Raw genomic sequence first — 47,895 nt, forward strand, 5'->3', positions numbered from 1 at the left:
CCCCTTCCGAATCCTTCGAACGCCAGCGACGTGGGTTCACATGACAACCGATTGACCCGAAGCAGGTTGCGTCTCAAGCGCGGCATGCCTCGAGCACTCCCAATGCGGAAGAACCGGTTTGGCAGCAGGCCGACAGGCGCCCTCGAGCAGATCCAATCTCTCCTGGGCCACGCCTCCGTCCAGACGACCGAACGCTACCTGGGGGGGAAGCAAGAGCTCCAAGTCGCGGTCAATGACAAGTTGGGGGTGGGACTCCGCTAAGCCGGGGATGTTAGGTGCGACCGGAACGAGCCTCGAAAGAACCAGGAATCAGCGTGCATCGACTCCGCCACCTTTGGCACGGAAAACAAGGGGAGGCCACGCTCAGCATTCAATTGGGCTGTCCGGATAGTGCCAGGGCCTTGGTATTGGGGGCCGCCCCAACCCGGTGGCGGCGGGGGGAGTAGGGGTGGTGCCGGCATCTTTCACCAGGAGTCTCCATCGAAAGATCAGGCTCGAGGAAATACCATACTTTCGAGCTACGAACGAGGCGCTCGCTCCCGGCTCCCTCCGCCTCCGGAGAGTCGTAACTGCGCCTTTGAACAAGTAACCGCTTGAACCGTTTCCTTGGTTCTATCCATAGACATGGTGGTATCCCTAGTGCTCCAATTGGAGCGTCCAGGGCTGTCCGGTCGAAACGGAGGCAACTCCACAGGCTCGTTGCCGGAAATGGGTAGTGAAGGAGGCAGTAACCATGGAGCTGAACGGCGCGTACGAAGCTCTCCATAACCTGCGTCCTGTGTTTTGGGGCCTGGCAAGCGGTACCCGCCTGCGATCGTCTCTTGTGGTCCTCTTTATTGCCTTCGCTTGTTCCGCCTTCCAGCCCGCACCGCTGAAGAAGCCCGTGCCGCGAGCCACCCCTCCTCCCGCGCCTGTGCTGGAAGGGGTTGTCGAAGGGCCCGACACCAAGCCTGTGGAGAAGGCTTTGGTTGCAGCACAGACTGCCTCGGACCCCTCCGCAACGGCTGTCAGCACCTACACCGACGCCAACGGCGCATTCCGGCTTTCTCTGAAGAGCCGCGGCCCATATACGGTGCGTATTGAAGCACCGGGCTTGGCGGGTCGCACGCTTGAGAGAGTCCGACCGGGTTCGCGGCTCGTGGTCGCGCTGCAAAAAGGCGGCGTCCTCCAGGGAACAGTGCGCGACGGTTCCACAGGCCTACCGGTTCGCTGGGCGCGCGTAGAGGGGCGCGACAACCGCGCCTTGTCGCTGCCCTGGGTTCCCCACGCGGGCATTGTTCAGACAATTGCAGACGCTTTCGGGAAGTTCCGATTAGAGGGCTTGGCCGTGGGTCTGCAAACGGTAACGGCTAGCGCCCGGGGCTACAGCCGCGCGTGGCGGACATGCTTCAAGCTTGGCATCACCGTCGACCTCTACCTATTCCCAGGGTCGTCCGTGTCTGGCACCATCTGGGATAGCGGCAACCGTCCCGTGATAGGTGCGCTGGTGTCAACCGAGCCCGAACCACCGCGTGTGGGAGGGCATACCCCCGCGGAGGTGACGGACGCTAAGGGTCGATTTGAGCTTCTCGGCCTGGAACCGGGGACCTATCGTCTGGTGGTCCGCCACCAGAAATTCGCCCCCACGGTCGTCAATGACATCACTGTTGCTGGGCAAGTCGATGCACAGACAGACGTCATTTTAGGCCGCGGCGTGCCGATCACAGGCCGGCTCCTGGACGGGGCGGCCCGGCCCGCCCGCGGACGCATCCGTGTAGTCCGTCTCGACGGTAGGGACCCGCCAAGCGCACTGGACGACGTGCTGAGCGCCGAAGCCGATTCCGACGGCCGCTTTCGACTCGGGCCCATACCTCCCGGCGAACATGCTTTGACTATCACCACCCGCGGTTTCGCCCCCAAGCGCGTCGAGGCGCATGTCAGCGAGGCACGCGGGGTCGACCTGGGCGACATCCTGCTTGAGACAGGGCTGGCGATCCGGGGGCGGGTGAAGGACAGATCTGGCCAACTCGTGGTGGATGCTTCTATCCAGGCCTTCCAGCCATGGCCACTGTTCGAGCAGAAAGTGGAGACACGCTCAGAAGCTGATGGCTCGTTCGTCTTGGCCGGTTTGAATCCCGGGACCTACCGCGTCTCTATTGTTGCGCCAGGGTATGGTCAGGTTGAGCGCTCGGTAGAAGTCGGTGCCGAAAGGCTGGAAGTGATCTTGCGGCCGGCGGGCTCGATCGTGGGCGAGGTGATCGACGAGACCGGCCGCCCCATTGAGGCCTTCCGCGTGTCCGTACGCAGCACGGCCGCCGAAGTGGGCGCTGTCCTGCTCGGAGGACCCGCCCCCTCCAGGAACGTGGCCAGCCCGGACGGACGGTTCACGTTGGAGGATTTGGCGGAGGGGACCTACGTTCTCTCCGTCAGTGCCCCGGAGCGCGTGATGGGAACTGCATCCGGCGTCAAGGTGACGCAGGGTGGCCTGACCGACGTCGGCCGGATCCGCCTCGTCGCGGGCGGGACCATACGAGGTATCGTCGTCGATGTGGGCGGTACGCCCATCCCGGGCGCTGCCATCACGGTGCGAGGGTCGGGTCGCGACCTCCTTGCCTTCGGAATAGGCCCGCTGCCGATTACTGACACGGCCGGGGGCTTCGAGATTAAGGGCGCCCCCGTGGACACGGTAAGCGTAACTGCCAGCCATCCAGACTTTGCGGAAGGGCGCGTGTGGGGGGTCGAAGTGGACCCCGCAAAGGGTCCTGCGGAAGTGAAAATCGTGCTGTCGCACGGCGGGCGTATCGAAGGCTCGCTGCGGAAACGAGATGGCACAGGGGTGCCCGGCGCGATGGTACAGCTTGCGCCTCTCGAGCCCGGCGGGGACGCCCTCTCCACGGGTCCGAAGATAGTGGCTACGCGGAGGGATGGATCGTTTTCCTTTGCGCACACGCCAGTGGGTCGGGCTCGGGTCATGGTTATGATGGGCTCCGCCGGTCGCTTCAGCAGCGAGCAGACGCAAGAGGTTGATGTTCACGAGGGAGACACCACACTTGTCGAGTTCGTCTCCCAGGAAATCCTGGTCTCGGGGCGCGTCACGCGCGCGGGCGCGCCCGCCCCAGGGATGCGGGTAACCTTCCGTGCCCAACGCAACTCCTCCGCGATCCTCTTGTTCAGCGCGGGGGCTGACGTTTCCGCGCCCGCGGAGGGGCCGGCATATCTGACTGCGGTGAGCCAGGAGGATGGGAGCTACGAGCTCTTGATCGACCAGTCGGGTAAGGCAGGTGTCACGGTAGCGACACTCGACGGCAGAGTGGGCTTCCCCATGCGTACCGTGGAGATCCCCGACGTGGATGCGTACGTGCTCGAACTCAACTACGCCGCCGCGCCGATCGCAGGAATTGTTCTGGACAAAGAGACGGACCAGCCCATTGCCCATGCCAGTGTCTTCGCGAGTCCCCAAAGGCCGGCGGCCGGTGTGGGCGGGGCAGCTGGTGACACTGGACCGGACGGCCGCTTCCTTCTGGAGCTCGATCCCGGGGAGTACCAGGTGGGGGCTGCGGCAGGAGAGCAAGGGTACGGTCAAGCCCAGACGGAGGTCTCGGTCCAGGCGGACGGGGCGCCCGAGGTCAGGTTGGCGCTGTCGCGCGGCCTGACGCTTTCCGGCAAGGTTGTAGACGCCGGGGGTCGTGGAGTCGGTGGCGTCATCGTCACCGCGGCACCGGAAGAGGGTCCCGGTTCCTCGGGCTTCGCCCAGACGCCGCCCGACGGTCATTTCAAGATCGAAGGTCTGAGTCTGGCGCCTCACAGTGTGGTCGCCCGCTCGGACCTTGGCTCATTCGCGGTTCGGGGCGGTGTGACGCCCGGGGAGACAGAATTAGTCCTAACCCTGCGGCCCGGCGGGCGTGTCCGCATTCAGGTCGTGGGCCCGGCTGGCAAGCCGTTAGAGGGGGCCGTTGCGCGCGTGGCACAAGTCGATGGAGTGATCGTGCAAACGGACGCCCGGTGGACTGACGCGCAGGGCATGACCGAGATCGTGGCCCCGGCGGGAGCCGTGGAAGTCCTCATCACCAAGGACAGGCTCGAGGGGAGAGCTAACGTGGACGTCAGCCCCGGCACCGTCGCCAGCAGTCAGGTCGCGCTGGCCGAGCGCGTTGGAGGAAAGCTCTGAGAATCGCCCTGCCACGGAATAACGCTCGTCCACAGGGAGCCAGAGGCACCGGGATACGTACTGGCGAGAGAGAAGTCTTGTTGCGTTCGCTAGCGTGGCCCTCCTGGCCGGCTCGGGGTCGTGGCCTCCTGCTCAGATCGGCCATGGTGGGCTACCCACTCTAACGCGCGGAGCGAGGACGGTTAGCCAACCTTGCCTGGGCGGACAAGGAGTGGCCCCTGAGCTTCCCTGTTCGCCGACATCAGTCGGCGGGGCGCACTGTATAGGCGTCATAAAAAACGAACAAGGACAAAGGGGGCGTGGTTTCCTTCTGTGAGTTCGTGGGGCCTGGTGGTAGCAAGTCGAAGGAAAGAGTCAAACTGGAGATCCCTGTCTGCGGTAGGGCGATCAACCGAGACAGTGTCACCTGACCACTTCCCTTGGAGACGGAAGCGATTGGTTCAGTGCCTCCAGTTGACAGTTGGTTCAGAGCTTGGTCCTCAACGCCGAACTGAACAGCCCCCGAATCGGCAGAAGCCAAGCTATAGGAAAGAGTCGCCGTGAGCGTGATCGTCTGACCGCGTTGGAGTGTGGTTCCGAGCGGTGGGCTGATGGTTACGAGTGTCAGCGAGTCTCCACCCGTTGGCCGTGGCCCTGTTGGCCCGTAACCGCACGAGGCCAGGAGCATGACACTTGCCCCTGGGATAAAGGACCTCCTCATTTGTCACCCTCCAGACCGAAAGGCCGGTCAAGCTACACGCTGGCCCCTCACAGAAATGCTATCCCACAGCACTCTTGGTTAAGCATAAGAAATCCCATGAGTCCGGCGGCACACAGAACTCGGTGCAATGATCAACAGCGTGGTTCATGCGAACGCGTATCTCTCAAGCAGCCGAAATCACTGTGTCATGATCGACCGGCGGTGCGAAAGATCAGTCGCAGAAGTAGCAGCCCCACGTCTTGTAGCCGTTGACGCATATGTTGCCGTATGAGTCGTAGTAGCATGAACCGTGGATGTAATTCACCTGGCAGGGGTGCCCTGGTGAGCAGGTCACATACTGATTCAATACTTGGGACAACCCATTAGTGACGTCGGTGCAGGTCCCGGTAGTACACCCATAGGCTAAGCCAGTATCGTATTGGCCATAGCACTGACAAGGTCCGTCGGGACTTGGACCTGTGTGGCTTGCCCTATGGGCGCTGCTCGATGAAGGCAGCTGCCCCTTCGAGAGCATACCGTACTCGAACGAGACTCGACCCTCGGGACGTGCTGAGATGGCTTTTTGAGCAAGGCTTGGACGGCCTTCTAGCCCGACCAACAGCAGCAACACGATGCAGAACTTCACAATCCTTGTGCCCATGGTCTCTCCCTCGGTAATAGCTGTGGTGTACCTTGCCTAAAGCACAGAACCGCTGTGCCGCGACCCATTCTGGCGCCCGGGTTTTGCAATTGAGTCAAGGTGTGGAAATGATTGATCCACAAGCCCTGAGGGCGCTCTGTAGCTCCTCGGGATTCGTCTCCAAACCTCATTTCACGGTGAAACAGTAACGTTTTCATCGGGTTGCAAGCACCTGAGCCCGAGCAGACGCCCTTGCTGGAGGGGGAACCTGAGAGCCTGTAGCATAGGACGACGGGCCTAGTCAAGCACAAAACGCGGATAGCGGGAATACGGGATCGCTGCGAAGTCGCAAAATCGACAACGAGGCTGTCGGTCAGTCTGGGACCAGAAGGGCTCGTGTCGCTGTCGAGCTCCTGAGAAAAGAGTTGTCAAGAAAAAACCTCCACTATGCGCCCGCGGCGTGATTGCAAACGGGCGACCCTCCTGCCGTGGCGATGGCAGTCAAATCCCGGAAAGGCACTGAAAACAAAGAAAGAGACAGTCCGGGATTCAAGGGCTGTGCGACCGTGGCGGTCGAGGCTGTGAAGCACGTATTCTTTCTTTGGAGCGATTCTCAGCAAGCGCAGCTAGCCGATTCAGCATTCAGGAATCGGCTCCCAAGCGAGTGTTCGAAGGGAAATAAAGATGATCGCATCACGACGGTTGATTCGAGTTGGGCGCGGTTCGACGTCCTTCCTACTCGGTGTACTCGCTTCAGTTTGTTGTTTGTCGGCTCAAACCGATTCTGGCGTGGCAAACCCTGCGACGCAAGAAAAAGCTGCCGAGCACGACGGGTTGCATGACTTCGACCCGCTTGTAGGCCACTGGACGTATCACTTGAAGCGCAGGCCGCATCCCCTCACTGGATCGAACAGCTGGGTAGAGTATGAGGGCACAGGTATCTGCCGGAGGATCTGGGACGGCGCAGAAATCGACCAGGCCGCATTCGACGGACCAAATGGACACATCGAAGGTTTTGTCGTTCGCATGTACACCGCCGATTCGCACCAGTGGCGACTCTACTGGACGAGTCGCAAATCGGGTGTTTTCGACCCGCCGCAGGTCGGCGAATTTAAGAATGGGCGTGGGGAGTTCTTGGCGCGCGATACGCTCAATGGCAAACCCATCCTGGTTCGATTCGAGTGGACGAGGCTAAACACCGAGTCGCCCCACTTTGAGCAGTCCTATTCCGAGGATGAAGGCAAGACTTGGGAAGTGAACTGGATTACGGAGCAGAAACGAACCAGCGATAAACCATGAGGATACGGTCCGAGCTCGAATAACTACCGCCAATTCTGCAATGATAGGATTTCGGCGAGGAGCCTGCCAGAGTCTTAAGGCAGCCCGGGGTTCAACTTCCGTGCGACACGTGATCTTTACGTTCGCTACCGCCCTCGGTCCGGCTGCCAACGCTCAGCAACCTGCCGCGATACCAGATGTCGAGCTGCACGAAGACCCCGGACTGAGAGGGTTGAACCCCTCTTCTTGTACTTAAGGTGCGGACTGGGAGAAGGGCAATGTACATAAACCCCGAACAGATCGCCGCCTGGAAGTCGTGTGTTTACCGACCGTGCGGTTGATTCTTGTACCAAAACCCCGGATGCGATTTCGCGCGCGAAGCGTCCGGGGTTAAGGTGCAAAAGTCCGGGCGTTAAGTACAAACCGGTTTGTAGCTAACGTGTGGAATGTCGTTGAAACTAAGAGGATGGTCAGTTCGGGGGTAAAGGGTTCTTCCGCACTCTCTGTGTTCATGCTAAGCGTATGCGATGGGGCAAGCTACTGATGCACTGAAGCTTACGCTGCCCGCGCCGACGCGGCTGGTCCTGGAGGGCGTAGAGCGGACGTCGGCCGGCCTCGCCATTCGAGTTCACAAGGGCCTTAGTGCTGGACAGCGTGTCGTCGGCCATTCCCGGAGGGCCTACTCGAAAGCCCTCGACAACTTCCTGGCCTTCCTCGGGCCCCGTCCCTTCACCCGTGCGTCCCTCCAGGAATTCCGGTCCAACATGGAATCCCTCGGCCTCGCTCCCTCCAGCGGCTGCGCGCTCCGCCGGGGCGAGCTCGCCGGCCTCACCGTCCCCGACCTCCAACAGCGGGACGGCCGGGCGGTGTTCGTCGATATCTCCGGCAAGGGCGGTCGGATTCGGAGGTCCGCGTCCCCGACTGGGTCGATAGCGCCCTTCGGGCGTGGCTGCAGGCGGCCGGGATCACCGAGGGCCGGATCTTCCGGGCCGTCACCCGGTGGGGGAGTGTAGTGGGGGAGAAGCTCTCCACCACGGCCGTCCTCGGGATCGTGGCCGAGTACGCGTCCGGCCTCGATCTGGAGCTCTCGCCCCACGCTCTGCACCGGACCTGCGCGCGACTCTGCCGGGTTTCCGGCGGCGCCCTTGAGCAAATCCAATTCCTTCTGGGGCACGCCTCCGTCCAAACGACCGAGCGCTACCTCGCCGGGGAAGCAGGATCTTCAGGTGGCCGTGAACGACAAGCTTCCCTTGGACTTGGGTCGGCCCAGCGTCACCAAGCAGGCAGGCATGTCGACCGCTACGTGACGCCAGAGAACGAATTTGTAACCGGAGCACGACGAGTTCGCGCCAAACGCGCACAGTTGCTCGTCCCATGGCAACAGAAAACGCTTGACTAACGCCCCGCATGCAGCCTAGAGTCCGCTCCGACAATCGCAAAGGCTAGAAGAAGGGCAGCCGTGACGTTCCTCCCCCTCCACCGTTCACGGGTCTAGGAAATCGGACCACCATCATGGACTGCACGGGAACCCCTGGTGTGCAGAGCAGGACTGTGCCCCATGCAGTGAGCTCCTTGAACAGCATGCGGATCTAGCTATCAATCGATCCACGGGAGAACCGCGATACTCACTGCGCCGAATCGATCAGCTACCGGATTCTCAGCAGTTTACCGAGACAGAGCCGGTGGCGACGTAGGTGAACTTGCGCTGAGTGATGAACTCGCGAACTGCCCGGAGAGGAGGAATTCTATGAAGCACGCCGAGTTTGCAGTTGTGAACACCAAGAAGGTCGCTCCGGCCGCCTTCGACTTCAAGGGCCATTGGGTAAATGAACTAGGGTCCTACATGGACCTGAGCATTAACGGCGAAGACGTCACCGGCACTTATGTCAGTGCGGTGAGCGATGCCGGAGGGCCGACGCCCCCGTTTCCGCTTCGTGGAACAGTCGCGGGAGACCTGATCAGTTTCACCGTCAATTGGGAAGAAGCGATTACCGCGTGGGTGGGACACGGCGTAATCAACAATGGGCAGCCCCAGATCCTCACCTTGTGGCACCTGATTCTGACTGTTCCGAACGAGACGGACCCTGAAGAGCAGTGGAAGACGGTCATGGCGGGTGCCGACGAGTTTACGCGTTGACGAGGTGACTTGTGTGTGAACCGAGCAGCAGCCCCGGGGGGGGACTTGCTCTGCCCGCCTAGCATCTGCTCTTCCCGTCGTCCAGCTCGGCGGATGTTCTGGACCCTGCACACCCGCATTGGGGACCAGAGAGCGCAACATGCCCCGTATGACGCACAGGGTAGCTCTCGCAACTCGAGACAGGAAGGAGGCCGTATGATTGTGGATCCCGTGACAGCGATGTCGGCAATCGCTGCCGGTCTGGGGCTCGTGGACAAATTTGTTGACCTAGTGCGGAAGGCGAGGAAAGGTGACGAACGCCCTTACCGCGTCGAGGCCAAACAAGAAGGCGGCGCCCTGGTTATCTTGCGGGATGGCGAGGTTAAGGAGCGCGTGCAGCCGGACCAGCTCAAGCTGAATGAATGGGACGGTCCGCGATTTGAAGCCCTCCGAGCGAGGGTGAACTCCCTCTGGGGGCAGTTCAATGGCCTGTATGCGCAGCTTCCCAATCTCTCTGTGGATGAGCAGGTCAGACTCCAGCAGCGCATGAACCAGATGAAGCAGGATCTCTGTCGGGACTTTCGAGAGATGATGAACATCTCGGAGCGGGTACTTGGCGTGCCGCTCGAGGATCACTACACGCTTTACACTACTTGTTCGTAGAGTGACGGCTGCCCAACCTGCACGCTGGTCCGGAACAAGACGTTCCACGCCCTTTGGGAGGAGTTCGAGGCCAGGGCTGCGACCCAGATGGTTGAGGGACCTACGTCGCCTTCCTTCAAGGACGGTATCGCGGCGCACGCGAGCTGGTCGCCCGCGAACTCGAGACCATTCTCATCCGCCAGCTCGAACCTTCCGGGAAAAGATATGACCGAAGTCCTGCGCGTTCCTTCCCGTAAGTAAGATGGCTCAACTGGCTTCCCGCCCGGGCGTGCTCGGGTGGGTACGAGCAACGGACGGCGCATGTCGTCGGGGCAGTTCCCAGATCCTGTAGCAGAGCTAGCCGACGATCGCCTTCTCGGCGCTCGTCGCGGCCCACTTGCCGCAGAGCGGTGTACCCCTTAACGGTCGAGCACCTCTCGCACTTTCCGCATTAGGGCTTCGCCGGTGAAGGGCTTCTGTAGAAAGGCTACGTCTGCAGCCAGGACACCGTGGCGGACAACGGCATCGTCGGTGTAGCCGGACATGAAAAGCACTCTCGTCTCGGTGTGAGATGCGGCTAGGCGCTCGGCCAGATCCCTTCCGCTCATGCCCGGCATCACCACGTCCGTTATGAGGAGGTGGATGGGGGCGGAGTGCCCTTCTGCGGTCTCGAGCGCGTGCCAGGCCTGATGCGCTTCGATGACCGTGTAACCGCTTGCTTCCAGATACTCTCGGACGAGGCTCCGCAGTGACTCCTCATCCTCTACCAGCAGGACCGTCTCCGAGCCCTGCGGCAGCTCAGCCTCGGATGTGGGGGGGGCCTCCATGGCCTGCTCCGCCTCCTCCTGGCGAGGCAGGTAGACCTTGAATGTCGTCCCGTGATCCGACTCGCTATAAACGAATATGTGGCCTCCGCTCTGCTTCACGATGCCATGGACGGTCGCCAGACCCAGCCCTGTCCCCTTACCCGTCTCCTTGGTCGTGAAGAAGGGTTCGAAGATGTGACCGAGAACCTCCGGGTCAATGCCGTGGCCAGTGTCGCTGACGGCCAGCATCACGTGGGGCCCGGGTTCGACCCCGGGACGGGATCGGGCATAGGCAGCGTCTAGCTCGACGTTGGCCGTCTCGATCGTGAGCCGGCCTCCCTTAGGCATAGCGTCCCGCGCGTTCACGGCCAGGTTCATGAGAACCTGCTCCATTTGGCCCGGGTCGGCCTTCACCCGTCCAAGCCGGTCCTCGAAGACGGTGACGAGCTGAACGTCCTCACCAATCAGGCGCCGCAGCATCTTCTCCATCTCGGCGACCACCGCGTTCAAGTCGAGAACCCGCGGCTGCAGGAGCTGCTGGCGACTGAAGGCGAGGAGCTGGCGGGTTAGCCCCGCGGCACGGTCGGCGGCCTTGAGAATGTCGTTCACGTACCTTTGCAAGTGGGGTTGGTCGGAGATCCGCTGCTTGAGCAGGTCTCCGTACCCGGTAATGACTCCCAGAAGGTTGTTAAAGTCGTGGGCGACGCCACCCGCGAGCCGCCCCACAGACTCCATCTTCTGTGACTGAACGAGCAGGGTTTCGAGGCGCTTTCGTTCCGTGATGTCCGCGACGAAAGCATTGAAGATATGTGCCTTGCCCTCCCTAATCGCTGTAACTGTCAGCTCGACGGGGAACTCCGAGCCGTCACGGCGGAGGGCGCTCAGTTCGATCCGGTGGCCGATGACGGGGCCTTCGCCGGTCGCCAGGAATCGCGTGAGGCCTTCTGCGTGGGCGTCGCGATACCGAGGCGGAATGATCAGTTCCGCGAGGAGGCGGTCGACGGCTTCGTCGCGCGACCACCCAAAGACAGCTTCAGCGCGGGGGTTCCATGACACCACGCGACCGTGCTCGTCCATCATGATGACCGCGTCCAGGGCTGCGTCGAGGACGGACTGCATCCTGGTCTCGCTCTTCTGCAGGGCGCCCTGGGCGCGTTCCGCCTCCAGAGCCCGCCGCGAAGCCGACTGGGCGAGAGCGGCGGAGGCGGCGAGGAGTAGCGAGATGACCAAGCCTGTCGCCAGGACAACCCCCGGAAGTGGGCTATGAAGGCGTGCGATCAGCTCGGGGCTGGGCCACACACGCAGACGCCGCTCGGTGTCGACGATTCTGAACGTCGACTCCGCCAGCCATCGTCCTGGGACTGGAGTGCCCGTCCGGTAGAGTTCGCGGTCATCTTCAAAGACAGCGACGGTCCATGCGGGGGGTTGCTCGCGCTCGAGCACCACGCTGTCGATTGTGCGCTCGGATATGGCAGCGACGATGAATCCGCTCAACTGGCTTCCGTCGGATATGGGCACCACCAAATAGAAGCCCGGGGAGCCTCCGGGTAGGACGATCGAGTGGGTCACCGCAGGCCTACTGCTCTCGCGGGCCTTGATGAGGGCCGGGCGATCGGCCTCGCGCGCCGTGAGATCGGCGTTGGCCAGGTCGTGGTTCCCGGTGGGAGGGTCGACGCTTCGGACCTTGCCGGAAGACTCGACCAACGCGGTGGCCTCGAGGCCGGTGAACTCCAAATGGAACGGTCCTCCCCGAAGGGCTGCCGCCCCGTGGCGCTGGGCCAAGCCGCTGAAGCTTTGAGTGACGGCCTGAAACCCCTTCTGAAGGTCGTTGGACGCACTCCGCGCCTGCGCCTCGCTCAGGACACTGAGCTGATTCCTTTCGAGCTGGAGGAGCGTGCGCCAGAGCAGAATGGCAGCTGAGAGACCGGCCAGTGCGAGGATCAGCGGGAGCCAACGGGCTCCAGTGATCGCCCGCAGCAGGCTCCCTCCGCGCCCCCGAGGGGCATCAACGTCCCGAAGGCCGTCGCTTGTGAGCACCACGACTTGACACCGAGCGCACAGGACCGGACCAACCAGGCAAGACCGGATACAAAGAGGGACTCTTCAGTAAGTGCATATAGTCTACACGAGTTAATCGTGGAGTCCACCAGTGTCCAGACTTTCCCAACTGTACTTTTGGCAGGTCACTTAACTGATCCGCTCGAAAGCTCCCCTTGACCCCGTAATCAGTGCGGCGCATAGTCCCTGTATACGTAATCGGAGAAGCAAATCCTCGGTGGCGGAAAAAGCAGGAGCAACGCCGCTTGGGAGGTCCAGACGGACCCACCGCCGAACTATGCGAGCGGTGCGGCAATCCACTTTGGAGTCGGTCAAGTGCTGCACGGCTACGCAAGGCGGGGTCCATGATGCGGTCCGTTCTTGAAGACCGTGTGTTCCGACTCCTGCCCCTGCTGCCCCTTATCGCGGCCGTCTCCGGTGAGGTTACGGCGCAGACACGCTTCGCGGCTGTCGTAGGTGCGATCACCGACGCTGCGGACGCCGGCGTCGACGGTGCCCGGGTGGCCGCGCGTCACTCCGCGACCGGCCTCGACCGCTCGACCACGAGCGGCCGCGACGGCCACTACGTGCTCGAGAATCTGCCCCCCGGGGTCTACGAAATCACGGTGAGTCAGGCGGGCATGCGGCAAGTCACGGTCAAGGGTCAGGAGTTGTTCGTGGGCACGACCACGACTGTGAATTTCAAGCTCAACTTGGTCGGGGTGGAGGAAGAGGTCTTGGTGAGCGCTGCCACGACGCCGCTCGTGGAGACCACGAAGAGCGAGATGGGACAGGTCATCCAGCGCGCCGAAGTGGATGAGCTCCCCGTAGTCGACCGCACCTTCAGCTCCCTCGCCTTGTTGGCGCCCACGGTCCAGCAGGATCTCAAGGCGTCTGGACTCTCTATCGCAGGACAGCGCGGCTTCAACAACAACATCCTGGTTGACGGCGTTACGGACCGCAGTTCAGGGCAAGGCGACCAACTGATCTCCTTCTCGCAAGATTGGATCGACGAGTTCCGAGTTTCCACAGCCGCGTACGCGGCAGAGTTCGGCAACGCCTCTGGAGGCGTGATCAACGTTGTGACGCGCTCGGGCGCGAACGACTTCCACGGGAGGGCTTTCGCCTACATCCGCGACGATGGGCTCGACGCCACACCCGCCCTGACGCAATCAAAGGCGAAACTCTCAGAGCAGCGTCCTGGGGGCTACCTGAGCGGCCCGATCAAGAGGGAGAGAGCCTTCTTCTTTGTGGGCTTCGAGTACCTGAACTCGGATCGGGAGGCGATCGTCACATCGCCTCTCGAAGTCTGCTTGCCGCCTGCCAGGCGCGACTCGGGGACGGGGAATTGCCTCGCGCCCGCGGGCAGCGACCGCAAGCTCTATATAGCCAAGCTGGACTGGCAACCCAGCACGACGAATTCCTTCAACTGGCGCTACAACCGAGAGGACTCGAACGACTTCAACTCTGATGTCGGAGGGCTCTCGACGGTGGAGCACGGGCGCTCGAGCGACAATCACTACTGGGGGATCGCGGGTGCCTGGACCCACATCCTCAACGCTGAGACCACGAACGAGCTCCGCGGTGTTTTCAACCGCGCACACCCGGAAGGAAAGGTCAACGCTGGCCAGACCTTCGAGATCCTAAGGCCCAGCGGTCAGCTGGGTGCGCCCGTGAACTACGGCCTTATTGGAGAGGACTGGAGCCAGTTCGTGGACAACCTTTCGCTCGTGCGTGGGGCTCATACCGCCAAGTTCGGCGCTAGCTATAGCAGTGTCCGCTACTTCGGCAACTTTCGGAACTTCAGGGACGGCCAGTATCGCTTCACCACAGATCGGCCCTTCAATCCTTCCGATGCGAGTACCCATCCGTTGCAGTTCGTCATCGTGGACGGGGGCACGACCTGGGACGAGCATGCGAACTTGTTCGGTGCGTTCGGGCAAGACAGTTGGCGTATTGGACCCCGAGTGGTGTTGAACTACGGCATCCGCTACGACACCGACGACAGTCTCACGATCTCGGGGGCAAAGCGGCTGAGCACGCTCTCGCCCCGCCTCGGAGTCGCTTGGTCTTTGGATCGGCAATCCAGGACCGTGGTGCGCGTGAGCGGGGGCTTTTTCCACGACAGCGAACACACTAACCTTGCGAACGTTTTCATAGTCAACAACCTGCTCCTGGACCGCGCCGTGATCCTCAACTGGAATCCTGCGTTCAGAGGCCTCTTCAACCCGTTCTACGACCCGCAGGATCCTATGGGGTCAGCGGCGCGGCTACGCCAGTTCCTAGCCGACGCCTTCGCGCAGGGGAGGGCCCCAGACCTCCGGGCCATTTCGGCTCGAGGCCTAGCCAGAAGTGTCAATGGGATCGACTCCGACTTTACGGCTCCTGAGAACCGTCAGCTTGTCCTCGGCGCCTCCCGCGGGCTCACACGCAGCATGGCAATCTCGGTCGACTTCATCTATTCGAAGGTGAAGTCTCTGCTCGTTTGGCGAGAGGAAAATCTCTCGCCGCAGGGGACGGTGATCGATCCCCACTTTGGTTCAAAGACCTTTGCCGGCAGCCTAGCGGAAGGGAGCTATCGAGCCGTGGCCGTGGGCTACGACTGGCGCCTGCCCCGCGGCTATGGAGGTGTCTCATACACCCTGGCGAAATGTGAGGACAATACCTCCAGCACCCTGAGCAGGAACACGGCTACCAACCCGTACAACCTCGCCCTGGACACGGGGCCCTGCGACACCGACATCAGTCATACCGTGGTGGTGCGCGGCGATACGAGCCTACCGCTGGGCTTCGAGGTATCGAGTATCCTCACCGCGCGCAGCGCCCCTCCCTATTCCGCCACGACGAGCGCGCCGCTTCCTCTGTTCACGCGCTACGAGCCGCGCAATCAGCGGCGCGGAGACAGCTTCGTATCATGGGACATTCGGGTGGGCCGCCGCACTCGGATCACGAACCGTGTTGCAGCGAGGCTCTTTCTTGAGGTCTTTAACGTCCTTAACCGCCGGAACTTCAGCGCGTTCGTGGACGACGTTTCCTCTGCGCAGTTCGGGCAACCAAGTGAGGCGTCGCCGCCACGGCGGCTTCAGATTGGCCTACGAGTAGATTTCTGAAAAAGCGGCACGTCTTGGAGTTGACCACCGGCGCTGCATGGCCGGGGCGCGGTAGCATACCGCTGTCAACGCGCAGCGAGCATTAACCTCCGCCTCGCCCTCCTTGCGAAGACTCCCAACCGAGGCCGCTGAGAACGGGTGGATGGACCCGACGGTGGCCGCCGGGATCGCCCGCGTCCGAGGTGTGAGGCGCCTGGGGCTCTGGGTGGGGAAGTGAGCGACCGGGGAGGAGGCGACCCCCTCCTTCAGGCGCCGGGCGCCGGACCCGTCTAGCGTCAAAGGCAAGCGCGACCGGGCCATCCTGGTCGTCCTCATCGGTTGCGCCCTCCGCCGCCGGCGAGCTCGTGGGCCTTACGGTCGCGGACCTCCAGCAGCGCGATGGCCGGGCGGCCTTCGTGGACCTCTCCGGGAAGGGTGGTCGGATCCGGACGATCCCAGTCCCGGACTGGGTCGAGAAGGCCCTCCAGGCCTGGCTCCAGGCCGCCGGGATCACAGAAGGCCGCATTTTCCGGGCCGTCAGCCGGTGGGGGAGTGTGGTGGGGGAGGGGCTCTCCACCACGGCCGTCCTCGGCATCGTGGTGGAGTACGCCGCGGCCCTCGGTCTTGAGCTCTCGTGTCGCACGGCACCCAAAACCCGGACTCCGTCCCGTAGGGCAGTTTTCTGGCAGCTAAAACCCGGACTGAAATAGGGTAGTGGCAGCTAAAACGCGGACTCAGCGAACGCATAGAGATCAGCAATTGAGGCCGTATGGCAGCCTGAGGTGTCAGTGTGCCATTTGAATCCCGGACGAAGTTAGAGCGACACTTGGTCCGGGATTATGCTGCCACAGTCCGGGTTTTGGCTGCTGTGGCGATGGCAGTCAAATCCCGGAAGACTGCTGAGGCTAATCGAACAGGCAGTCCGGGTTTCAACTGCCGGGCGACATCCGTCGTACCTGCGCCAAACTCTGCCGGCTCTCCGGCGGGGCCCTCAAGCAGATTCAGTTCTTGCTGGGGCATGCCTCCGTCCAGACGACCGAACGCTACCTGGGAGGGAAGCAAGAGCTCCACGTGGCGGTCAACGACAAGCTGGGCGTGGGCCCTGCATTAGACGGGGGGGGGTTGAGGCCGGGTGCCGGCGGGTCTCGCCCCCGCTGTCGGATGTGTGGCAGCATGAGGGGGACAGTGAACCGGTTCTTCCTGATGAAATCCATGCAGGCGTCGCTGCATGCCTTTGGCGACGTGAGCGATGCGAACGGCGGCGTGAACGTCGTACACGTAGCGAGTGACGGGCCGGTCGCCGCGACGGTCAACGACGTCGAGCATGTTCCATGACCAGCGTAATCGTCGTGGTCTTCTTTCTCGTCTACCTTGGCATGATCCTCGGGGGGCTGCCCTTCCTCCAGCTCGATCGCACTGGCGTCGCGCTCCTGGGCGCCATTGTCCTGATCGGGATCGAGGCAGTGAGTCCGGAGCAAGCCGCCCGGTCCGTCCATTTGCCTACAGTAGTCCTGCTCTTCTCGTTCATGGTCATTTCAGCGCAACTCCGGCTCGGCGGGTTCTACCCGTGGGTGACCGTGAGGCTCGCCGAGTTGCCGCTCTCGTCGGCGGCGCTCCTAGGCGCTGTCGTCGTGGTCGTGGCCGCACTCTCCGCGGTGTTCAGCAATGACATCGTCTGCCTCTCGGTCGCGCCCGTGCTGATTGGCGCCTGCGCCAAGCGGGCGCTCAACCCAGTCCCGTTTCTGCTTGGCCTGGCTTGCGCCGCCAACGTGGGCTCTGCGGCGACGCTCATCGGCAATCCTCAGAACATGTTGATCGGGAGTACGCTTGGACTCTCCTTCGGCGGCTATATCAGCCAGGCTGCAATGCCGGTGTCGCTGAGTCTCGTGGCGACGTGGGCCATCATCGCGCGACAGACTCGGGGCCGGTGGGCCATGGTCGCGCAATCGGGAGGTGCTCCGGAGCACCGGGACGAGGGCGCGACGCCACTCGATCGCTGGCAGTCGGCGAAGGGTCTCGCCGTCGCCAGTGCACTTCTGGTTGCTTTCCTTTTCACTCGCTGGCCACGAGACGTGACGGCGCTGATTGGGGCAGGGGTGCTGTTGACAAGTCGAAGGCTGCATTCCCGCAAGATGCTCGGGTTGGTGGATTGGGAGCTCATCGTCCTCTTCACGGGGCTGTTTGTCGTCAACCACGCGATCCAGCAGACCGGCTTGCCGGCGGCCTTCGTGGGCGACCTCGCCGCCTCCGGAATCCACTTCGAACGACCGCCGACTCTTTTCGTCGCCACCCTCGTCCTCTCGAACGCCGTCTCGAACGTCCCAGCCGTGATGCTGCTCCTCCCCGTGGCGAAGCACGCGATGCGGGGCCGCTCGCCCTGGTCAGCACGCTTGCCGGCAACCTCTTCATCGTCGGCAGCATCGCGAACCTCATTGTGGCGGACGCCGCCTTCCGCTGTGGCGTGCCGCTCGGCTGGCGCTCTCACGCGCGCGTGGGCGTGCCGGTGACGTTCGCTACGCTAACGTTCGTCGCGGTTTGCTTGGCCTTCCGGATATAGGTAGGCCTCCTCTTACTTTTGGCACGGAAAACAAGGGGAGGCCCTTTCGGGAATTCTCACACCAGGCCTATCCCGGGCAGCTCAGCCGGCGAGGGCCAGCACGCCGCGGTAGAAGAGCTGGGATCCCAGGTAGATGAGCCAGACAAGGAGCGCCATGCGGAGAGTCCGGCCGGGCAGGACTGTGCCCAGCCACGCCCCGAGGAGGGCTCCCGGCACGCCCCCCATTACGAGGCCGGCGAGAAGTAGCCGGCTCCAATGGCCAAGGGCCACGTGTAGACCCCCGCCGAGCGTGGAGAGGGCCAACCCGAACATGAGATCCGTGCCCACGACCTGGGCCGTGGTCAAGGACGTGAGAGAGAAGAGGACGAGGGTGCCCAGGGCGCCGGCACCGGCGGAGGAGAAGCCCACCTCCATCCCGATGGGCAGAGTGATCCAAGGAAGCCAGCGGGACCGGTTGGCCGACTCACGCCGGGCGCTTGTGCTCACGGCCAACCGGGCGAGACCCAGAGCTGCCGTGGCCGTGATGACGGCGCCCACGACGACCGCAACGACGTCCTTGAGCCCGGCCCCCTCGAGCCCCGAGACGGCTAGGGAGCCCAGGACCACCCCCGGGCCCCCACCCAGGAGCAAACGCCGGAGCACGGGGAAGTCCACGCTCCTCTGCCTCAGGTACACCCCGCACGCGGGGATCTTCACTAAGGCACTGAACACAAGGGCCGTCCCTACGGCCTCCCCCGTGGGAACCCCAAGAAACAGCACGAGGATGGGTACGGTGAGGGTGCCACCGCCCACACCTGTGAGGCCGATGGTCAAGGCCACGAGAAACCCAACAAGAACCGACGGCATCGACGGCACTGGATCTCCTTTCTCCGTCGGCTAGAAGCTGACCTGGGCGCGGAGCATGATCGCGTTTTCCGCCTCGCGGTTCGCGCTCGCCGCGCCGCCCATGAACGTGGTCTGATCATAGCTGGCGATGTACTTGACGTTGTGGGTCAGGTACCAGTCGATGGCGACGCCCCACTGCTTCGAGCTACGGGCGGATTTGGAGGGGTCAGCGTAGCCTGCCGCGAAGATGGCGTCGTCCACGTCCAGCCGCGAGCAGCGAACCGCGAGCGCTACGGCGCCGAAGGCCCCTTTGGCAGGGTCGAAGCTCCGCTTCGGCGTGACCCAACCTCGCTCCAGCCTTTCGCCCGTGAGGACAAGGGCGGCAAACGCCTGCCACGAGGTGTTGCGGGCTTCGAGGGTCTCTGAGGCAGACTTTCGCAGCCTCTGCCTCGAGCTGACCCACTCGCCGAAGACGTGCAGTGGCCCGTGGTCGTAGGCCGCCTGGGGCGCGACGCGCGTCCGGGTCCCGTCCGCCGTGACCGACTGTCCGTACGAGAAGAATGTGACCTGACCGACTGTCTTGAACGTGGGCACCGCGCCGAGCTGCTTCCCTGTCGTTCCCGCGATTCCGATGCCGAGCCCTTTGAAGGTGGCCGAGGAGCTGTTCTTGAAGGGTTCGAGGAAGAGCCGTCCCTCCAAGTCCTTGCCATCGTTGGTGTCGGCATCGAGGCTGCCGCCGTCGACGGCCCCATTGAAAACGCCGGCCTGGTAGGAAACGACTCCCCCTCCGAGCTCGCCGTGAAGCTCGAGGCCGATGTCGCGGTTGGGAACCAGGTCGATCGGCAGACCCCGCTCGACGACTGTCAGGGTGGCGTCCGCATCGAGAAGCTCATAACCCACGGGGGACTTGAACTTGCCAACCTTGATCCGAAAGGCGTCGCTGAACCGCGTGTCGAGGAAGGCGTCCTGGATTACGGCCTGCCCCAAGGCGAAGTCAGGTGTGAGGTTGAAGTCGAAGTACTGCCCGACCGTCCCCTGGACGATGGGGCGGACCCGGCGCAGCAAGAACGAGTTGATTCCCAGATGGCCGCGGTCCGAGGCGTAGAACCGGGCGTCGCCCTGCAAGTGCCCGGAGAGCTTGAGCTTGAAGCTCCCATCTTCCGATTGGATCGTGAAGCCATCCTCGTTCGCCGCCACCCGAGAGGGCGCGTCCTTCGGCTCCTCGTTTTCGGGTCTTTTCGCATTGGCCTTCTCGGCTCTCGTCGAGACCGGCTGCACCACTAGCTCGTCGTCGGCCGCCCACGAACCGGCCCCAGGCCCAAACAGAGCCACTGCCGCCGCCATCGTCAACGAGCGTCTCCTGGAGGCTTGCATCGTTCCTTCTCTTCCCCGGTATCGGGCTGCTCGAAGCCTCCGTTCGTTCGGTGGGCCCGGCTGTTCTGGTTCCTCTCCCGCCCCCGGGTGTCCGGTAGGCGGCGGCCCGCTTCGTCGAAACGGACCTTCTCTCGTGTCTCGATCTGCACGACCTGCCCGTCGTGGACCACGACCTCGACAGAGCCGAACCTCAGGCTTCCGACGGCGTCGAGCAACACGCGCCCCCAGTCTCTTTCTAGCGTGTCGAGTCGCGTCTCTATTCTCGCCATATAGACTCTAGTTTAATACTAGACATTCCTTCACGACAAAGCTCAGGCGGGAGCGCGGCCGGACCGCTCCCGGCTGCGCTGCTTCAGGATGCCCCGATTCCGCTCGACCACGTCCGCCAGGCTAGTATGATCGACGATCGCCGCCGCCGCGTTCCTCACGTCGAGGAAGACATCGAAGAGTCCAGCGTGGCGTGGCTCAGTGCGCACGCGGTGGGCGAGCTCCACGGCGTCGCCGAAGGGGGCCAGGGGCCCGTCCATGATCCGGATGACCTCGCCCAGCAGGATCTCCTGGGGCGGGCGGCGAAGCCGGTAGCCGCCTTCCCGCCCGCGTTGGCTGGTGACGATCCTGGCGTTCTTGAGGGTGACCAGGATCCCCTCCAGGAACTTCTCGGGGATCGCCTCCTCCTCGGCGATCTCGTGAATCTTCACCAGCCCGCGCTCGTGGGTCTCGGTCAGGTGTAGGAGGGCTTTGAGCGCGTAGATGCCGCGATGGGAGATCTTCATAGCCTATCGAGTCCATAGACTAAGGGAGGGCGGTCCCGCATGTCAAGCCCACGCGGGCCCACGCGGGCCTATCATCCCGACTCGTAAACGAACCTCACCGAACATCAAGGGCTGTGCGACAGTGTCGGTTCAGGCCGCAGGGCAGACGTCGTCCAGACCGTTGACAAGAAAGGCTGATGTACAAGAGAATCCTGCTTCCGACGGACGGATCAGAGTTGTCAGTCGCGGCGATCAAGCAGGCTTTCACGCTCGCGAAGGCGGTCAAGGCCAAGGTGACCGGCATGTCGAGCTGCTGTCGCGCGGCCCTTAAAGGTCCACTTCCTTTCTGGGTTTAGATGCCAACCTGGCGTTCTGGATCTCCTGCTCGATGCTCGTCGCCATGATCTCGCCCCTTTTCTCGGGCGTGGTTGGTTCGTCCCCTCTCGCAAGGGCACGGAGGGAGAGAGGCCACCTGGGAGCGAGACCGACGACGGCATCGAAGGCGGCGATCTTCAGATTGCCCGTTAGCGTCTAGGGCGAGTCACTGCCTCCCTCGATTGGGCTGCCGCGGCTGCAATTGCGGGCTGCAACCAGAGGACGCGCCGGCGCTGCTTCGATACCCTGGCAGAGCCCGCGGTCTTGGAGCACATCAGCATTCCGGAGCCGACAGTTGAGTCGATCACGGCTCAGATGGACTGGTGCTAGAAAAGCGCCCCGTCGGTGGGAGTCCGGGCTCTAAATGCTGTGCGACACCGGTGGGGGCCGCTTCTTCGCCTTCAGCCCCCTTGGGTGCCCTCGACCAGACCGTGCTTCCGCAGGTAGTAGGCGAGGTTGCGGGGGTCGATCCCGAGCAGCCGGGCCGCCTCCTTCCGCACGCCACCTGCCCGATGGTGCGCCTCCAGCAGCAGCTCCCTTTCGAGACGGTTCAGGGCGCCGCGCAGGTTTAGGTCACCCTTGGCGTGGCCGTTATCCGCACCCGCGGGAACGGGGGGGGCGGGGAGCGGCTCCAGGTTGTGGAGACCGTAGGCGGGATCGAGGACCAGGGCGCGCTCGATCACGCTGCGGAGCTCGTGCAGGTTTCCCGGCCAGGAGTAGGCGGACAGTCGAGATAGGGTCTCCGGTCGGAGCTCGGGTGCTGACCGACCGAGGCGGGCTGATACCTCCTCTGCGCAAAGGCGGGCCAAGAGGCCAATGTCGTCCACCCGCTCGCGGAGCGGGGGCACGTCGATTCGCGCCACGTTCAGCCGGTAGTAGAGGTCGGCCCGGAACCGGCCTTTCTTGACTTCGGTCGAGAGGTCGCAACTCGTCAAGGCTATGATCCGCTGGTCTACCCGGCGGGGCTGTCGATCGCCAAGGTGGCCGAACTCGTTGTCGTGAATCACCCGCAGAAGTCTGGCCTGGCCCATCCCGGACATGGCCTCCACATCGTCGAGAAGCAAGGTTCCGCGATGGGCGAAGCGGAAACGACCCTCCCAGTCACTGGGAGCGCTTGTGAACGCGTCATTGTGGGGACCAAAGAACTCCCTCTCCCACAGCTCCTTGGGAATGGAGGCACAGTTCAGGGGCACAAAGGGCCCGGCGGCCCGCGCGCTTAGCCGATGGATGCGGCGGGCCAGCAGCTCCTTCCCAGTCCCCGACTCGCCGAGCAGAAGCACGGTGGAGTCAGTGCGGGCCGCCGCCTCTACCATGGCCATCACCCTGCGCCATGCCGGGCTATCCCCGACCGGTTCGGTGGCGGGCGTCATTGCGCTGGGCAAGGGGCGGGCCTCGCGCCAGAATGCCCGCCCGCCGAGGACATCAAGAACAACTCCTGCCGCGACCCCCACCCACGAGATGTCAGCCGTTTTCATCCCCTCCTCCCGGCGAACTAAGCTTTACGGGGGCGGCCCCCTGCTCTCGGAGGAAGCAAAAGCTGTGCGCGGATCCTTGCGGCGGATGGCGGAGTGTTAAGAGACTCCAATAGAACAACTTATGGGCGCGTTCCGCCTCAAGAAAGACCCCGCACAATAGAGACATATTCGGTGGAATCTGTCGGCCGACTAACATCCCTGTCGGACTTGGATCAAGTCGGGCAGCCAGTGCATCCGCGCTCCGAATTCGCGGGTCATGGTGCTTCCACGAAGCAGCTTTGGGCCTGAGAACAGTGAACTCGGTTGATGGGTCGTGATTGTTGCGAGCTGGACGGCGGGGTCGTTCTCGGGAGGGTTAGTCGCGGCACGTCTCTCGAAAGGTGCTGACAAGAAACAGCGCTCGAAGTCCGGGAGACCGTAGAAGCCCTTTGGAGCTGGCCGTTCCGTCAGCCAATCGAGATTGCCATCGGGTCGAGCCACATTGCCGTCCGCGCTCGTCGCAATTATTGACGATGCTTTTTCGCTTTGGCACGACACCCCCATGTCAGTCTCTAGCAGCCCGTGGTCAGTCTGAAACGGACCCGCCTTGGATGGTAGGTAGTGTAGTTTGGCGGCATGGCCATGGGAAAGAAACGAAAACGACCGCAGGAGACGATGTGGGCTGGGACGGGCGACCTGCCCAAGAGCCCTGGGCATCCCTTCTATCAGCGCCTGAATCAGGTGCTGGCGGCAAACAGCTTCGACGCGTTAGTGGAGGCCGCGTGCCGCCGGTTCTACGCTACGAAGTTAGGGCGGCCGAGTCGGCCACCTGGGCAGTACTTCCGACTGATGCTGGTAGTTCACACAGAAGCAGGACGCCACGCTTTGGGGCGACCACAGCGAGTCGAGAGTCAGGTGAACGCCGGTAATTCCGAGCGGAGCGCGCAGCCGCGACTGGAGCACGTCCTCCCAGCGCTAGCCAGAGACCTGGGCACCGGTGCGCCTGTCCCGAGCTCCCCGGCGTATGGTGTGCCGCCGATTTGCAGAGTTCACGTTGATCCAGGTTTGCTGTAGTGATGTACCTCCGCGCTGTGTTGAGGCCAGTCGAGGCTCCACCGTCTCCAAGGGCCGCCCAGTCAGATCGAATCGAGGAATCTCAGTAGCGCTTCTTGCTCCTCGTGGGAGAGCTCCTCGAACGCCTTCCGCGCCGTCGCACCCTGATTCCCGTGGCGATGGATTGCTTGGGTGATTGTCGCCGCTGACCCGTCGTGAAGGTATGGTGCGCTCTCCGAAATGCCCCACAGCGGTGGCGTTCGTAGCGCGTTCGGGGGCGTGCCGCCTTGAATGATCCCGTCCCCCGTTTCCACATCGTGCAGCAGGAAATCAGAGAACGCATCGACCTTCTGGCCGTTGATCGCCGCGATTGAGCTCACGGCCCTGAAGCCGGCATGATGGCAGACCCCGCAGCCCACCCGCTCGAAGACGTGCTGGCCGTGTTCAAACCTCGGCCTTCCGTGCTCCCCTTCATGATCCCGCCCGTCCACCCGCGGCGGAGGTGCGAGAAAACGCATAAAGTTTGTGAAGGCGTCAATGTCGTTGTTCTTGTCCTCGATACCCGTGTTTGGCTCGCATGCCGCCAGCTTCGCCAGGTCGCCGTTGGGCGCGTGCTCCATGGGGAAAAGGCGGTTCGTGATCCCCATCTCGTTCAGGTAGGCGTCCCCGCTGAAGGCGAGGAGGGTCGCCTGCTGCGCCTTCCAACCGAAGCGCCCCACGCGGACAGCGCCGCTCGCCACGTCCACGACGTGGTTGACTCGCCCCGCCTGCTGCGGGTGGTCTCGGGCCTGCTCAACGGCGTAGGCCTCGATCTGCAGGTCAGGGATCGCCTCGACAAGACCGGCACCAAAGAGCGGGGTCGTCTGGCGTTGCGCGATCACGTTTGCGTCCGGGGGAACGGTCTCGCGACAGTTCGGGCTTATTGCGTTGGAGTGGAAGAGCGACCCGCCAGGCAGTTCGAAGTGGGTTCCGCCAACGACGCGTTGAGCACGCGTCTCGTTCAGACCACTGCTGCCGCCGACCGCCGGAGCGAAGTGGCACGCGACACAAGAGACATTGTTGAATGTCGGGCCAAGGCCATCGGCGACGGTCTCTACTTGGTTGAATTGCTGCTGACCGTCTCGGAAGAGCTTGCGCTCATCCATGGTGAGGCCCTCGAGGGGCTTCCCGAAATGTTCGGGGCCGCCGCCTGCAGAAACAGAGCGCCCCACAGTCCAGGTGATCGCGATGACGACAATGGGGGCGAGAACGAGGGAGGCTCTCGCTTTCATGGGGTTCCGCCTTCTCAAATTAGTGATCGCTGCGGGCTGGCCTTTCGGGGCGCGGCCGCGATCTAATTCTTTGCGCCGCTGCCGCGCCTCCCCGACCCACTGGGGTATCGAGGGAGCCCGGTCGGCCCTGAAGACCGCTTCTGAAGAACGTTTCTTGTGCCTTAGTTTACCGGCCAGCCCGACGAGCACAGTGACGGGGATCACCCCTGTGATGCGGATCACTCCGCACACGAGCCAACGGGTCGCGCGGGGGATCCTGATGCTTTTGGCCAGTCCGGTGGGATAGGACCTGTAACCAGGCCGGTCTGCCCGGCCCCCCACGACCTGCGCGACTCGCCATCCCTATTCGAACTTGCGCTTTCCCTCAGGCCCAACTCGTATCTCTCGCACGGAACGGCTGCGTACCTTCCAGACGCCGTTCCAGTCCCCTTCCCACACCTCCCCCTCCTCCCAGAACTGCGCATCTACGCGGACGCCCAGCGGATTTGTCGAGGACCAGTAGCCGTTGCGCCTGTCGTTGTAGCTGTCGATGGCAACCACGAATTGGTCATCTTGAGAGACGTCGAAATTGTCGCGTCTCATCACGGTCGCAATGATGTCCTTCGAGACGCGATCGAATGCGCGCACGCCGATGAACAGATCGCTGGAGGTGTACATCAGCAGGACCTCCGTCCTCTCCGTGGGCTCATGACCCTCCTGTGGTGCGCGCTGGACAAAGTCACTGATGGAAAGTGCCTGGGACCACTCGGGCTCGTCGAGACGCCCATCGATCACGGGCGGGCGCGAGATCTTTGTAGGCCGACAAATCGGCGTCGCCAGCTCGTCACTCCGTGCAATCGCCGCGGTCAGGACAGCGGCAAGACAGAGCCACCCTGTCACAGTTAAGCTGGGGGCTGGTGGCAACAGGTCGGGCGAACTCAAGTCCTCTTCCTCGATGCGGCCCGGGAGCTCCACAGATGCAGTGCAGCGTAGGCGCGCCAGGGCCGCCAGCGCTCGGCTCGGCATGCGAGGTCTCGGGCCTTGCGTAGGCCGGCTGCGCGCAGCAGACCCAAGTCTCCGGCGGGAAAAGCATCCGGGTCGCCGAGCGCGCGTAGTGCGATGTACTCGGCCGCTCCGGGCCCGACGCCAGGGATGGTGCTGAGCTTCCCAACGAAGGAATGGACGTCGGTGGCACCACTGAGGACCAGCTCGCCCCGGGCGACTCGTCGCGCCAACTCGCTAATGCACGAGGCCCTAGCAGCAGGCAGACCAACGTGCGTCAGGTCGACCTGGGCAAGCGTCTCCGGTGGAGGAAAAAGATGAGTGAGGCGCCCCTCCGTGGCGATCGGCGCTCCGTACTCGCGGACTAGGCGACCGGCCAGGGCGGTAGCGCCCCTGACGGCTACGTGTTGGCCGAGGATGGCACGGACAGTCAGCTCGAAGGTGTCCCAGGCTCCGGGAATGCGGAGACCAGGACGCAGCCGAACCAAAGGCGCCAGCAGTGGGTCTGTGCTGAGGTGCCTACGAATCTCGCCGGGGTCAGCGGCGAGGTCGAACATGCGCCGGGCACGCTCGACGATGCTGTAAAGCGCCGTGGGGTCGGGGAAGTGCACTCGCAAATGGATCACGCCGGATCTGAGCCGTGCTTCGAACCAACCGTGAAGGGCGCCGACGGCAATCGTCCGGCGGTAAGAACTTGTGTCGACCGCTTCCACGTTAGGGGTCGCCCGCGGCCGCAGGAACGCGAGCAATTCGAACCAGTCGAACGGCGGCCGATAGCGCAGGTGGAAGCGATACACACTGGGTGTTCCTGTTCCGTGGTGGCGAGCCAGTGCGCGCAATTCGGTCGGTGCCCGGCCGTAACTCTCTTGAAACGAGGCGTTGAACCGGCGGAGGCTGCGGAAACCGGCCGCAAGCGCGACCTGTATAAACGGCAGGTCAGTCTCGTCGATCAGTGCCTTCGCAAACTGCAGGCGATGCGTTTGGCGGACGGCTACCGGAGTCGCGCCGAGATGCTTGACGAAGAGTCGACTCAAGTGCCGCGGGCCCACCCCCAGTCTCTCCGCGAGGCCTTCGATCCTGCAGTCTTCGAGCACGTTCTCGGAAATGAGGCGCAACGCCCGTGACACCGTGGTGGAAGTGCCGAGCCAGGCGGACGTACCCGGCGACGTCTCCGGCCGGCAGCGCAAGCACGGGCGGAATCCAGCGGCGGCCGCCGCGTCCGCGGAGGGGAAGTACCGCACATTGTGTTCCCTAGGTAAGGGTGCTGGGCAAACCGGCCGACAGTAGACGCCGGTAGTCACGACCGCTACAAAGAAGCGGCCGTCGAAACGCGGATCTCGGGAGCGCGAGGCGCGCGCGCATGTGCTTCGGTCTAATCGCATCGCGCGGTTACCGTACACGACATGAGGCGCGACGGGCTCGCCGTTTGCGGACGTGGTTCTGCGCGGGATCACAGGCGTGCCGGGCTTGCACTATGGTTCGCCAGGAATGAGGCGCACCCGCTCGGAAACTCAATGGCCAGGTCAATTCGGAGATCACGATAGTCAACTGCCCACGGCCAACCAGGAATGGCGTGTGCCCGGTGTGGGTGTAGGTTGCTCGGCTCAGAACTGATCGACCGGTCGGACCAAGAAGCCAAGTGAGCGGCGCCAGGCGTTGCTCGTGTCGGTCGAGGGCTCACAAGTAGCTTAACCACCAATCCTTGCGGCACTGCTTGAATCTGGCGAACCAGACACAGGGACCGTACAGTGTGGCGATGGTTGCAGCCCACATGAAATAAACAAATGGGAGGTCGTGACCGTATCCCGGCGGGATAGGACCGAAGATCGCTCCGTGAAACAGCCATTGCACGGGTTGGTGAAGCACCAACGCCAGGGCGACAGCCAACCCGTGAATGACGTACAGATGCAGGATGTAGAAGAACATCGGGACACGCCCGAAGGTTAAGAGGGGCTTCCAGACCAGGCGGAGACGGTCTGAGTCGAGGAAGGCGAGCAACAGCAGGGAAGGGCCAAGCGTCATTAGGAGAAACTGCAGGGACGGTGGGTATTTCTCCGTGTCAAGAAAGAGGATCACTGTCTTTTCGAAGGTGGGTTGCCGGTGCCAAGTGCCCGGCGAAACAACGCCCGTGCCATCGGGGGGATTCCCGTAGAGGTTAGTGATCCGAAGCAGCACGAATGCGAGTGTCATTCCGGCGCCAAGCAAGCCAATAGCTCTCTTGCGAGCCGTTCTCTCTCGCCTCAGGACTTCGCCTAGCGCAAAGCCCCCGCTCATAACTGCAAACCAAGGAACCAGGGGAAAGAGCACAAAGTTGTGGAAGTGGTCAGCAATTGTAAGGGGTCCCGACACGTGGAGGAGCGACCAGAGCCACCCCCAGGACCCGAGGGATTCAGGTCGAAGCGTGTCCGTTACGTCGTGCGTGACAACTACCGCCACAGATAGAATGGCCAACCATCGGGCGGGAAGACGGACGAGTTGAGACAGGACCAGCATGGAAGTGCCCAGGCACCAGATCACGCCAAAGAACCCCCAGGGAGCAAGGAATGTCCAGGCTGTCCCAATGATCGTGAACTCCAAGACGATCAACCAAGCGCCCCGGCTCAATAGAAATCGCCGCAGGTCGGCACTGGATCTGCGTTGCCCGTAGAAGAACGCTCCCGTTCCCGCCAGGAAAAAGAACAACGGCGCGCAGAAATGCGTGATCCACCGAGTGAAGAACAGAGCGTAGTAGGTCTTCTCCAGGTTCTCTGGAGGGAAGGTGAGCTTGCTGAAAAAGTCACGGGCATGGTCGAGCGCCATGATGACCATCACCAGGCCTCGGAGAATATCGACTGATTCCAGCCGATGGACGATTACGCCTGACGATGGTGCTGAGGGCATGAATTCCTGCAGTCATTGAGTGAGGAGGCAGAGCGCCGTGGCGACAGCGGTTTGCAGTCGCACGTTCGGAAGGCGCTCAGTATCTGGGTCTGGCGGGCAGGGTCTCCCACCCGCCTTATCGACTCGCCGCATCGGCAAGACTGCGCTAAGGCCGTGCGCCGATCATTCAACGGGAGGGCCTCACTAAACTTTCGTATCATCGGCCGGAGTCCATGTGCCACCCGGGATGCACCCAGCGGCCGTCGCGGTAAACGAAGACCTCGGTAGCGCGCCCGGTCGATTTCTCATGGCCCTTCGTCGACTCGATCTCGAGGTCGTAGGCGGAATAGAGGATGGCGACGTCGCCGAACCGTTGGACCTCTGTCCGAGGGAACATCAAGCGGACAAGCGTGCGGCCGCTCCTTGCGAAGTTACTCGCGGACTGAAGGACCGCGGCGCAGTCCTGCCAAGTCTCTTCTCCGGCGTTGATCGCGAGGACGTCGTCGGAGATTAGGTGCCGCAAGAGAGAATGATCGTTCGCGAACCAGGCCTGCCACACCCGCTCGCGCGCCGCCAAGACGTCGGCTGTCGCGAAAGGGGGACAGACGTTCGGAGTGAGAGGGGGAGAGGCCGACTGCCACCCTGCGCCAAAGACGGCCCGCGAGAAATCACGCCGCATAGGACCGCCTGTGGGCTCCCGACACTGGAAACGTTGCTGGGTCCGCCGCCAGAAACACAAGCGCTACCGTACGTGAGATGAGGGGCGAGCGGCTCGCCGGTTTCGGACGCGTTTCTGCTCGGGGACACAGGTGCGGGCGTTCTCGCTGGTTCGCCACCATGCGGCGGCAGGTCAACCTCACGAGAGGGCATATCGAGAGAATCGTGATGACTGATCCCGGCCCAGACAGCGAAGAGGGATTTCGGTGAATCGTGATCACACGGGGATATCGAGGGTGTCGCAGGCTCTGCGCGGCCAGCTCGCCGCCAGCACGGTCAATGGGGTGGACCCAGCTTCTAGTCGCAAACCGCTCAGTTCTTGAGGGTTGGGAGACTGGCGCCCACTGTCGCAACCAAGCCAGACATAAGATCCTCCGCTAGCTCCTGCGCCTCGTTAGCGATCAGTTTGAGATCCTTCTGGATCTTCCTGACAAGGGTTGTTGGGAGAAGGTCGACATTGGCGCTGGTCGGCGTATCTGTCGGCGGTGGGAAGGGTGGAAGAGATGTCACCTGGGTCTCTCCTCACCCGCCATTTCACTCGCGGCGTCCGGGTCCCTTGAAGCGGGGGTCTGCGCCGGCCGGTGCGGGCGCCCGTGCCCATTTTCCGGAGTGTTTCCTTGCGCCTCCTTCCTTACACGGGCAGACCCTGACAAGGAAGGCACTGGGGCTGGCCCGAGATGCGCTTCGGGTCCCGCCTCAGTGTTCGTAGCAGGGGGGAGATTGGTCTTGGGCCGTGCACCCGCAGGACGAAACATGAGACGTCAGCCGCTCCCCCGGTCGTCCTTATGCACGAAGAAGCAGACGATCAACCACACCCGTTGGTCGTCTACGGGCCGCAGAATCCGAGACCTCGCGAGCATGCCGAAGGCTTCCCTCGGTTCGACGGAGCACCAACCAACTGGCCGGTCGTCGAGGTAGGCAAGAAGTCCGGGTACGCGGCCACGCGAAAGAAGGCGCCTGAGGGCTCGGCGTTTGCCGTCGCCCTTTTGTTGCTCGTAGGCAGATCGAGACAACCGCGGAGTCATGCACCAGCAACCCCCGCACGCACCCCGTGGTCCGAACAACGACACAAGATCTGACCACCGACCAGCCGTGAGAGGACGTATGCGGATAGCTTCCCCGTCCGCGGATGACTGAGGCCTCATGCTGCCATGGGCAGTTCAAACAGGGACCTAGAATGTCCTAGGAATGCCATTCCGCCCTTGTGGCCCGTGGGTGGCGGCAACCGACGCAGGCGTCGCTGTGGGCAGGCCGGCACTGGCCTGGGCGCCTAACCGGGACAACGAGGTTCATTGACATAACATGCCTACAGTCAGCTTGGAGTCTGGACCCCGAGGCACAGAAAGGCCTGCACTTTCTTGCGATGTCTCAGTTCGAAGCTTCCTGCGGTGGCCAGGAGCGACCCCCTCCGGCCCACGCCGGAAACGCGTGCATTGGCGTGAGCGCGGCCGAAAGGGAGACTGTGCTCCGGTTGAGGAAAAGCGAAAGAGGCGTCACCTGGATCCCATTCACGGCCGCCATTTCTGTCGGGGCGCCCAAGCCCCATGATGCAAAGCCTTGACCGTCCAGGCTTCTGTTGCTCCCTATTGGGGTTCCGAGGACGTGCGGTCGTGCACGGTGAGCCACCCTTCCGGGAGCTTGCGCATTATGAGCGTGTAGAGGCCGCCCCGGGTCTTGCCATCTTTGGTGGTGACCCGATACCTCCCCCAAACCAAGGCTGCATCGTTGCCCAGCACAACGATCTCCACCTCCGCTAACTCTAAAACGCCCATTTCTTTCCCTCCGGGGGCATTGAAGGCCTGGTGGTAGTAGTCGAGGAGAGATTGCCAACCCCGCACAATCTTGTTGTTTGCCACGTAAACAAGATCGGGCGATTGCCAGTAGCCGGCCATGAAACCCTCGACGTCGCCGCGATTCCAAGCGCCGATCTGCCTATCCAGCACAGCCTGGATGTCTCCTTTGGGATCGGCTACGCGATCGTTTGCACTAACGGTTAGGGGTAACAGAAGAGCAGAGCCAACGACCATGCCGCATAGTCTCATATAGCCTCCGGGGCCGCGCCAAACGCTAGACCCATGTCTTGCACCGCTCCTGGTACACATGCGAGACATACGTTAAGCTAACGGCGGCATGTATTAAAGTGATATATTTGCATGAGTAAAATGAACCCGCTGCATAGCGTCGCGCGGCTCACACGCGACGACTTGGATCTCGCGCTGGCCATCACCGAGGAAGGGACGGTGTCGCGGGCAGCGATGCGACTCCATCTATCGCAGTCTGCTTTGAGCCACCGCTTGCGCGCACTCGAAGAGCGGGTCGGCGCAGCCCTGTTTCGCCGCACCTCGCGGCGCATGGTGGGGACCGCGGTGGGTGAGAGGCTCGTGGAACGCGCTCGGACCATTTGCGCTGAGTTCCAGTCTTCTGAAGAGGCGCTGGCGGGATTGATCCACAACCGGAAGAAGATCATAAGGCTGGCGACCGAGTGTTATACGAGCTTCCACTGGCTCCCGGCCCTGGTCCGCAGGATGGCACGGGTATTGCGAGACGTGGAGTTGCGCATCGTCATCGAGGCGACAAGGAGATCGAAGATCGCGTTGGCGTCCGGCGAAACCGACGCCGTCATTCTGCAGTCGGCGGGAGAAGACCACCGGTTCACGTACTGGGCGCTATTTCGCGATGAGCTGGTGCTGGTGGTCGGCTCCCAGCATCAGCTAGCAAAACGGCGATCTGTCCAACCCCGCGACCTGGCCCAAGAGAAGCTGCTCTTGCATCAGATTCCTAACGGGCGGCAGCCCGCAGTCGATGGATTCTTGCTGCCTGCGAAAGTACAGCCGAAGGAGGTCGTGGAAGTTCAGCTTACGGAAGCGATTGTCGAGATGGTACGCGCCGGAATGGGTGTCACGGTGTTGGCGCGCTGGTTGGCCGAGCCCTATGTTGGCGGCGGGGCACTCGCGACGGTGCGCCTCGGGACGCAAGGGCTGTGGCGCGACTGGAGGCTGGCGACGCTGCGCGAACACGCGCTCCTGCCAACAATCGGACAGCTATCCAAGGTGTTGTCTTCTCTCCTGCGAGCCCGCATCTCATCGAGATCGCGCATTGTGCAACGATAGGGAAGTGCGGGGCGCCCCTGCGCTTCCGTCGGACGAAGAACAACCCGGCCGTCCCGCTCAACGACACAGAGTACAGCACCCTGAACTTTGTTGTATGTATGTTGGTTCAGCCTGAAACGACCACAAAGCGCCCTCCGCCAGCGAGAATAACCTGCAACTGGTTTCACAAAGGCAATCAGGTTGGCTGGTCCCCGCAGAACGAAACTGGCTAGGGAAAGGAATCAACCACGGCCCCGACCCTTGCACGCACGCGCCCTGCACCAGTGGGACACGTTGCGCGGTTCCTCCGAAGTACTCCCTGAAGTTGCAGTCCAACGTCCATATGGCCGACGATCCGCCAGCAATGGGACCGGAACCGCCCGACAACTGAGTACCGGTGCGGTTCACCAGGCAGGCTGGGAACAGACGCAAACGAACGGCTTCAGACTCGCTTCGCTGAAAGCCATGCGGCCGCAGTCAAACACACTGTAATCACGATTGAAAACACGATGGGGAGGGTAAAGAAGTATCTCCAGCTCACAACCGTGATGGCGGCAAAACAAAGAGCGAGAGCCCACACAGTGACGCGCATGACCCCCAAAGTCTCTGCCGGAAGGCCACCTAGCTGCCACGCTAGTACCGCCGAGAATAGGAAAAACACGCCGACGAAGAATCCAGCCCCGACAAAGATGTCCCAATATGTCCGGCTGAACCCCTGGACGTCAAAGTGAGTTGACTGCATTGAGCCAAGGAGCGTATCAACTCCCCATGTGGGATCGGACTGGCGAAAACTAAGTGTATGTCCGAAGGCAAAGAGCAGCAGAAGAACAGCTGCGATTCGATAAAACAGAGAAGCCTTCATGTCTTGCCTCCAAAGATAACGGCGGCAACGTACCAGAGTGCCCGCCCCGCATGTGCAACTTAGTAGGACTTCTCCGTTGCTTCTTCATGGCGGAACTTGTTCATTACCTACTGGGAGAACGGCTTCTCCATTTCCAACTGAAGCGGAATAGATGCGCGACTCCGAATTGGCCAGTTCCGACACTTTCGTCCATCCCGACTCACGGTATTCGAGCAGACCGTGGTGGACGTGAGCATCAAGTTCCACATGGTATGGCTCAACGCCGATGCTCTTAACGCTTCGCCGCTTTCATGAGCCCCACAGGAAGGCCCTCGAGATCGAGGATGATCGCCATTTCGTCGCCACCAGGAAGCACTTGGGGCGCCACCAAGATGACCCCGCCCAAGTCCTTCGCGCGAGCCACGTATTCGGGCAGCTTGTCGACGTCGACGAAGAGTTGAACCAGTGGCCGCCCGTCAGGCGCAGCCGGCCAAAAGCCCCCCGCAATGCCGCGGTCGGAACGGGTGTCCGCCGTCCTGTAGCGGAGCTCATTGTCGGCGCTGATCTTCCAGTCGAAGAGGTTCGCGTAGAACTGCGACAAGCGCGTCGGGTCTCGAGCGATGATCTGCCAATGCGTCACGGGTCTACCCATTGGACTGTTACTCCTTTCGTTCGAAGTGGGGTCAAGGGAAAGAGTGCGATCTCGAGATGATAGACCTCGTCGCGGTCGGAGGCGTCGGACTCGCGAAATCCGATCAAGTCTCGGCGAAAGCGCTCGATCCTATCCGTCGCGAGGTGGGCGCGCCCTGTGCTGACAGCCACGGTGGTTGCGGGTTGGATGAAAGGTGCCGGCTTCCTGAAGAACGCTGAGACGCTGCTGACTCGTGTGGTGCAGCCTCCCGGTAGCTGGAGCATGGGCCACCTCGGGCACGGCGGTGATCTAACCGAGGTGCTCAAGAAGGAACTCGCGGCCCAGAAGCGGAGGATGGGCCAACTCGAGAAGTCTTTCTGACGGCCTGATCGCCATCCGTAAAGGCCACCGCGCGTATCGTCCAGCCCTCAGGGCACTGATTGGGCAGTCTGACCGAGTTCTTGAGTTCACCCAACACGTTGCGAGAGGTTGTCGAGAACCTCAATTAAGGACCTCCGATACGAGCAAGGGGCGGCCGTCACCGAGGGCTGCTTCGCGAGCAGGTTCCAGAACCAGAGTCACTTCATTTGCTCTTTTCGGCGAGCTTATGGCGTCTCACCATCTTGGTACTTCAATGCACGGGGCCCCTTCCGAACAGAACGCCGCAGCCCAAGACGCTTCAGTTTCTCGCTCAGGGTGGTTGGAAGAACACCGAGGGCCTTGGCTGCCAGAACCTGATTCATGCCGCAGGCTTCAAGGGCGGAGATGATTAGCTCTCGCTCGTAGTCCTGGACCCGGGTCATGAGGTCTCTTGTGAGAAGCTCGTTCTGGGGACCGACGAATTGACGCTCAGACGCTTCGAGTCGGCGTTTCAAGTTCGCGGCCAAATCCGTGACCGAGGTGTTGACTTCCTCGACCGCCAGCGCAAGCCGTTTGATCCTTCGGTTCAACCTGTCCGGCAGGGTATCGAGGGCCACTTTCGGCCGCCGGGTACGGTTGTGGCGGGAGGCTGCAAGGGGGGACACGACGAGTTCTCGCTCGTTTTGTCGGAGGCCCGATCTTAGATCCTCCGCTAGCTCCTGCACCTCGCTGGCGATCTGTTTGAGATCCTTCTGGATCTTCTTACCAAGCGTCCTTGGGAGCAAGTCTAAAGGGGCGAGGGGCGGGGTGTCTGTCGGTGGTGCGAAAGGTGGAACAGATATCACCTGGATCCTCCACACTCGCCATTTCTCGCGGCGTCTAGACTCCTTGAAGCCGGCGTGTGCCCAGGCCCGCGCAGCACAGGGCCGGATACCGGAGCTTGTAGCTCTTCATTACTACTGGCGAGCCCAAAGCCGGCTCCAAGGACGCGCATGGCCGCCTCGATATTGGCTACAGGCGTTCACGAGGGCCGTGTAAGGTCGCGCAGACCGGGGGCGTGCTTCCCCCGCCCGTTGGCTGGTCACGAGCATGTCTGTACGAAGGATCTCGTCGACGCGGGCGCGGATGCCATCGCGGTCTGCCCGCTGGCGCTCGCCGAAGGCCGTAAGGGCTCTTGGGCACCCGGGACGACCCCTACAAACGTCACGCCCACGACGGACACAGGTAGCTCCATCGGGACCACACGCCGTACTGGATAGAATCAGGACCATTTCGGGCGCGGAAAAGCGTGCACTTTCTTGCGCTTTTTGCGGTTGGAGGGTCCCCTGGCCTGACATGCCTCCTTAACGAGATGAATGAGCGGGGGCGGCATCATTTCCAGACACCCAGGATTCCGCCCATCAGCATGAAGGCCACTGTATGGTAGCCAGCGTCAATCAAGTAGAGCTTCAAGGATCGCTGCGCAAACACGTACGTGACCCCCAATCCTGTGGCGACCCATCCCACGCCGGCCAGGGCGCCGGCCGTGACGCCCCAGATGACGTCCCGCTTGCCATCGGCCAGGAAGAAGGCGAGGTTCAAGGCCATGACAAGAGTCAGGGCGAGGGCGATTCCGAAAGTAGGGGCATTCGCTCCCTTTTGAGGGTCAGCCTCACTCCAACCCATCTCCCGAATCCAGGACCGCCCGAAGAGGACGGGTGAGTACCACAGCCAGCCCAAAAGGAAGGGGACGAGCGTGGCCACGGCGACGGCGGCGAAGTTGATGTGGTGGGCAGGGCTCATGCTTGCACCTCGTTCGGTTCGGCGGCAGCATAGGCTGTCGTGGCCCAGCCCTGAACAACGATATGGACGAAGCCGGAGAAACACTCCCCGAAACGGGACGACAGGCCGCCGAAACGGTCATCGATGATCGGGTGGTGCGTGCCGTGGGGATCCCCGCCTTTGGCCTGTCCATCTCCCATTTCGTCGATCTCTATGGTCCCTACGGGCCGGCCAACCCGATGCATTGGGTCGGCGCCCTTTGGTTCGTGCTCCTCTCTGCCGTCATCTGGCACGCCAACCGGTGGCTGCTGTTCCGGCAGCGTGAGCACGTCGACTGGTTCGGCCAGCGGCTGGCGAAGATCTTTCTCCTCCTGGTCGGCATCGTCTTCGGCACCATCCCGCCCACCGTGGCCATGCTCTCGCTCTGGTACTCCGTAGCCCTGGGTGCGGTCGATTGGAACGCGGTCCGAACCGTGACCCTCATCAACGTGATCTGCGTGCTCTTCGTGACCCACGTCTACGAGACCGTGTTCCTGATCAAGGCGCGGGAAACCGACCTCTTGGAGTTCGAGCGACTCACGAGAGGCCGCGCGGAGGCTGAGCTCGCAGCTCTGAAGGCGCAGGTCGACCCGCACTTCCTCTTCAACGCTCTGAACACCCTCGGCTACCTGATCGACGAGGATCCCGCGCGGGCACGGGGCTTCAACGAGGCCTTGGCCCGGGTCTACCGCTACATCCTGGCCAGCCAGAAAAGGCACCTCGTCCTGCTCTCCGAGGAAATGGGCTTTTTCGAAGACTATGCCGCGCTCCTGCGGCTCCGTTTCGGGGGCGCGATCGACATCGTCCGCGAGGACGGCCGGCAGAATCTCGATCGTTGGGTGCTTCCGCCGATCTCCCTCCAGCTGCTGTTGGAGAACGCGGTCAAGCACAATGAGTTCAGCCGCTCCTCCCCGCTGATGGTCCGTATCGAGGTGGGCCGCGGCGAGGTGGCGGTCGAAAACTCGTTGCGCCCGCGGCCGGGCAGGGACGCCGGCGCGGGCGTTGGCCTACGGAATCTTGCTGAGCGCTATCGCCTCGCCAGCCACCGGGACATTGAAGTGTCGTCGGGTCCGGAGTTCTTCCGGGTTCGGTTGCCACTCCTCGCTGCATGAGCCTGCGGGTCGTCGTCCTCGAGGACGAGCCTCTGGCAGTGGCGCAGATCGAGCGCGCCCTGAAGCGCTGGGACCCGGAGGTGCGAATACTCGGGGTGGCCGATTCGGTCCGGCGCGGTGTGGAAATCCTACGGCGCGGGCCAGAACCTGATCTGATCCTCGCCGACATCCGGCTCTCCGATGGACTCGTCCTGAGCCTCTTCGACCAGCTGCCGGTTCGCTGTCCGGTGATCTTCACCACGGCTTATGACGCCTACCTGATGGAGGCCCTGGAGTGCAATGCCATCGACTACGTGCTCAAGCCGGTGTCGCCGGAGCGCCTCGGCCTGGCTCTCGAAAAGTACGTGCGGCTCTCGGAGCACTTCGGTGCCCGGCTCGCGGCGCTGGCCGCGACCCTGAAGCTCCCTCAAGAGCAGGCGAGCGCCCGACGAATTCTGGCCCGCGAGGGGGCAGCCTTCGTGGCCGTGCCGGTCGAACGAATCGCTTGGTTCACGAGCGAACACAAGCTCACGATCCTGGTTGAGCGCGACGGCAAGAGACGAATCGTCGACGACGCGCTGGCGCAGCTCGAAACGAGGCTGGGCCCGAACGCATTCTTCCGGCTGAACCGTCGCTACCTCGCTCATTTGACCGCGATCACCCGGTTCCGGAGCATCGGCAAGGGCCGCGTCGAGGTGACTCTATGCCCAGCCCCCGAAGAGGAGGTGGTCGTGAGCCAGGAGAACGCCGCCGACTTCCGGAAGTGGGCGGCGGGCGAGATCTCCGGGTGAACCCGGTCTGTCGCAACTCAAGGCCCGCCCTCTCGCAGTTTCATAGAGGTGCGTTTCGTCGACTCACATCCTGAGGGGTGGGTCGCCAGCGTCAATGCGGCCAGACAATTTCGATATTGCCCAGAAGGTCAAACAACAAGTGCTGCTGTCGCGCAGCACCAAAAACGGTTCTTCCGCTTTCTAGGTGCCGCTCCCCCGGCATCCCCTGACACCCCCTTGGGGGTACCTCGGCGTTCCAGAGTCGCGACCGCAGAGCTCCGTTCGCGAGGGGACACCGATTCCGCCCACTCCCCGCCCTCCGCACGAACGGGTTGTTCTATGCGACCACGAGGGGTTCGAACGGCATCACGCGAGCCTTCAGCAGTTCGAACCCGGCCCGGCCGTACATCTGGCGCTTGATCGCCTTGAGTCGGTTGATCTACCCCTCCACTGGCCCGTTGCTCCACGGTGTCTCGATGGCCAGCTCGACCGCGCCGTAGTCGCGGCGAAGGTGTCACGCGTACTTCGCCGGGAACGGAAAGGGGGACTCCTCTGCGGTCGTCATCCACTCCGACAAACGCCGCGCGTGCCGGCGATCCAAGTATGTCTGCTGCGCCCCACCCATCCTGGGCCTGGGTTGTGCCAAGAGGGCTACCACGCGTGCGGGCGAGAAGGAGGTCATGTCAGAAGACGGGTGGTCCCCCTGGTCCTGCAGGAGCAGAGCCAGATCCCGTCGGCGGTTGCTCCGGATGCGCCTTTCGGGAAACGCGCTGGCGTGGAGCTACAGAGCCACCGTGTCGGTAGACATTCCAACTCTCCGCGCAATCTGCAGCTGAGTCTGACCCTGGCGGTGAGCATCCACGACCGCCACGTAGCGCTGGTAGCGTGCCTCACGGCAACGCCGGCGCCGGCCCCGCATCCAGGGCGTCTCCTTCAAGCGGGGCCCTCGACCCTCGCCAAGTTCCGACCGAGCTCGTACCTGGAGTTGTCGGACGTCCTGTTCCATCGCCTCGCCGGGATTGTTCAGGAACGAGTTTTCCGCGGTTTAGCAGCACGGCGACAGCCACGCTTGACGGCGATCGGCACGCGCGGCTGTTTGCGACGCCACGGAAGTCACGCCGGTTACGGGGTTCGTCGGAAGCTTCTTTGCCGGTTCGCCGGGCTACATGCATCGACCTGGGATCCAATGTCCAGCCGCATCGCGAGTTAGGTTATTGCAGCTCCCCGACATGCACTGAGAATTGTGCGAGCACGGATCGCCGCTTGCGCCTTGTCCTCCTCGTGGCATGCACTGGTTGGTATTGCCGGTGTTGAACCCGCGATCACAGTATCCTGAGGCGCACTCGCCGTTATTCGAACATGGCTGCCCCAGGCCACTTGGGGCACCGCAGCGGCCAGGAATCCAGCTCCCATCCGGCCCAGTGGTGAGGCTTGCGCAGACGAGCGGCGCCGCGCACTGTGCGTCGTTAGTGCAAGGGTCATTGTTTGCGCCAGTTTCTCTGGTGGGCATGCACAGATGTGTGTTTTGAGTATTGGGCCATCCGGTATCACAGAATCCTGAGGTGCAAGCGCCGTTACTCAAACATGGCTCCCCGAGGTTACTCGGTGGCCGACAGGACATGACGGTGGACTCGATATGTTGGTCGCGGCTTCGCCAGAAAACGCAAGTCGTTCCATTTGGACAAGTCCGAACCTGTCCTTGAGTTCTGTCTCCACACCATGGCAGTGGAGGATTACATGTGCTGGAGGTGGGTCCCCAACTACCATCGGCCCGGCAGGTACGAGTCGCGGAACCGATTTGTGCTGGGTCACTGGGAGGACAGGAAAGCGTTTCTGTCGCCCCGACGCTAAAGGTTGTTCCGCCGGTGCCTGTGCATGTCGGTGGCGGTGGCATACATGTGCTGGAGGTGGGTCCCCAACTACCATCGGCTCGGCAGGTACGAGTCGCGGAACCGATTTGGCCGGGAGGACAGGGAAGCGTTTCTGTCCCCCCGACGCTAAAGGTTGTTCCGCCGGTGCCTGTGCATGTCGATGGCGGTGAGACACATCCGTTGATGTTAGGTGTCCAATCGCCGCATAAGCAGATATGAAACACGGAACCGACTTGTCCGGCAGGGCAGAAGTCGAGATTTTCTCGCTGACCATTACTATATGGTTGTCCGTTGAATCCAGCGCAGGTCGGGTCCCCTTGAAACTGAAACGTGGCACCTAAGACCACGCCAGCCGGATTGCATTGATATTGATCTGTTGGGCAAACGGAGGGGTCGGCGTAGGGCAGATTGGTCGCCTTAACTGTGAGTTTATTTGGGCGGACATTCAAAAGGGACGAACCGTAAAGGAACGAAGGAGGAACCTTGAAGGTGTTAAGACCAGACTCGGTCGTGCTCGTGGAGTCCGGTACGAAGTTGCCGTTAAGCCATACTTCGGCGGCATTATCTACAGCGACGGAAATGATTCCTCCTTTGGGAGGCTCACAAAGATAGAACTCTGTTTCGAACTTGAACTCCTGGAAAGCCGCAGGAGATGAGGCGCCGGTCAGCACTTGTTTGGAGGCTGAATCAGTTTTCGGAGACCAAATCCAACTGGCACCTGCTGGGAGACTAGATAAGTTGGCGGTCCAAGCAGCACGCGCATATCCGTACAATGTTGCCGCTGGAGTCGCCCCCACCCCACAATTAGGCGGATTCATTCTATCAAGACAGACATTCTGAGCCAAACCTAGCCATCCTCCATTGGTACAATCTCGAGCAGCTTCTAGCCAGGCGCGAGGGTGAGGGCATTCGAAGACATTCCAGCTGGTATCCGAGACGACCGTGACTGATCCCGCTAAGGAATTTACAGGCAATGCAAGCGAGAGTAGCGAAGGTGCCAAAAGTAACGCCTTCATCACCATGAGTGAGCGCTTCATGGTCTCACTTCCTTCCCGTTCTTTTGGCACTTCCCTAACGCCTTGGCGATGAGCCGCCCCGTCCTTGTCGCTTCTCGCTCCCCGGGGCGCTTCCGCTCGAAGCTGTTCCCGTATTGGTAGCCTGTGGGTTCACAGGCCGCACAGCGTTCGTATTGAACCAGAGCGCGCCCTACCACAACCCTTGACTGCGAACGAACACTCGTGTGTTGCGGACCATTCCCTCGATCGGCTTGCCTTCGCGGGTCCCCTTGAGGTCAACGAGCAGCGAGCAGACCGCAAGGTCGGTAACTGAGAACTTCCATTTCGTGCGCTTCGACTCTCTGGTTCGTGATCTCGGGAGCACCGAGGTCATCGAGGTAGCGGCTCTTGTCAACGACCTTCCCGCTGGCGCGCCGGAACTGGAGGCCTTCTGCCAGGTGAGTCTTGAAGAACCCGACGTCGATCATCAACTCGGCCGGGACAAACTCCTTGTTCAATCTAGTCAACTCCGCGGCGATTCCCGACATTTCGTAACCGCCTTTCGAGCCTCAATCGGCGGTGATTTGAAGAGGCCCGGGTGATGCCGGCCAAAAACCCGGACCTGACATGGCCAGCCAGATGGTGGCAACTCCGACCCGGGGGAGCACCAGGGTTGCGCGTCGGCATCTCCTGCTGATGGTTGCGGCCGGAACTTACACCTCGGAACGGATAGAGGTCAAGCTATTTCTAGCTGCTCTTTCCTTTGGCTGTATCTATAGGGGAGCAGTGGGATTTGAGGCCCTTCTTCCCCGTCCACCATGGTGCTGGTCAGCCGCTGCCAGTCTAAACCGTAACTCTTGACGGCCCGACTCCGGAATGGGATGCTCCGAGGTGTCCAGGCTATACGCCGGTCGCTCGGATCGATCGCGCGCGTTGGAGCGGCTGGCTCCCGCTGTCGCCCTGCATTGAAATCAGCAGGGCAACAAAGAAGTGAGCCCGCTTTCCGCGACCGAGGCCAGGCAGCTCAGGACACACCCCCAGGTTCTTACCGATCTCCACCAGGCTAAGACGCCGTGAGCTTGCCACGCGCCCAGCCCATCCGCACGAAGCCGGGGTTGCCCAGCCCCATGCCTTGCTGTCGGATTCAAGGGCTGTGCGACACCTGCGGCTACACGACCTCGACGCCTAATAGCCTGGTCAGGGTCACAAACAAGGCCGATCGCTACCTTCTCGCCTCATACCGCATCGCCACCGCCCCCGAGCCGAACTCCAGCCGGCTCACGAGCTTCAAGTCGACCCACTTCGATAGCCCCGCGAACAACGTCGGCCCGTGACCAGTCAGCCTGGGGTGCACCACGATCTCGTACTCATCGATCAATCCCAGCTCCGCCAACGCCAGCGGGAGCTTCACGCCTCCCACGAGCAGTCCCTTACCCGACTCCAGCTTGAGCTGCTGAACGGCCTTACCCAGATCCCCGCGCACGAGCTCCGCGTTCCAATCGACCCGCTCCAGGGTGCTCGACACGACGTACTTCTTTGCCGCGTCGATCGTCCGGGCAAAAGGCTGCATCCAATCGGGCATCGCTTCCGATGCCGGCGGCCGCCACGCAGCCTCCATCATTTCGTAGGTCACCCGGCCGAAGAGGAGGGCATCGGCCTGCGCGATGTTCTCCATCGCGTGGCGATGCAAGTCCTCATCCGCGATCATTGCATGATGATCGCAGCACCCGTCCAATGTGACGTTGATGGAATACCGAAGGGGTCGCATTTACGTAAGAGTACAGGCGATGGGTAGACTTAGACTAGCAAAGCTTTCCCGGCCCCCCCGGTCTCGCTGTCGCGGAGCTTGGCAGCGCCATGCGTCAAAGCTTGCGCAGCTGGGCACGGGTGACCACCGGCAGGCGCACCAGAACGGCGGGGAAGCCGTTGTAAATGGGGTTCGGTGAAGAACCGCAGCGGGTCGCCGGCGAGCAGAGCCGCCTTCTCCGCGAGGTCGCGAACCCGCACGGCGAGGACGTCGGCCCTCGGCACGCGCGACTTCTTGGGTTCCACGCGCTCGACCCATACCCACGCGAAGCCTTTCAACTTGCCCTTGTTCTCGACGCTGAAAGCAAATCCGTCGGACGTCGTCCTGATCGGCCATCTGCACTGCTCCCCATGAAGTCGCCGGGCAGGTTAGAAGCGCTCCGCTTCGTGTCCGTAAATGAGTTTTGCGCTCGGATAAGCCTTCGCGAAGGCACGCAGCTCTTCTAAGCTGACATAGCCGCGTGCGGTTCCCGCGCTATTCCAACCACGTGGCGCGACGGCGGCCTTGAACGCCCAGGCGAAGTGGCTCGCATCGCCGGTCAATAGAACTGGCATGGTGCCGTTGATCAGATACGCTATGTCGTCGTCCGTGTGGCCGGGTACTGAGATCGCCCAAAAGGATCCGTCTCCAAACAGATCCACACTCGGCCCGAGAGGCGCCATTCTGGGCGCGGCCGCCAAATCGATCGCTGAAAACTTCGACTTGCCTGAAAAGTGGTTCGCGACGGCGGCTCGCGCTAAAAAGCCTGCCTCAGCCTTGCCGAAAATGAACTCGGTCTGGGGCCCGAGTGCGGGAACGCCCCCGGTGTGATCGGGATGGAAATGCGTGAAAAACACCGCCTTCGGTGAACGTGCAGGCGCGCGAGCTGTGCGGACAGATCTGCACCCGGCTCCTGCCGGTTGGTCACGCCGTTGACCCAATTGAACAACCTCATCGCCTCGGTGTAATTGCCGTACGGCGGATGTTTCGCGAAGGAGTCGTCAAAGCCCGTGTCGATCAGGAAGTCTCCGAAGTGGGGATGGTGTACCCAGTGCACCAGCACGGCGAGATCGCGCGGCACATGATCACAGTCGGCTTGCTTGGGGCTTGCAGGGTCGAGGTTCAGACAAGCGTCCATGTGGACAACGCCGGTCTGAAAGGTAGTCAAGGAAATGTCACGCGGATGAGCAAGCACATCGTTCCAGTTTGTGTATGCGGCGGGAGGAACCGGAAACGGCGTAACCTCGAATCGACGAAGTCCGCCGCGCAGCAGGTAGGTGGCCAAAGCGCCAACGGCCAGAATCAGAATGGCAGCGGGGCGTCGGAATTTCTTGAGCCTCCACACGTCGCTAGTCATCTTATTCCTTGTCTATCCACGGGGTCCCCTTGCGGGAGCTGGCCACGTAGGCCGGTCTATTCCAGGCACCGGTCGGGGCGCGCTCCGCCCCACCCCAAATAGTTGGGAATGCCATCAAGCGCGCAGTACCGATGAGGGGCGCCTCGGGCGTGGCTCCAGGTGGCCGGCATCGAGGGCCGGATCTCCCGGGCGGTCAGCCGGTGGGGAAGTGTGATCGGGGAGAAGCTCAGCCCCACGCCCGTCGTCGGCATCCTCGCAGGAAGGGTTCAAAGCCGTCCAGATTACACAAGTCGGGGCGATAGGCTGTGTCTGCGTTTCCCCTCTGTACAGAAACCGTCACTAGGTGTAAAGTTTGTAAAGCGACCTCGGCGGGATCCTGTGCCGGTGACGGTGCGGTATCAGGCTTTTCTGAGCCGCCCCGTACTCCGACGAGCCAAAAGTGACGTTCCCTCCGCCGCCAACGGCCGTCAACGAGGACGCCAATAGTGCGGTCGACTCCGTCGCCGCTATCTGAAGCGGCCCTTTACGAGCCCCAGCCTCGCGCCGCGCTCGTAGCGTTCCGAGTCGGCGACGGCCGTTATGTCTCGGACCGGCGCCGCCAGTGCTCTTCCGTGCATTCCCAGGGTCGGGGCAGGCCGGGCATCCTGCTGACAGTCAGGAACCTCGTAGCGGCCGAGCGGGCCGGGCGAGTTAGCCAGGCAAGGAGTCTAGCCGGCCCATGAGCGACCGAGCTCAAGCCCCTCTCACCGTCTCGCTCCAAGTCCTCTCAGGAGCCGCGGCCGTCATGGCGGCGCTCATGGGAGCACTCGTGCTCGCCGGCTGGGCGCTGAACGTCACTGCGTTGAAGAGCGTCGCTCCGGGTCTTGCGACGATGAAGGCCAACACCGCCCTCGCCTTCCTCCTCTCGGGCGTGGCGCTCTGGTTGCTTCGGGAAAAGCGGGCCGGACGATACGGGGCCAGGGGACTCGTTGCGGCCCGGGCACTCGCCCTTGCCGTTGCCGTGATCGGGCTGCTCAGCCTCTCTGAAAGCCTGCTCGGCTGGGACCTGGGCATCGACCAAATCCTCTTCCGCGATTCTTTTCAGGCCGTGCGGACCTTTGCCCCTGGCCGCATGGCGCCCGCTACTGCCTTCAACTTCCTCCTGGTCGGGCTGGCATTGCTGCTCCTCGATGTTCCGTCGGGCGCTGCTGACTATCCGGCCCTGACGGTGGGATCCGTCTCGCTAATCGCCGTCATCGGTTACGCCTACGACGTCAAAGCCCTATATAGCGTGGGCCCCTACGGTTCGGTCGCGGTTCATACGGCTCTCGGGTTCGTCGTTCTTTGCTGTGGCATCTTGGCCGCGCGGCCGGAGCGCGGCCTCATGGCCCTGGTCACTAGCGCTCAACCGGGTGGCACCCTCGTACGGCGGCTTTTGCTCCCCGCTGTGGCGATGCCAATCGTGATCGGGTGGGTACGTCTGCAGGGTCAACGAGCGAGCCTCTACGGGACGGAGTTCGGCATTGCGCTCTTCGCCATGTCGAACGTCATCGTGTTCGTCGTGCTGGTCAGTTGGACCGCTCAGTCTCTGAACAGGGGCGACAGGCAACGCCAGCAGGCCGAGAAAGCCCTGCACGCGGCCCAGCAACGGCTTGCCCACGTCGTTTCGTCGAGCCCGGCCGTTTTGTACTCGCTGAAGGTCGAAGGGCGGGAGCATGTACCAACTTGGACGAGTGAGAACATCGTGCGGCTCCTCGGATACACGCCGGCGGAAATCGGCGGGACAGACTGGTGGGTCGGCCATGTTCACCCGGAAGATCGCGAGAGTGTCGTAGCTCAGATGCCAAAGCTGCTGGCGGAGGGCTACCTGGCCCGCGAGTACCGCTTCCTCAACAAAGACAGTACCTACTGCTGGGTTGGCGACGAGCAAAGGTTGCTACGCGACCCAGCCGGGAATCCAGTTGAGGTCGTGGGATCATGGTCGGACGTGACCCCACGGAAGCGGGCGGAGCTGAGACTTCAAGAGAGCGAAGAACAATACCGACTGCTCTTCGACAGCAACCCACAGCCCATGTGGGTCTATGACGAGGAGAGCCTGGCCTTCCTTGCCGTGAATGACGCCGCCATACACCACTACGGGTATTCCCGCGCCGAGTTCCTCGCCATGACGATTCGGAACATTCACCCGATTGAGGAAGCCGAGCTCCTTGACGAGCATGTCGCTAAGCGTCTGCGGGAGGGAGATCAAAGGGCCTTCCACTCGTCGCGGGTGTGGAAGCACCGCAAGAAGGACGCGAGCCTGATCGATGTGGAGACTGCGGTAAGTCCGATCGAATTCCTCGGACGGCATGCATTGCTTACGCTGGCGAGCGATGTCACGGAGAAAAAGCGTCTGGAGACTCAGCTCCTCCAATCGCAGAAGATGGATTCCGTGGGTCGGCTCGCGGGCGGAGTCGCCCACGACTTCAACAACCTCCTGGGAGTCATCACCGGGTACGGTGAGTTGCTCAGAAAGCGGATCCCGGACGAACCGCACGTCAGGAGATACGTCGGCGACATTCTGAAGGCAGCCGAGCGCGCCGCGGGGCTGACCCGCCAGCTGCTCGCCTTCAGCCGCAAGCAGGTCCTGCAGCCGCGGATCCTCGACCTGAACACGGTGGTCGGCGAGATGGAGAAGATGCTGGGGCGCCTGATTGGTGAGGACATCCAGCTCGTCACGGTCTTCGCAGCCGGCCTGAGGCGGGTGAAGGCCGACCCGGGGCAAATGGAGCAGGTTCTCATGAACCTGGCCGTGAACGCGCGGGATGCGATGCCCCGGGGCGGACGGCTCACGATCGAGACCGCTAACATCGACCTCGACGCGGCGTATGCCCGATCCCGTCCCGGGGTTAAGCCCGGTCCTCACGTGATGCTGGCCGTCAGCGACACCGGTCATGGCATGGACCAGGAGGTTCTCGGCCACATCTTCGAACCCTTCTTCACGACCAAGGAGGCGGGCAAGGGGACAGGGCTGGGGCTGGCGACCGTCCACGGCATCGTGAAACAGAGCGGTGGCCACATCTTCGTATACAGCGAGCGGGAGCAAGGCACGACGTTCAAGGTCTACCTGCCGCGACTCGAGGGCGCGGAGACGGTCGTTGAGGCCACTCCTGCTGATGAGGCCGGGCTCCAGCGAGGCTCGGAGACGGTCCTGCTAGTAGAGGACGAGGAGTCGCTCCGGAACATCGTACGGGAGATCCTGGAAGGCACCGGCTACACGGTCATCGAAGCGCGTCACGCCGGGCACGCGCTCGAGATCGCGGAAAGGCACCCCGCCCCCATCCCCCTCCTGATAACGGACGTTGTGATGCCGGGGATGAGCGGAAGCGACCTGGCAACGCATCTGGCCGCGTCTCACCCCGAGACAAGAGTGCTCTACATGTCCGGCTACACCGACGACGCCGTCGTCCTCCATGGCGTGCTGGCTGCGGACATGGCGTTCCTACAGAAGCCCTTTACCGCGGAAGTCCTTGCACGAAAAGTGCGGGAGGTGCTCGACCGTTGAGGCAAACGTCAAAACCATATTACGACTGGGACTGGGTGGGCGGAGCAGGAATTCAGGCGCACCCTTGAACTCAACCCCAACTGGGCCCTCCGCACACCACGTGAGCACTGACGCGCGATATTGCCGGTT

35 protein-coding genes and 1 pseudogene are annotated in these 47,895 nt (G+C 62.5%); 15 read left to right on the forward strand and 21 right to left on the reverse strand.

The window, feature by feature from the left end:
• Positions 1-102: 102 nt before the first annotated feature.
• The 5 genes from VN461_08695 to VN461_08715 all read left to right on the forward strand — a co-directional run bounded on the left by VN461_08695 (position 103) and on the right by VN461_08715 (position 9,523).
• The gene (locus VN461_08695) at positions 103-261 is read left to right on the forward strand and encodes a hypothetical protein (protein ID HXB54846.1); all 159 of its coding nucleotides are present in this window, start codon (positions 103-105) and stop codon (positions 259-261) included.
• Between the two features lie 472 nt (positions 262-733).
• Positions 734-4,147: a carboxypeptidase-like regulatory domain-containing protein gene (locus VN461_08700; GenBank protein HXB54847.1), complete on the forward strand. Its 3,414-nt coding sequence runs from the start codon at positions 734-736 to the stop codon at positions 4,145-4,147.
• A 2,108-nt stretch (positions 4,148-6,255) separates the two neighbouring features.
• On the forward strand, positions 6,256-6,765 hold the full coding sequence (locus VN461_08705) for a hypothetical protein (GenBank protein ID HXB54848.1): 510 nt from the start codon (positions 6,256-6,258) through the stop codon (positions 6,763-6,765).
• Positions 6,766-8,491: 1,726 nt separating this feature from the next.
• Positions 8,492-8,881, forward strand: coding sequence for an avidin/streptavidin family protein (locus VN461_08710; protein HXB54849.1), 390 nt, complete (start codon positions 8,492-8,494; stop codon positions 8,879-8,881).
• A 195-nt stretch (positions 8,882-9,076) separates the two neighbouring features.
• The gene (locus tag VN461_08715; protein ID HXB54850.1) at positions 9,077-9,523 is read left to right on the forward strand and encodes a hypothetical protein; all 447 of its coding nucleotides are present in this window, start codon (positions 9,077-9,079) and stop codon (positions 9,521-9,523) included.
• Between the two features lie 398 nt (positions 9,524-9,921).
• Here VN461_08715 and VN461_08720 read toward each other — a convergent pair whose 3' ends face one another.
• Positions 9,922-12,345: a PAS domain S-box protein gene (locus VN461_08720; protein HXB54851.1), complete on the reverse strand. Its 2,424-nt coding sequence runs from the start codon at positions 12,343-12,345 to the stop codon at positions 9,922-9,924.
• Positions 12,346-12,710: 365 nt separating this feature from the next.
• Here VN461_08720 and VN461_08725 point away from each other — a divergent pair, with 365 nt between their 5' ends.
• From VN461_08725 to VN461_08740, 4 genes are all read left to right on the forward strand, one after another.
• The gene (locus VN461_08725; GenBank protein HXB54852.1) at positions 12,711-15,455 is read left to right on the forward strand and encodes a TonB-dependent receptor; all 2,745 of its coding nucleotides are present in this window, start codon (positions 12,711-12,713) and stop codon (positions 15,453-15,455) included.
• 344 nt (positions 15,456-15,799) lie between these two features.
• Positions 15,800-16,144 (forward strand): hypothetical protein, encoded by a 345-nt coding sequence (locus VN461_08730; protein ID HXB54853.1) that lies wholly within the window; start codon positions 15,800-15,802, stop codon positions 16,142-16,144.
• Between the two features lie 475 nt (positions 16,145-16,619).
• On the forward strand, positions 16,620-16,769 hold the full coding sequence (locus tag VN461_08735; protein HXB54854.1) for a hypothetical protein: 150 nt from the start codon (positions 16,620-16,622) through the stop codon (positions 16,767-16,769).
• Positions 16,770-16,783: 14 nt separating this feature from the next.
• Positions 16,784-17,941 (forward strand): SLC13 family permease, encoded by a 1,158-nt coding sequence (locus VN461_08740; protein ID HXB54855.1) that lies wholly within the window; start codon positions 16,784-16,786, stop codon positions 17,939-17,941.
• Between the two features lie 131 nt (positions 17,942-18,072).
• On the opposite strand, the gene VN461_08745 is transcribed toward VN461_08740, so the two are convergent.
• Genes VN461_08745 through VN461_08760 form a run of 4 tightly spaced genes read right to left on the reverse strand, consistent with a single transcriptional unit; the run spans position 18,073 to position 20,963 of the window.
• A complete protein-coding gene (locus VN461_08745; protein ID HXB54856.1) occupies positions 18,073-18,837 on the reverse strand; it encodes a sulfite exporter TauE/SafE family protein in 765 nt (254 codons plus the stop codon).
• 30 nt (positions 18,838-18,867) lie between these two features.
• Entirely contained in the window at positions 18,868-20,160 is a 1,293-nt protein-coding gene (locus VN461_08750) for a porin (GenBank protein ID HXB54857.1), read from the reverse strand.
• A gap of 2 nt (positions 20,161-20,162) precedes the next feature.
• A complete protein-coding gene (locus tag VN461_08755; protein ID HXB54858.1) occupies positions 20,163-20,459 on the reverse strand; it encodes a YezD family protein in 297 nt (98 codons plus the stop codon).
• A 42-nt stretch (positions 20,460-20,501) separates the two neighbouring features.
• Positions 20,502-20,963, reverse strand: coding sequence for an Rrf2 family transcriptional regulator (locus VN461_08760; GenBank protein HXB54859.1), 462 nt, complete (start codon positions 20,961-20,963; stop codon positions 20,502-20,504).
• Between the two features lie 176 nt (positions 20,964-21,139).
• Between VN461_08760 and VN461_08765 the strand changes: the two genes are divergently transcribed.
• Entirely contained in the window at positions 21,140-21,298 is a 159-nt protein-coding gene (locus VN461_08765; GenBank protein ID HXB54860.1) for a universal stress protein, read from the forward strand.
• 420 nt (positions 21,299-21,718) lie between these two features.
• On the opposite strand, the gene VN461_08770 is transcribed toward VN461_08765, so the two are convergent.
• The 7 genes from VN461_08770 to VN461_08800 form a co-directional block, all read right to left on the reverse strand.
• Positions 21,719-22,792, reverse strand: coding sequence for a sigma-54 dependent transcriptional regulator (locus VN461_08770; protein ID HXB54861.1), 1,074 nt, complete (start codon positions 22,790-22,792; stop codon positions 21,719-21,721).
• A 1,115-nt stretch (positions 22,793-23,907) separates the two neighbouring features.
• Positions 23,908-25,317 (reverse strand): di-heme oxidoredictase family protein, encoded by a 1,410-nt coding sequence (locus VN461_08775; GenBank protein ID HXB54862.1) that lies wholly within the window; start codon positions 25,315-25,317, stop codon positions 23,908-23,910.
• A gap of 120 nt (positions 25,318-25,437) precedes the next feature.
• Positions 25,438-25,752, reverse strand: coding sequence for a hypothetical protein (locus VN461_08780; protein HXB54863.1), 315 nt, complete (start codon positions 25,750-25,752; stop codon positions 25,438-25,440).
• Between the two features lie 260 nt (positions 25,753-26,012).
• A complete protein-coding gene (locus VN461_08785; protein ID HXB54864.1) occupies positions 26,013-27,458 on the reverse strand; it encodes an AlkA N-terminal domain-containing protein in 1,446 nt (481 codons plus the stop codon).
• Between the two features lie 295 nt (positions 27,459-27,753).
• On the reverse strand, positions 27,754-28,956 hold the full coding sequence (locus VN461_08790) for a heparan-alpha-glucosaminide N-acetyltransferase domain-containing protein (GenBank protein ID HXB54865.1): 1,203 nt from the start codon (positions 28,954-28,956) through the stop codon (positions 27,754-27,756).
• Between the two features lie 196 nt (positions 28,957-29,152).
• Positions 29,153-29,614 (reverse strand): nuclear transport factor 2 family protein, encoded by a 462-nt coding sequence (locus VN461_08795; GenBank protein HXB54866.1) that lies wholly within the window; start codon positions 29,612-29,614, stop codon positions 29,153-29,155.
• A 1,621-nt stretch (positions 29,615-31,235) separates the two neighbouring features.
• Positions 31,236-31,763, reverse strand: coding sequence for a DUF4440 domain-containing protein (locus VN461_08800; protein HXB54867.1), 528 nt, complete (start codon positions 31,761-31,763; stop codon positions 31,236-31,238).
• A gap of 42 nt (positions 31,764-31,805) precedes the next feature.
• Between VN461_08800 and VN461_08805 the strand changes: the two genes are divergently transcribed.
• Positions 31,806-32,762: a LysR family transcriptional regulator gene (locus VN461_08805; protein ID HXB54868.1), complete on the forward strand. Its 957-nt coding sequence runs from the start codon at positions 31,806-31,808 to the stop codon at positions 32,760-32,762.
• Positions 32,763-33,183: 421 nt separating this feature from the next.
• Here VN461_08805 and VN461_08810 read toward each other — a convergent pair whose 3' ends face one another.
• Both VN461_08810 and VN461_08815 read right to left on the reverse strand, forming a co-directional pair.
• Positions 33,184-33,603, reverse strand: a complete 420-nt coding sequence (locus VN461_08810; protein HXB54869.1) for a hypothetical protein — start codon at positions 33,601-33,603, stop codon at positions 33,184-33,186.
• Between the two features lie 271 nt (positions 33,604-33,874).
• On the reverse strand, positions 33,875-34,234 hold the full coding sequence (locus VN461_08815) for a VOC family protein (GenBank protein ID HXB54870.1): 360 nt from the start codon (positions 34,232-34,234) through the stop codon (positions 33,875-33,877).
• A gap of 186 nt (positions 34,235-34,420) precedes the next feature.
• On the opposite strand from VN461_08815, the gene VN461_08820 reads away from it, so the two are divergent.
• A complete protein-coding gene (locus VN461_08820) occupies positions 34,421-34,594 on the forward strand; it encodes a hypothetical protein (GenBank protein ID HXB54871.1) in 174 nt (57 codons plus the stop codon).
• Positions 34,595-34,818: 224 nt separating this feature from the next.
• On the opposite strand, the gene VN461_08825 is transcribed toward VN461_08820, so the two are convergent.
• Together VN461_08825 and VN461_08830 are read right to left on the reverse strand one after the other, a co-directional pair.
• Positions 34,819-35,418, reverse strand: coding sequence for a helix-turn-helix domain-containing protein (locus VN461_08825; GenBank protein ID HXB54872.1), 600 nt, complete (start codon positions 35,416-35,418; stop codon positions 34,819-34,821).
• 526 nt (positions 35,419-35,944) lie between these two features.
• A complete protein-coding gene (locus VN461_08830) occupies positions 35,945-36,355 on the reverse strand; it encodes a DUF1761 domain-containing protein (protein ID HXB54873.1) in 411 nt (136 codons plus the stop codon).
• A gap of 62 nt (positions 36,356-36,417) precedes the next feature.
• Here VN461_08830 and VN461_08835 point away from each other — a divergent pair, with 62 nt between their 5' ends.
• Together VN461_08835 and VN461_08840 are read left to right on the forward strand one after the other, a co-directional pair.
• Positions 36,418-37,485, forward strand: coding sequence for a histidine kinase (locus VN461_08835; GenBank protein HXB54874.1), 1,068 nt, complete (start codon positions 36,418-36,420; stop codon positions 37,483-37,485).
• Positions 37,482-38,255 (forward strand): LytTR family DNA-binding domain-containing protein, encoded by a 774-nt coding sequence (locus tag VN461_08840; protein HXB54875.1) that lies wholly within the window; start codon positions 37,482-37,484, stop codon positions 38,253-38,255. Before VN461_08835 ends, VN461_08840 begins: the two co-directional genes overlap by 4 nt.
• 316 nt (positions 38,256-38,571) lie before the next feature.
• Here the strand turns inward: VN461_08840 and VN461_08845 are convergent.
• From VN461_08845 to VN461_08865, 5 genes and pseudogenes are all read right to left on the reverse strand, one after another.
• Positions 38,572-38,745: pseudogene (locus tag VN461_08845) on the reverse strand (transposase).
• 2,651 nt (positions 38,746-41,396) lie between these two features.
• The gene (locus tag VN461_08850; protein ID HXB54876.1) at positions 41,397-41,648 is read right to left on the reverse strand and encodes a hypothetical protein; all 252 of its coding nucleotides are present in this window, start codon (positions 41,646-41,648) and stop codon (positions 41,397-41,399) included.
• A gap of 674 nt (positions 41,649-42,322) precedes the next feature.
• Positions 42,323-42,868 carry a dihydrofolate reductase family protein gene (locus tag VN461_08855; protein ID HXB54877.1) on the reverse strand — a complete coding sequence of 182 codons (546 nt, stop codon included), beginning with the start codon at positions 42,866-42,868 and terminating at the stop codon, positions 42,323-42,325.
• A gap of 407 nt (positions 42,869-43,275) precedes the next feature.
• The gene (locus VN461_08860) at positions 43,276-43,743 is read right to left on the reverse strand and encodes a hypothetical protein (GenBank protein HXB54878.1); all 468 of its coding nucleotides are present in this window, start codon (positions 43,741-43,743) and stop codon (positions 43,276-43,278) included.
• Positions 43,644-44,243: a hypothetical protein gene (locus VN461_08865; GenBank protein HXB54879.1), complete on the reverse strand. Its 600-nt coding sequence runs from the start codon at positions 44,241-44,243 to the stop codon at positions 43,644-43,646. The genes VN461_08860 and VN461_08865 overlap by 100 nt, the downstream gene beginning before the upstream one ends.
• A 718-nt stretch (positions 44,244-44,961) precedes the next feature.
• On the opposite strand from VN461_08865, the gene VN461_08870 reads away from it, so the two are divergent.
• The gene (locus VN461_08870) at positions 44,962-47,766 is read left to right on the forward strand and encodes a PAS domain S-box protein (protein HXB54880.1); all 2,805 of its coding nucleotides are present in this window, start codon (positions 44,962-44,964) and stop codon (positions 47,764-47,766) included.
• Positions 47,767-47,895 lie beyond the last annotated feature (129 nt).

The organism is Vicinamibacteria bacterium (assembly GCA_035570235.1).
In the GTDB taxonomy this organism is placed as follows: Bacteria; Acidobacteriota; Vicinamibacteria; order Fen-336; family Fen-336; genus DATMML01.

Bases quoted from the DNA above. Each gene is read 5' to 3' on its own strand.
- VN461_08695 (HXB54846.1), top strand. From the start codon at position 103: ATGCGGAAGAACCGGTTTGGCAGCAGGCCGACAGGCGCCCTCGAGCAG.
- VN461_08800 (HXB54867.1), bottom strand. From the start codon at position 31,763: ATGTCTCGCATGTGTACCAGGAGCGGTGCAAGACATGGGTCTAGCGTT.
- VN461_08770 (HXB54861.1), bottom strand. From the start codon at position 22,792: ATGAAAACGGCTGACATCTCGTGGGTGGGGGTCGCGGCAGGAGTTGTT.
- VN461_08805 (HXB54868.1), top strand. From the start codon at position 31,806: ATGAGTAAAATGAACCCGCTGCATAGCGTCGCGCGGCTCACACGCGAC.
- VN461_08850 (HXB54876.1), bottom strand. From the start codon at position 41,648: ATGTCGGGAATCGCCGCGGAGTTGACTAGATTGAACAAGGAGTTTGTC.
- VN461_08795 (HXB54866.1), bottom strand. From the start codon at position 29,614: ATGCGGCGTGATTTCTCGCGGGCCGTCTTTGGCGCAGGGTGGCAGTCG.
- VN461_08755 (HXB54858.1), bottom strand. From the start codon at position 20,459: ATGGCGAGAATAGAGACGCGACTCGACACGCTAGAAAGAGACTGGGGG.
- VN461_08865 (HXB54879.1), bottom strand. From the start codon at position 44,243: ATGACTAGCGACGTGTGGAGGCTCAAGAAATTCCGACGCCCCGCTGCC.
- VN461_08765 (HXB54860.1), top strand. From the start codon at position 21,140: ATGTACAAGAGAATCCTGCTTCCGACGGACGGATCAGAGTTGTCAGTC.
- VN461_08815 (HXB54870.1), bottom strand. From the start codon at position 34,234: ATGGGTAGACCCGTGACGCATTGGCAGATCATCGCTCGAGACCCGACG.
- VN461_08780 (HXB54863.1), bottom strand. From the start codon at position 25,752: ATGTACACCTCCAGCGATCTGTTCATCGGCGTGCGCGCATTCGATCGC.
- VN461_08840 (HXB54875.1), top strand. From the start codon at position 37,482: ATGAGCCTGCGGGTCGTCGTCCTCGAGGACGAGCCTCTGGCAGTGGCG.
- VN461_08870 (HXB54880.1), top strand. From the start codon at position 44,962: ATGAGCGACCGAGCTCAAGCCCCTCTCACCGTCTCGCTCCAAGTCCTC.
- VN461_08785 (HXB54864.1), bottom strand. From the start codon at position 27,458: ATGCGATTAGACCGAAGCACATGCGCGCGCGCCTCGCGCTCCCGAGAT.
- VN461_08745 (HXB54856.1), bottom strand. From the start codon at position 18,837: ATGCCGTCGGTTCTTGTTGGGTTTCTCGTGGCCTTGACCATCGGCCTC.
- VN461_08820 (HXB54871.1), top strand. From the start codon at position 34,421: ATGAAAGGTGCCGGCTTCCTGAAGAACGCTGAGACGCTGCTGACTCGT.
- VN461_08710 (HXB54849.1), top strand. From the start codon at position 8,492: ATGAAGCACGCCGAGTTTGCAGTTGTGAACACCAAGAAGGTCGCTCCG.
- VN461_08715 (HXB54850.1), top strand. From the start codon at position 9,077: ATGATTGTGGATCCCGTGACAGCGATGTCGGCAATCGCTGCCGGTCTG.
- VN461_08830 (HXB54873.1), bottom strand. From the start codon at position 36,355: ATGAGCCCTGCCCACCACATCAACTTCGCCGCCGTCGCCGTGGCCACG.
- VN461_08700 (HXB54847.1), top strand. From the start codon at position 734: ATGGAGCTGAACGGCGCGTACGAAGCTCTCCATAACCTGCGTCCTGTG.
- VN461_08750 (HXB54857.1), bottom strand. From the start codon at position 20,160: ATGGCGGCGGCAGTGGCTCTGTTTGGGCCTGGGGCCGGTTCGTGGGCG.
- VN461_08790 (HXB54865.1), bottom strand. From the start codon at position 28,956: ATGCCCTCAGCACCATCGTCAGGCGTAATCGTCCATCGGCTGGAATCA.
- VN461_08835 (HXB54874.1), top strand. From the start codon at position 36,418: ATGGACGAAGCCGGAGAAACACTCCCCGAAACGGGACGACAGGCCGCC.
- VN461_08760 (HXB54859.1), bottom strand. From the start codon at position 20,963: ATGAAGATCTCCCATCGCGGCATCTACGCGCTCAAAGCCCTCCTACAC.
- VN461_08725 (HXB54852.1), top strand. From the start codon at position 12,711: ATGATGCGGTCCGTTCTTGAAGACCGTGTGTTCCGACTCCTGCCCCTG.
- VN461_08855 (HXB54877.1), bottom strand. From the start codon at position 42,868: ATGCGACCCCTTCGGTATTCCATCAACGTCACATTGGACGGGTGCTGC.
- VN461_08810 (HXB54869.1), bottom strand. From the start codon at position 33,603: ATGAAGGCTTCTCTGTTTTATCGAATCGCAGCTGTTCTTCTGCTGCTC.